This is a genomic window from Cedecea neteri NBRC 105707 = ATCC 33855, assembly GCF_001571265.1.
Classification (GTDB): Bacteria; Pseudomonadota; Gammaproteobacteria; order Enterobacterales; family Enterobacteriaceae; genus Cedecea; species Cedecea neteri.
Genome location: NZ_BCTL01000027.1, coordinates 1 through 44,158, shown reverse-complemented (window position 1 = coordinate 44,158; position 44,158 = coordinate 1). Strand labels below are relative to the sequence as shown.

Annotated in this window: 24 protein-coding genes and 1 pseudogene; 21 read left to right on the top strand and 4 right to left on the bottom strand. The window is 57.2% G+C overall.

Annotation, left to right across the window (positions count from 1 at the left end; translation table 11 throughout):
- Window positions 1-49: 49 nt before the first annotated feature.
- Entirely contained in the window at window positions 50-964 is a 915-nt protein-coding gene (gene feaR / locus CNE01S_RS12550) for a transcriptional regulator FeaR (protein WP_061276430.1), read from the bottom strand.
- 190 nt (window positions 965-1,154) lie between these two features.
- Between feaR and CNE01S_RS12545 the strand changes: the two genes are divergently transcribed.
- From CNE01S_RS12545 to CNE01S_RS12525, 5 genes are all read left to right on the top strand, one after another.
- Window positions 1,155-2,657, top strand: a complete 1,503-nt coding sequence (locus CNE01S_RS12545) for an aldehyde dehydrogenase family protein (RefSeq protein ID WP_061276428.1) — start codon at window positions 1,155-1,157, stop codon at window positions 2,655-2,657.
- Window positions 2,658-3,501: 844 nt separating this feature from the next.
- Complete coding sequence (locus CNE01S_RS12540; RefSeq protein WP_061276426.1) at window positions 3,502-4,845, top strand: TolC family outer membrane protein; 1,344 nt, start codon at window positions 3,502-3,504, stop codon at window positions 4,843-4,845.
- A gap of 137 nt (window positions 4,846-4,982) precedes the next feature.
- Window positions 4,983-21,227: an Ig-like domain-containing protein gene (locus tag CNE01S_RS12535; RefSeq protein WP_061276424.1), complete on the top strand. Its 16,245-nt coding sequence runs from the start codon at window positions 4,983-4,985 to the stop codon at window positions 21,225-21,227.
- A 139-nt stretch (window positions 21,228-21,366) separates the two neighbouring features.
- Window positions 21,367-23,547 carry a type I secretion system permease/ATPase gene (locus tag CNE01S_RS12530; RefSeq protein ID WP_061276422.1) on the top strand — a complete coding sequence of 727 codons (2,181 nt, stop codon included), beginning with the start codon at window positions 21,367-21,369 and terminating at the stop codon, window positions 23,545-23,547.
- Entirely contained in the window at window positions 23,544-24,719 is a 1,176-nt protein-coding gene (locus CNE01S_RS12525; protein WP_061276420.1) for an HlyD family type I secretion periplasmic adaptor subunit, read from the top strand. Before CNE01S_RS12530 ends, CNE01S_RS12525 begins: the two co-directional genes overlap by 4 nt.
- Before the next feature lie 25 nt (window positions 24,720-24,744).
- On the opposite strand, the gene CNE01S_RS12520 is transcribed toward CNE01S_RS12525, so the two are convergent.
- On the bottom strand, window positions 24,745-25,596 hold the full coding sequence (locus CNE01S_RS12520; RefSeq protein ID WP_061276418.1) for a hypothetical protein: 852 nt from the start codon (window positions 25,594-25,596) through the stop codon (window positions 24,745-24,747).
- 472 nt (window positions 25,597-26,068) lie between these two features.
- Here CNE01S_RS12520 and CNE01S_RS12515 point away from each other — a divergent pair, with 472 nt between their 5' ends.
- From CNE01S_RS12515 to CNE01S_RS25245, 4 genes are all read left to right on the top strand, one after another.
- Window positions 26,069-26,764: a class I SAM-dependent methyltransferase gene (locus CNE01S_RS12515; protein ID WP_061276416.1), complete on the top strand. Its 696-nt coding sequence runs from the start codon at window positions 26,069-26,071 to the stop codon at window positions 26,762-26,764.
- Window positions 26,765-26,944: 180 nt separating this feature from the next.
- Window positions 26,945-27,553 (top strand): hypothetical protein, encoded by a 609-nt coding sequence (locus CNE01S_RS12510; protein ID WP_138089267.1) that lies wholly within the window; start codon window positions 26,945-26,947, stop codon window positions 27,551-27,553.
- Window positions 27,554-27,739: 186 nt separating this feature from the next.
- Window positions 27,740-28,345, top strand: coding sequence for a hypothetical protein (locus tag CNE01S_RS12505; RefSeq protein ID WP_061276412.1), 606 nt, complete (start codon window positions 27,740-27,742; stop codon window positions 28,343-28,345).
- Between the two features lie 225 nt (window positions 28,346-28,570).
- Window positions 28,571-29,212 (top strand): hypothetical protein, encoded by a 642-nt coding sequence (locus tag CNE01S_RS25245; RefSeq protein WP_138089266.1) that lies wholly within the window; start codon window positions 28,571-28,573, stop codon window positions 29,210-29,212.
- Window positions 29,213-29,284: 72 nt separating this feature from the next.
- Here CNE01S_RS25245 and tynA read toward each other — a convergent pair whose 3' ends face one another.
- Together tynA and paaZ are read right to left on the bottom strand one after the other, a co-directional pair.
- Window positions 29,285-31,558, bottom strand: a complete 2,274-nt coding sequence (tynA, locus tag CNE01S_RS12500) for a primary-amine oxidase (RefSeq protein ID WP_061276410.1) — start codon at window positions 31,556-31,558, stop codon at window positions 29,285-29,287.
- 203 nt (window positions 31,559-31,761) lie between these two features.
- A complete protein-coding gene (gene paaZ, locus CNE01S_RS12495) occupies window positions 31,762-33,807 on the bottom strand; it encodes a phenylacetic acid degradation bifunctional protein PaaZ (protein ID WP_061276408.1) in 2,046 nt (681 codons plus the stop codon).
- Between the two features lie 284 nt (window positions 33,808-34,091).
- Here paaZ and paaA point away from each other — a divergent pair, with 284 nt between their 5' ends.
- The 12 genes and pseudogenes from paaA to CNE01S_RS12435 form a co-directional block, all read left to right on the top strand.
- A complete protein-coding gene (paaA, locus tag CNE01S_RS12490; protein WP_061276406.1) occupies window positions 34,092-35,021 on the top strand; it encodes a 1,2-phenylacetyl-CoA epoxidase subunit PaaA in 930 nt (309 codons plus the stop codon).
- A gap of 11 nt (window positions 35,022-35,032) precedes the next feature.
- Window positions 35,033-35,320: a 1,2-phenylacetyl-CoA epoxidase subunit PaaB gene (gene paaB, locus CNE01S_RS12485; RefSeq protein ID WP_008461407.1), complete on the top strand. Its 288-nt coding sequence runs from the start codon at window positions 35,033-35,035 to the stop codon at window positions 35,318-35,320.
- Window positions 35,321-35,328: 8 nt separating this feature from the next.
- Window positions 35,329-36,084 (top strand): 1,2-phenylacetyl-CoA epoxidase subunit PaaC, encoded by a 756-nt coding sequence (gene paaC / locus CNE01S_RS12480; protein ID WP_061276404.1) that lies wholly within the window; start codon window positions 35,329-35,331, stop codon window positions 36,082-36,084.
- 10 nt (window positions 36,085-36,094) lie between these two features.
- On the top strand, window positions 36,095-36,589 hold the full coding sequence (paaD, locus tag CNE01S_RS12475; protein WP_061276402.1) for a 1,2-phenylacetyl-CoA epoxidase subunit PaaD: 495 nt from the start codon (window positions 36,095-36,097) through the stop codon (window positions 36,587-36,589).
- Between the two features lie 7 nt (window positions 36,590-36,596).
- Entirely contained in the window at window positions 36,597-37,664 is a 1,068-nt protein-coding gene (gene paaE / locus CNE01S_RS12470; RefSeq protein WP_061276400.1) for a 1,2-phenylacetyl-CoA epoxidase subunit PaaE, read from the top strand.
- Entirely contained in the window at window positions 37,664-38,431 is a 768-nt protein-coding gene (paaF, locus tag CNE01S_RS12465) for a 2,3-dehydroadipyl-CoA hydratase PaaF (RefSeq protein ID WP_061276398.1), read from the top strand. Before paaE ends, paaF begins: the two co-directional genes overlap by 1 nt.
- Window positions 38,431-39,219, top strand: a complete 789-nt coding sequence (gene paaG / locus CNE01S_RS12460; protein ID WP_061276396.1) for a 2-(1,2-epoxy-1,2-dihydrophenyl)acetyl-CoA isomerase PaaG — start codon at window positions 38,431-38,433, stop codon at window positions 39,217-39,219. Before paaF ends, paaG begins: the two co-directional genes overlap by 1 nt.
- A gap of 2 nt (window positions 39,220-39,221) precedes the next feature.
- Entirely contained in the window at window positions 39,222-40,646 is a 1,425-nt protein-coding gene (locus CNE01S_RS12455; protein ID WP_061276394.1) for a 3-hydroxyacyl-CoA dehydrogenase, read from the top strand.
- Window positions 40,636-41,061: a hydroxyphenylacetyl-CoA thioesterase PaaI gene (gene paaI / locus CNE01S_RS12450; protein ID WP_061276392.1), complete on the top strand. Its 426-nt coding sequence runs from the start codon at window positions 40,636-40,638 to the stop codon at window positions 41,059-41,061. The genes CNE01S_RS12455 and paaI overlap by 11 nt, the downstream gene beginning before the upstream one ends.
- A complete protein-coding gene (pcaF, locus tag CNE01S_RS12445; protein ID WP_061276390.1) occupies window positions 41,058-42,266 on the top strand; it encodes a 3-oxoadipyl-CoA thiolase in 1,209 nt (402 codons plus the stop codon). Before paaI ends, pcaF begins: the two co-directional genes overlap by 4 nt.
- Before the next feature lie 23 nt (window positions 42,267-42,289).
- The gene (gene paaK / locus CNE01S_RS12440) at window positions 42,290-43,606 is read left to right on the top strand and encodes a phenylacetate--CoA ligase PaaK (RefSeq protein ID WP_061276388.1); all 1,317 of its coding nucleotides are present in this window, start codon (window positions 42,290-42,292) and stop codon (window positions 43,604-43,606) included.
- Between the two features lie 182 nt (window positions 43,607-43,788).
- Window positions 43,789-44,158 (top strand): annotated as a pseudogene (locus tag CNE01S_RS12435) (RHS repeat protein); the annotation flags it as partial.

Below are 44,158 nucleotides of genomic sequence, written 5' to 3'. Positions count from 1 at the left end.
ACCCTGACCCTCTCCCCAAAGGGGAGAGGGTCAGGGTGAGGGTTACCTTTCAGGCAGATTGAAAACGCTTGCGATACTCCCCCGGCGACACGCCAAATCTGCCCTTAAACGCCGTTGAAAAATGGCTATGATCGGCAAATCCCCAGTTGTAGCCAATACCCGCCAGCTTCTCGCTGTGGCTCGCCGTACGCAGGGCCTGGGCGCAGAGATCCAGACGCCGGTTTTTAATGTATTGCGCTACGACCAGGCCTTTATCGGCAAACAGGCGATAGAGACTTCGTACCGACATACCCGACTCGGTGGCGATCCACTCCGGGCGCAACGTTTCGGACTGAATATGCTCATCAATCAGCGACATGACTTTTTGCAGATGACGATCGCGCTTTGACTGCGGCAGGCTGTGCCGGGTCAGCGCCGGAGCAAGCAGACAGGCAATCGCCTCAAGCGTGGCTTCACTTTCTCCGCCGGTCAGACCGTTGCTGCCCATACTTTCTTGCAGCAAACCGTGGCTAAGGCGCACCACGGGCATTTCGGCCGGCAGCCTTTGCGCGCAGGGGATTTCGCCCATCCGCAGGTGTTGCTCCAGCAGATGGCGGGGCAGCAACAGCGAAACCTGCTTCGCGCCGTGGGTATAGATAAAACAGCTCGGGCGTGAGGCGTCGATAAGCGTGATATCGCCCTTGCCGAGCACGGCCTGATTTTCCCCTTGCTCCATCACGGCTTCGCCTTCCAGTTGGAAAACGGTATAGAACCAGGCGTCGTTGCTTTGGGCAACTTCACGGTTTGTTCTCAGCAGACGCGCCTGGTTAATCTCCACCACGCTGAGCTTGATGGCATGGGCCAGGTGTTCACGCAGGCTGCCATGAAACCCGCTCTCCAGCGCAGCACCTGAAAAACGACCACATGCGCGATTCACCTGGTCAAGCCATTTTTCGAATCGCTCGTTGCACTGTTTTTCTGCCATAGATCCTCACTTATCGCCGCCCGAAGCCAATAACTATAGGTAAACGTGATTCAAAAAAAGAATCATCATCAACATTTGTGTAGCGTGTCACAGCCAGCAAAGCGAATGTCAGCCGCAGAAAAACCTAACCTCAACATAACGCCTAGAATGAAGAGGTGCTACACGATAATGACCTTGATAAGGAGATGCTATGACTGAGCCAGAAACGGTAAGCGTGCTGGGCAATGTGCGCCAGTTTCTTCAGCGTTCTCATGGGCTTTACATTGACGGCGGCTGGCAGGCGTCGGACAGCGAAGAGCGTCTACCGGTTTTTAACCCTGCAGACGGGCAACAGATTTCCAGCAGCGCCGATGCCAGTGCGGCGGATGTTGACCGGGCGGTAACGTCTGCCTGGCGTGCGTTCAGCAGTGGCGTATGGGCTAACATGCTGCCCGCCGGGCGCGAAAGAGTCCTGCTGCGTTTCGCGGATCTGCTTGAGAAAAATACGGAAGAACTGGCGCAGCTTGAGACACTTGAACAGGGCAAATCTATCAACATTTCCCGCGCGTTTGAGGTTGGCTGCACGCTGAACTGGATGCGTTATACCGCAGGCCTGACGACGAAAATCAGCGGCCAGACGCTCGATGTGTCGATTCCAATGCCCGAAGGCGCACGCTATCAGGCGTGGACGCGCAAAGAGCCGGTTGGCGTTGTGGCGGGCATAGTGCCGTGGAACTTCCCGTTGCTGATTGGCATGTGGAAAGTGATGCCGGCCCTGGCGGCAGGCTGCTCGATTGTCGTGAAGCCTTCAGAAACCACGCCGCTGACGCTGCTGCGTATGGCGGAACTGGCGACCGAAGCTGGCGTACCGGACGGCGTATTCAACGTGGTGACCGGCAGCGGCGCAGGCTGTGGCAAAGCGCTGACCGAACATCCGCTGATTGCCAAAGTCAGCTTTACCGGTTCGACGGCGACGGGTAAGGGCATCGCCAGAGCGGCGGCAGACAGGTTAACGCGCGTAACGCTGGAGTTAGGGGGCAAAAACCCGGCCATCGTGCTGAAAGATGCCGATCCGGCAATGGTCATTGAAGGCTTAATGGCGGGCAGCTTCCTCAACCAGGGGCAGGTGTGCGCGGCCAGTTCGCGAATCTATATCGAAGCCCCGCTGTTCGACACGCTGGTGAGCGGCTTTGAGCAGGCGGTGAAATCCCTGCAGGTAGGGGCGGGCATGGATCCGGCGGCTCACATCAACCCGTTAGTCTCGAAGGTTCAGCAGCAAAAAGTCGCCGGGTATCTGGCCCAGGCGCAAGAGCAGCATGCGGAGATTATCTCTGGCAATTCAGGCCCGCAGGGCAGCGGGTACTATATTGCCCCGACGCTGGTGGTGAACCCTTCAGCCAGCCTGCGCCTTGCCAAAGAAGAAGTCTTTGGCCCGGTGGTCAACCTTGTGCGGGTGGCGGATGCGGAAGAAGCATTGCGGCAGGCTAACGACAGTGATTATGGCCTGACGGCAAGCCTGTGGACTAACAACCTGCAGGCGGCAATGCAGTATACCGGGCGCATTCAGGCCGGTACGGTTTGGGTAAACAGTCACACGCTTATCGATGCCAACATGCCGTTCGGCGGCATGAAGCAGTCTGGCACAGGCCGTGATTTTGGCCCCGACTGGCTCGATGCCTATACCGAAACTAAAACGGTTTGCGTGCGTTATTGAATGTGAGCACATTTCGGCGCTTATCACGACCCGGAATTATCTGTCGCTGCTAATCTGGTGGTCCCCTCCCGCGAGGGAAGATCGTTGTCCGATCTTGACCATTAATCTTGATAATAAATGTTGCTACCTTCAGACCGGGTTTTCCCGGTCTTTTTTTTGCATTTTTTTGTCAAGAAGGCACTATTTTAGTCATGAAATGCTTGCGTTGAGTGATAATCCCTTCAGGCAAGCATCCGTCTATATGGCCTTATTTTGCCTAAAACTTACGGCAATGTAACATTTATGGAAAAACAACCAAAAATGAGCAGCCCGGATTTATCGGCATATTTCCCCGAAATGTAAAATTGATGTAAATCAAGTCTTATTCCATAACCTTATGAATTATAACTGTTAGCTATTTGTGTTTATGTATTCATTCGTCGGGGTTATCGATCGCTATGCCCCGTCCTCTTCCTTTTAAGTAACACACTGTTAACAATAAATGATTGGTGAGGTTAAATTTTCTTTGGTAGGATTTTTCTTACAAACGATTCGGGAAAAGGATGTGGCCGGTTTGATCCCCCGAATTAAATAAGTCATATTGCGTGTCGTCTTTATATTAAGAGGTAGCGAAATTATGACCTTCATTTTTTAAGAAGAAACGAAAGCGACGGATAGTTTTCTACCTCTTTTTAGTCAGAATGTATTTCTCCATGAAATTAATGGAAAGCCACGCTGTGGGTATTTTAATTTAAACATTACAGTCGTTTAAAAGAAATAAGTTACCGAGCCGTGCCTGTTTATTTCAATACAGGACGGCACAACATCATCCAGATTATTACTTTGGATAAGGATATCGCCGTCTATGCTTCAGTCTTATTCCCTGCCAGCCATGATCGTTGCCGTTATTTGTCTCGGCAGCGGCATGCAGGTGAATGCCGCGCCGACGCCTGCCTGGGCCACGGCACCCGGCATCGCGCAGGCGTCAACCCTGACGCTGGGGGAAAGTATTCTGTTTGCGCTCGACCGCGATCCGTCCGTCTCTCAGCAGGCGGCGCAGTTTGGCATTGGGCAGGCGCAGATTGAGCAGGCCCGAAGCGCCTGGATGCCGCAGATTTCCCTCAACGGCAGTACCGGTCACTCACGTACCACGGACTCCAGCGGCTCGCTCAAGAACTCGGCAGCCTACGGGCTGAGTCTGACTCAGCTGGTGTATGACTTTGGTAAAACCAACAGCAATATCAGCCAGCAGCAAAGCCAGCGTGAAAGCTACCGCTATCAGCTGATGGCGACGCTAACCAGCGTGGCGGAAAAAACCGCTCAGGCGTATGTCGACCTGAAGCGTAACGAGGCGCTGGTCGCGGCGACGGAAGAGAGCATTGCCGCGCTGCAAAACGTGAACACGATGGCAAAGCTGCGAGCTGATGCCGGGCTGAGTTCAAGTTCAGACGTGCTGCAAACCCAGACGCGCATCGCCGGGATGCGATCGACGCTGGAGCAGTACTTGGCCGCGCGACAGAGTGCCAAGGCCAGACTGGCGGTGTTAACCGGCGTAAGCGCCGCGAACTATCAGGCCATGCCCGTCCGCCTGGCGCTGGAGCAGGAACCGCTCGACAACATTGATTACTCGCTGATCCCCAGCGTGCTGGCCGCTGAAGCGATGCGTGAATCATCTGGATATGCCGTAGATAAAGCAAAATCAGGCCACTGGCCGACGCTAAGCCTGCGGGGCGGGCGGACGCGCTACCAGTCCAACAACAGCGCGTACTGGGACGACCAGATTCAGCTTAACGTGGATGCGCCTATCTATCAGGGCGGCGCGGTCTCTGCCCAGGTCGAGCAGGCCCAGGGCGCAAGGCGCATTGCGGCCTCTCAGGTCGAACAGGCTAAATTCGACGTTCTGCAGAAGGCGTCGGTAGCGATGGCCGACTGGAACGGCGCCAAAGGCCGTGAGACGGCGGGGAAACTGCAGCTAGAGAATGCCCGGCGTGCGCGCGAAGTTTATAAAAATGAATATAAGCTCAGCAAACGCAGCCTGAACGATTTATTAAGCGTAGAGCAGGATGTTTTTCAGGCCGCCTATGCGCAAATTAATGCTGATTTTGACGGCTGGCAGGCCGCGGTAATTTACGCAGCCGCCGTGGATAATTTATTACCCCTGACAGGAGTAGAAAAAAATGCCGCGTCGAAATTACCTGATTTGAAATAAAGAGAGCCAGGGCAGTGGGTTAGCCTCACTCGTCTGAAAATAAGTTGATGTGAAATGAGAGCTGGATTTCTCAGGGATATCCACATCCAAAAAATAAGAACATATGCCTCGTTTCGGCATATTTAAGGAGAAGTGCTATGAATAAGATTCTGGACGTTATTTCCCGTAAAGATGCAGAGAAAACCCTGGTAACCGGCGACGGGAATCTCTCTGTTTCACTCTCTTCCCCCTCCATCATTCAGATTCACGGCAGCGCCAAAGACGTGGCGCATTACGTGCGTCAGGGCAACGATCTGCTGGTGTACATGAAAGACGGCAGCGTCATTCGCTGTAACGGCTATTTCATGGAGGAAGAAGGGCGAGCGGGGCACCACTCAGAGTTGGTGTTTGATGACGGGAAAGAGCTGACCCATATCACTTTTGACGAAGCGGGCGCGGCCGTAGGGACGCAGGGCACCGAATTAACCGCTACCGCAGTGCCGATCGAATCCATCGAACCGTTCATGGACGGCTCGCTGCTCGGCGATATGCCGTGGGGCTGGGTTGCCGGTGCCGTAGCCGGCGGGGTGGGCATTGGCGCACTGCTGGCGCACGGCGGCGGTAAATCCCATACCGAGGTTATCGACAACACCAAAGAGGTAGAAAGCGCCCGCCCGACATTCACCGTCACCGACAACAAAGGCGACAGCAAAGGGCTGCTGAGCAGCAACGCGGTGACCGATGATTCAACGCCAACCTTCAGCGGTTCCGGGCAGCCGGGTGCCACCATCCAGGTTAAAGACGCTAATGGCAATACGATTGCCAGCACCATGGTCGACAGCAACGGCAACTGGAAGGTTGTGCTCAGCGAGCAGCCGGACGGCACACACACCTACAGCGTGGTGCAAATCGACGGCAATAAAATCACCTCTGCCGGGGAGATAATCCTCAACGTCGTCACCGCTCAGGCCTCACTGACCATCGCCACGACGGCGGGCGACAATATGCTCAACGCGGCGGAGCAGGCAAATGACGTCGTCATCAGCGGCAGCGCAAAAGAGCTGGCGAACGGCACGGCGTTAGCCATCACCGTGAACGGCAAAACCTATACGACTACCGTGGGTAGCGACGGCAGCTGGAGCGTAACCGTGCCAGCGGCCGAGGCTAAAAACCTGGCTGACGGCAGCTGGACGGTGGCCGTCAGCGGGAAAGATGCGGCGGGCAACACGATTTCTGCCAGTGAAACGCTGGTAGTAGACACCAAAGCCCCTACTCTGACGCTGGATACCCTCGCGGACGACAATATTATCAACGCCGCTGAACATAACGCGGCGGTCACCGTCAGCGGTAAAACCGACGCTGAAGCCGGGCAGGTGGTCACCCTTAAGCTGAACGGTAAAACCTATACCGCGACCGTGGGCGCGGACGGCAACTGGAGCATGGAAATTCCGGCGGCCGACGTGCAGGCGATGGCGGACAACAGCTACACGCTGAACCTGAGCGTCAGCGACAAAGCGGGCAACACTACGACGGCAAACTCTTCCCTGCTGGTAGACACCACGCCGCCGGAAGCCAGCGTCAATACCGTGGCCGGCGATGATATTCTCAGCGTCAGCGAACAGGCGCAGGCGCAGGTTATTTCCGGCACCAGCCGTGGCGCAGCCCCGGGCGATAAAGTCACCGTTTCCATTGGGGGCGAAACCTACCAAACCACCGTGCAGGCGAACGGCAGCTGGAGCATCGGCGTGCCTAAAGAGGTTATCTCTTCGCTGCCGGAAGGCCAGAGCACCATTACCGTGGCCATCACCGATACGGCCGGTAATACGGGCACCACCACGCACGATATCACCGTCAGCTCCACGCCGCCGAACGTAGCTTTCAACGCGATTAGCCAGGACAACGTGCTGAACGCCATTGAAGCGACCCAGCCTTTAACTCTGAGCGGCACCAGCAATTTGCCGGACGGCAGCACCGTCACCGTGACGCTGAATAGCATAAATTACACCGCGCAAGTTCAGGGCGGCGTCTGGCAGGTGCAGGTTCCTGTCAGCGACGTGGTTAAGCTAGGGGACACTACCTACACGCTTAGCGTGAGCGGCACGGATACCACCGGCAATACCGGGACGGCAACGGCCACGCTGCAGGTAGATACGGCCCTGCCAACCGTCATTGTTTCTACTTTCGCGGGCGATAACCGCGTTAACAACAGCGAAATAGCTAACGATCAGACGCTGAGTGGGCGCGTCACCGGGGCGCATCAGGGCGACACCGTCACCATTAACATTGGCGGTAAAAACTACACCGCTCAGGTGCAAAGCGATTTGACCTGGAGCACCACTGTTCCTGCGGCTGACCTGCAGGCGTTAGGCGATGGCGATGTTTCAATTGTCGCCTCCGTGACCAACGGCCACGGCAATACCGGCTCCGGCAGCCGCGACATCAACATCAACGCCCAGCTTCCAGGCCTGCGCATCAATACTGTCTCCGGCGATGACGTGATTAACGCCATCGAGCAGCATCAGGATCTGACCGTGACGGGGACCAGCACGCACCTCAATGCCGGGACGATTATCACCGTGCGCATCAATGGCGTGGACTATCAGGCGGCAGTGAGCGCCACGGGAAGCTGGCAAATCGGTATTCCGGCAGGAGATTTGACTGGCTGGCCGAACGGCAAGCTGGAGATGGTTGCCAGCTCCGCCGACGAATCAGGTAACCCGGTTGCGGCCTCCCGCCCGGTGGATGTTGACCTGAACGCCGTCGCTATTTCAATCAACAGCGTGACCAGCGACGACATGCTAAACGCGGTTGAAAAAGCTGCAGATCTCACCCTGAGCGGAAAAACCCTGGGCGTGGAAGCCGGGCAAACGGTAGTCATTAAGTTTGCCGGGCATACCTACACCACAACCGTTAACGAAAACGGTGACTGGACGTATACCGTGCCGGCGGCGGATATGCGCGACATGATTGACGGCCGCGCCGACGTCTCCGTCAGCGTCACCAATGTCAGCGGGAACAGCGCCAGCGGCGCGCGTGAAGTGCTGGTTGATACCCAGCCCCCGTCCATCACGCTAAACAGCATCACCGCCGACAATATTCTCAACCATACCGAAGCGGCGCAGGATCTGGTGATAACCGGGACCAGCACCGCCCAGCCGGGGCAAACGGTCACCGTAAGCCTCAACAACCAAAGCTACACCGGACTGGTGCTGGCCGACGGTACCTGGAGCGTTACCGTCCCGGTTGCCGACCTGGCTAACCTGACCGACGGGAGCTGGTCGGTAAGCGCGAGCGTCAGCGACGTGGCGGGCAACCCGGTCAGCACAAGCCACGGGATGCTGGTCGATACCACCGTGCCGGTGGTTACCATCAATACTTTCGCTGGCGACAACATCGTTAACCGCTCCGAACATACTCAGGCGCAGGTATTGTCCGGGAAGGCCACCGGCGCCGCCGTGGGCGACAGCGTGAAAATCACCGTCAACGGCGTGGAATACTCAACGGTGCTGGACGCCAGCGGGAACTGGAGCCTTGGCCTGCCCGCAGAGGTGATAAGCGGCCTCGCAGATGGCAAATACACTGCAACGGTTGTGGTGACGGACAGAGCAGGCAACGTCGGCGGCAGCTCGCTGGCGTTTGACGTGGCTACCGGACTGCCGCAAATCACCATCAATGCCATCGCGCAGGATGACGTGATTAACGCGGCGGAAAAGAGCGCGGAAGTCGCTATTAGCGGCACCAGCAATCAGCCAGACGGAACGCAAATCACCGTCAATCTGAACGGCGTGGACTACGCGGCCATGGTCAACGGCAATACCTGGAGCGTGAAGATCCCGGCCCTGGACGTCGCCAGGCTGGGAGAAGCCAGCTATACCGTGAGCGCTTCGGTCACGGACGCCAGCGGCAACGGCAATTCTGCCAGCCACAGCGTGCTGGTCGACAGCTCTCTGCCGATCGTCACTATTAACACCGTCGCGAGCGATAACATCATTAACCTCGCGGAGGTTAACGCCGGACAGGTGCTCAGCGGCAGCGTGATCAACGCGGCGGCGGGCGATAAAGTCACCGTCGTTTTGGGCGGCAAGAGCTATACCGTTATCGTACAGAGCGACCTGAGCTGGAATTTGCCGCTGAGCAAAGAGATGCTCACCGCGCTGGGCGATGGCGAGCTTACCGTCCACGCCTCCGTCACCAACGGGCGCGGCAACACCGGCAGCACGGATCATGACATCACTATCGACGCCCAACTGCCGGGCCTGCGCCTCGATACCATCGCGGGCGACGATGTTATCAACCTGGCGGAGCATAGCCAGGACCTGATCGTCAGCGGCACCAGCAGCGGCCTTACCTCAGGCAGCGTAGTTACCGTCACGCTGAACGGCAAAGACTACCTGGCAACGGTTAACGCTGACGGGAGCTGGAGCGCGGCCGTGCCGGCTGCCGACGTAAGCAGCTGGCCTGACGGCGTGCTGACGGTAACCGCCAAAGCAGAAGATAATGCCAAAAACCCGGTCAGCATCGACGGTATCGTAGACGTCGATTTAGCGCCGGTGTCCATCAGCGTAAACAGCGTCACGGCGGATAACGTGCTGAACGCGGCAGAAAAAGGCAGCGATCTGGTGCTTTCCGGCATCACCACCAACGTTGAGCCGGGCCAGACCGTTACCATTACTTTTGCGGGGCATCGCTATACCACTACCGTCAATGACGACGGGAGCTGGAGCTACACCGTGCCTGCCGCCGATATGGCAAAACTTAAGGACGGGGATGCGCAGGTGACCGTCAGCGTCAGCAATGCTAACGGCAACCCGGCGAATGCCGCCCAGGAATACAGCGTGGACGCCAGCGCACCTACGTTAATAATCGATCCGCTCAGCGGGGATAACCTGCTTAACGCCGCAGAGGCGAAACAGCCGCTGATTGTCAGCGGCAGCAGCAGCGCGGAACCGGGGCAGGAAGTGACGGTCACGCTGAATAACGTCCGCTATACCGCGACGGTCGGCGCTGACGGCCGCTGGAGCGTTAGCGTACCGGCTAACGACCTGGCCGCGCTCAAGGACGGCATCATCACCGTCAGCGCGTCCGTCTCAGACAAAGCCGGTAACCCGGCAAATGCCGATCGCGGCATGCTGGTGGATATCACCGAGCCGAAGCTGACCATCGACCCCGTTGCCGGGGATGACACTATTAACGCCAGCGAGCATAACCAGGCTCACACCGTGAGCGGCACCAGCACCGGGGCAGCTGCAGGGGATGTGGTTACCGTCGTGGTGACCAACGGGCAGGGAACGTCGTTCACCTTCACCACCACGCTGGACGCTAACGGCCACTGGAACGTTGGTATCCCGGCGTCGGTCATTCATGGCCTGGCGGACGGCAGCTACACCATCACCGCCAGCGTCACCGATGCGGCGGGCAACAGCGGCAGCGTCGATCATGCACTGACCGTGAATACCGCGCTGCCGGTTATCACGATTGCCGCTATCGCGGTGGATGACGTCATTAACGCGACGGAAAAGGGCCAGGACCTGGTGCTCTCAGGCACCAGCAATCAGCCTGCGGGCACCCTTATCACCGTCACCCTGAACGGGATTAATTATCAGGCCGTGGCCGGAACCGACGGCAGCTGGAGCACAACGATTCCGGCCTCCGCCGTCAGCAAGCTGGGTGAAGCCAACTACACGGTGACCGCGGGGGTGACAGACGCCCACGGTAATAGCAACAGCGACAGCCACAACGTGCAGGTCGACAGCGCCTTACCGACCGTCACTATCCACAGCGTCACCGGCGACAACATTCTCAACATCACGGAAATTGCCAGCGGCCAGACGCTGAGCGGCACAGTCAGCGGGGCGGCAAAAGGGGACATTGTCACTATTAATCTCGGCGGCAAGCTGTATCAGGCCACCGTCCAGGATGATTTGAGCTGGAGCCTGCCGGTTTCCAAAGAAATCCTCACCGCGCTGGGTAACGGCGAGCTGACCATCACCGCTTCTGTGACCAACGGGCACGGCAACACCGGCAGCGGCGGCCGGGATATCGTTATCGACGCGAACTTGCCGGGGCTGCGCGTGGACACCGTCGCGGGCGACGACGTGATTAATGCCATCGAACATAACCAGAATCTGATTATCAACGGCACCAGCATTGGCCTCAGCGCGGGCAGCGCGGTGACCGTGACGATTAACGGCAAAGACTACGCGGCAACCGTCCGAGCGGACGGCAGCTGGCAGGCCGCCGTACCAGGGGCAGATGTCGCCCGTTGGGCTGAAGGGCCCGTCACCCTTGAGGTGAAGGGCAGCAGCGGCGCGGGCAACGATGTGGCTATCCAGCATCAGGTGACCGTCGATCTCAGCGAAGTGGTCATCAGCATTAACGCCATAACCGGCGATAACGTGCTGAACGCCGCCGAAAAAGGCGCCAATCTCGAACTTTCCGGCATGACGCAAAACGTAGAGTCGGGCCAGACCGTCAACATTACCTTTGCCGGGCACACTTACACCGCCACGGTTCAGGCGGACGGCAGCTGGAAGTACACCGTTCCGGCGGCGGATATGGTGAACCTGAAAGAGGGTGACACCGCCGTTCAGGTGAGCGTTATCAACAAAAATGGCAACAGCACCGAAGCGGCGCAAAACGTCAGCGTCGACAGCCTTGCCCCGGCATTGACCGTGGACCCAGTCAGCCAGGATAACCTGCTGAACGCCGCCGAGGCGAAGCAGGATCTGATTATCAGCGGAACCAGCACCGCAGAAGCGGGCCAGACCGTGACCGTGCAGCTGAACGGCGAAAGCTATCAGGCAACGGTCAAAGCAGACGGCAGCTGGAGCCTGACCGTACCTGCAGCGGACGTCGGCAAACTGACCGATGGCAACATCACCGTTACCGCAAGCGTAGAAGACCGCGCCGGTAACCCAGGCAGCGCCAGCCGCGACGTGCTGGTAGACGTTACCGTGCCTAAAGTGACCATCGGCACTATCGCTACCGACGATGTGATTAACCAGACCGAGCACGGCCAGGCGCAGGTGATTTCCGGCACCAGCACCGGCGCGCAGGCGGGCGATATTGTCACCGTCACGCTGGGAAATAAAAGCTATACCGGCGTGGTGGATGCAAACGGGAACTGGAGCGTGGGCGTGCCGCGGGCTGATATCAGCGCGCTGGGCGACAACACATACACCGTGACCGCCTCAGTTACAGACAAAGCGGGTAATACCGGCGATGCCACGCATTCCGTTAAGGTGGATACCGTCGCGCCAACCCTGAGTATCGACATCATTGCGGGGGACAACATCCTCAACGCCGATGAGAAAACGGGCGATGTGGTGATTAGCGGCTCGTCTACCGGCCTTGCCGCCGGGACGTCGGTGGCCGTGAATCTGAACGGTAAAAACTATGCGGCCACCGTGGGTGACGACGGTAAATGGACGACTACTGTCCCAGCAGGCGACGTTGGCAAGCTTGGCGAGGCCTTCTATGACGTTTCCGTCAGCGCCAGCAACGGCGTGGGCAACGCTGGCAGCCAGAGCAGCACCCTGGAAGTCGCCTCGACGCTGCCGGGCGTGACCATCAATGCCGTGGCGATCGACGACATTATCAATGCCGCAGAGCTGGCCACCGGCCAGACGATTACCGGGCGCGTGACCGGCGTGCAGGCCGGGGCGGACGTGACCATTAACATTGGCGGCGTCAACTACACCGCTAAGGTGCAAAGCGATCTCACCTGGAGCCTGACTCTTGGCAAGGACGTGCTGACCGGGCTCGGCGACGGCTCGCTTAAAATTAACGCTTCCGTGACGGACGGGGCGGGTAACACCGGCACCGGTTCGCGCGATGTCACCATCGACGCGGCACTGCCGGGCATTCGGATTAATACCATTGCGGGCGATGACGTTATCAACGCCATTGAACATAGCCTGAACCTGGTGATCAACGGTACCAGCAGCGGCCTGAGCGAAGGCAGCGCGGTAACGGTAACCATCAACGGTAAAGACTATGCGGCAACGGTTCGCGCCGACGGCAGCTGGCAGACCGTGGTGCCAGGAAACGAAGTCAGCCAGTGGCAGGCCGGAGATATTACCGTTTCGGCAGACGGGACCAGCAGCTCGGGTAACCCAGTCTCCATCGATCACACCGTCAATGTGGATCTCAACGCGGTGGCGATAACCATCAGCCAGATTGCCGGGGACGACGTGCTGAACGCCGCCGAGAAAGGCGCTGATTTATTGCTCTCCGGGGTAACTCAGAATGTAGAAGCCGGGCAGACAATCACCATTACCTTTGCGGGGCACACCTATACCACTCAGGTAGAGAGCGACGGCAGCTGGAAATTCACTGTCCCGGCTAATGATATGAAAGGGCTGAAAGACGGCGAAACTTCCGTGGAAGTCAGCGTCGCTAACGTGAGCGGCAACGGGGCATCAGCCGGGCGTGAAATCAGCGTGGATACCGCAGCCCCGACCCTGCAAATCAATACCATCGCCGGGGATGATGTGCTCAATGCCGCCGAGGCCGGGCAGCCGCTGGTGATTACCGGCACCAGCAACGCGGAGCCGGGCCAGACCGTGACCGTGAAGCTGAACAATGAAACTTATACCGGCACCGTGCAGGCCAACGGCAGCTGGAGCGTAGCCGTTCCGGTTGATAAAGCCTCCGCGCTTGGCGACGGCGTGTATACCGTTGAAGCCAGCGTCAGCGATGCCGCAGGCAACGGATCCTCCGCGAGCCATAACCTGAGCGTGGACGTCACCGTGCCGTCCATCTCGTTTGGCGTGGTCGCCGGCGACGACGTGATTAACCTTGCCGAGCACGGCCAGGCGCAGATTATCTCCGGTTCCAGCCGCGGCGCTGCTGCCGGGGATAAAATCACCGTGACTATCGGCGCAAACAGCTGGACAACCACCGTGGATGCAGCGGGTAACTGGAGTATTGGCGTCCCTGCAAGCGTGGTAAGCCAGCTGGCGGACGGTAAAGTCACCATCAATGCCAGCCTGACGGACAGCGCGGGCAATACCGGCAGCGGCAGCCATGAAGTGACGGTTAACACCGGCCTGCCATCTGTAAACTTCAATGCTATCAGCGGCGATAACGTGCTTAACGCCATTGAAAAGGGCGAGACGCTGACGCTGAGCGGCACCAGCGCTAATCTGGCACCGGGCACCGCCGTCATCGTCACCCTGAACGGCAAAAACTACACCGCCACCACCGACGCCAGCGGCAACTGGCGCGTGGACGTTAAGCCGGGCGACCTGGCCGGACTGGGTGAAGCAAACTATACGCTGACCGCCACCGCGACAAGCGCCATCGGCAACAGCGCCAGCGCTAACGCTAACCTGCTGGTGGACACCGCCGCACCGGGCGTCATGATCAACCCGGTTACCGCAGACAACGTCCTTAATGCTGCAGAAATCGCGGCAGGCCAGACCCTCAGCGGAAAAGTCAGCAATGCGGCTGTAGGTGACACTGTCACTATTAAGTTGGGTGGGAAAACATACACCGCGACGGTGCAGAGTGATTTGAGCTGGAGCCTCGACCTGCCGGCCGACGTGCTGACCGCTCTGGGTAATGGCAAATTAACCGTCACGGCTTCGGTCACCAACGGCCACGGCAACAGCGGCACGGCAGATCGTGAGTTTACGATTGACGCCAGCCTGCCGGGTATCCGCATCAACACCGTGGCGGGCGACGACGTCGTCAACGCCATCGAACATAATCAGAACCTGATTATCAGCGGCAGCGCCAGCGGTATGAGTGAAGGCAGCACCGTCACCGTCACCATTAACGGCAAGAACTATTTGGCGACGGTTAGCGCGAGCGGCACATGGTCGGCTGCCGTTCCGGCGGAAGATGTCAGCCTGTGGGCTGCAGGTAATATCACCGTGACGGCGGCGGGCAGCAGCAGCTCGGGCAATCCTATCTCTATCGATCACTCCGTGAAGGTCGATCTCAGCCCGGTCGCTGTCAGCGTTGAAGCTATCACCGCCGATAACGTGCTTAATGCCGCTGAGAAAGGGGCAGATCTGGTGCTTTCAGGTAAAACCCAGAACGTTGAGGCAGGGCAAACCGTCACTATTATCTTCGGCGGTCACACCTACACGGCCCAGGTTGAGTCTGACGGCAACTGGCACTACACCGTGCCTGCAGGCGATATGGCCGGACTGAAGGATGGCGATGCGTCGGTGAAAGTTAGCGTCACTAACGTGAACGGAAACGGCGCCAGCGCGGAGCGTGAGTTCAGCGTTGACGCCACGTCACCGGGGCTGACTATCGACCGGATCGCCACGGACAACGTGATTAACGCCGCAGAAGCAGGCGCGGGCGTGACCGTCACCGGGACGTCAAACGCCGAGGCCGGGCAGACGGTTACCCTGACCCTGGACGGAAAAACCTACACCGGCGTAGTGAAAGCGGACGGTACCTGGAGTATTACGCTTGATTCAACCGCCCTTGGCGCGCTGGCGGATAACCAGTATGCGGTAAAAGTTGACGTCAGCGATGCGGCGGGCAACAAAACCACCGGCAGCCAGAGCATGACGCTGGACACCACCGCGCCGACCGTTAGCTTTAACGTCGTGGCGGGTGACGACATCATCAACCTTGAAGAGCACGCGCAGGCGCAGATTATCTCTGGCTCAAGCGCTGGCGCGGCGACAGGGAACAAAATCGTCATCACCCTCGACGGGATTCAGTACGTGACTCAGGTGGATGCCAATGGCAACTGGAGCGTGGGCGTACCGGCCTCGGCGGTTTCAGCGCTGAAAAACGGCACGGCGACGATTACCGCCACGCTGACCGACAGCGCCGGAAACGAAGGGACGAACTCCCATACGGTTGAGGTTAACGCCGCCCGCATCGGGCTGACCATCGACACCATCAGCCAGGATGACGTGATTAACGCTGCGGAAGCCCTGCAGGATCTGGTGATTAGCGGCGGGAGCACCGAGCTGGCCGTGGGCACTCAGGTGACGGTCACGTTAAACGGCATTCAGTACAGCGCCACTGTTCAGCAGGGCGGCAGTTGGAGCGTAACCGTCCCGGCAAACCAGGTGCAGAACCTGGCGCACGGCAGCGGCTACACGGTGATGGCCTCGGCGACTGACAGCGCGAATAACGCGACGTCGGCGACCCACAATATCAGCGTCGACACCGTGGCGCCGATAGTCACCATTGCCGACATCTCCGGCGACAATGTGATCAACGCGGCCGAACAGCAGCAGCCGTTAACGATTCGCGGCACCAGCAGCGCAGAAGCCGGGCAAAAAGTCACCGTTAAGTTGGGCAGCGAGAGCTATGAAGCCACGGTTCAGGCAGATGGCTCCTGGAGCCTCATCGTGGCGGCTGCAGATTTGGCGAAGCTCGCTGACGGCGACTTCAGCGTTCATGCCTCAGTGAGTGATAAAGCCGGGAACCCTGGCAGCGCGGACCGTACTTTGACGGTGGACACGACCGCGCCGACCATCACCTTCGACAAGGTGGCCGGGGACGACATCATCAACAGCGCCGAGCAGCAGGCAGGCCAGGTTATCAGCGGCACGACCAGCGCCCAGCCTGGACAGACGATTACCGTGACCTTCAATAATCACGCTTACATGGCGGTGGTTAGCGATACCGGGACCTGGTCGGTGACCGTGCCTGCTCAGGATTTCCTGGGCGCGGCGGACGGCAGCTATCAAATCTCTGCGAGCGTCAGCGACAAAGCGGGCAACAGCAGCAGTGCGGACAAGCAGGTTACCCTGAGCGGTGAAGTGCCGACTATCAGCATCAACACCTTTGCCGGGGACGATATCGTCAGCGCGGCGGAGCACGGCACGCCGCTGGTGCTGAGCGGCGTCACCAATGCTCCTGCGGGGCAAACCGTAACCATTACGCTGAACGGGCAGAAATACACCACGACGGTGAACGGCGACGGGAGCTGGAGTTATACCCTGGGCAGCAGCGCGGTCTCTGCCCTGGCGGACGGTGACGCGTACGTGATTCACGCCAGCGTCAGCAACAGCATCGGCAACAGTGCGGGGGCCGACCGTACCATCACGGTGGATACCACGCCGCCGCAGATGACCATTAGCATTGACGCCCTGCAAAACGATACCGGGTTGAGCGCCAGCGACTTTATTACCTCCGACAGCAAGGTCGTCGTAAAAGGCTCCCTGAGCGGGGCGCTGGGTAACAATGAGAAGGCGCAGATAAGCTTTGACGGTGGGGCAAATTGGGTTGACCTGGTGGTTAACGGTAAAACATGGAGCTATGCCGACGGGCGCACTCTGCCGGACGGCATCGTGACCTACCACGTGCGCGTCATCGACAATGCGGGCAACGTCGGCTCGACGGCAACGCAGAATGTAACCATCGATACCGTGGCTCCGGACGCCAGTAAGACCATCACTGTCGACGCTATTACCCAGGATACGGGTCTGGACGCGCACGACTTTATTACCAGCGACAATACGCTGACCCTCAGCGGCAAGCTCGGCGCTCCGTTGGCGACGGGCGAGCACGCCCAAATCAGTATTGACGGTGGGAAAACCTGGACTGACGTGAGTATTAGCGGCACTACGTGGAGCTACATTGATAACCGTACGCTTGCCGACGGCGACCATCTCTACCAGCTGCGCGTTGTCGACGATGCGGGCAATGTCGGGGCAACCACCAGCCAACTGGTGACCGTCGACACCGTGGCGCCGGACGCGAGTAAAACCGTCTCAATTGACAGCATCAGTGACGATACGGGGCTGAGCAACACTGACTTTGTCACCAGCGATACCTCGCTGACGATCCACGGTTCTCTGGGGGCATCACTCTTAGCGAGCGAACATGTGCAGATAAGCCTGGACGGCGGGAAGATCTGGCAGACGGTAGTCACGGTTGGCACAACCTGGTACTTCAACGACGGCAGAACCCTTAGCGACGGCACTTATCAGTACATGGTTCGCGTGGTTGATGACGCCGGGAACGTTGGGCAGAGCGCCTCTAAGAACGTAACGGTGGATACCACGCCGCCGGACGCCTCTGTCACCGTGACCGTCGACAGCATCACCACCGACAGCGGCTTCAGCAACAGCGATTTTATCACCAACGATAATACGCTGACGCTGAACGGATCCTTAGGTGCTGCGCTCGGCAAAAACGAATATGTCCAGGTGAGCTTCGACGGCGGGGCCAGTTGGGTTTACGCCACCTCGGTGAACGGCACCAGCTGGAGCTATACCGACGGACGCCAGCTTACGGACGGCGACCACACCTGGCAGGTGCGCGTTATCGATCTAGCCGGCAACGTGGGGGCGACCACCAGCCAGACCGTCACGGTAGATACCGTCGCGCCAAACTATGGCATCACCATTGACAGTATCTCCGATGATACCGGGCAGAGCGCCAGCGACTTTATCACTATGGACACCACGCTGACGCTGAACGGCACGCTTGGCCATGCGCTGGCGAGCGATGAGCGCGTACAAATCAGCCTCGACGGGGGTAAAAACTGGGTAGATGCCGTAGTGAACGGCACCGCCTGGCACTACGTTGATGACCGTACCCTGGCCGATGGCGACTATGTTTACCAGGTTCGTATTATCGACCAGGCTGGGAACGTCGGATCAACCGCAAACCAGGTGGTCACCGTTGACACCGTGGCCCCGGACACCGTGGGGAGCATCGTCAGCTATACCGACAACGACGGCGAACGTACCGGTAATTTCGACAGCAGCTACTCCACCGACGACACCTCGCCGGTGCTGAACGGCACGCTGAACCAGGCGTTGGCTGCAGGCGAAATCGCGCAAATCTTCCGCGACGGCGTGCTGGTGGGCAAAGTGACCATCACCGGCGGCACCAACTGGACGTTCGCTGACTCCGGCCTGCTGGACGGAAACTATCACTACGTTCTGCGCGTGACTGACAAAGCGGGGAATTACACTGAATCTAACGACTTTACGCTGACGGTCGACACCTCGGTGCCAACCACCAAAGCGCTGGTTAACGGGCTGAACACCACCGACACCACGCCAATTATCACCGGCAGCGTGGATGCAAGCCTGGTGCACGGCGAGTTCGTGGTGGTGACGGTGAACGGCAAGACTTACACCTCCGATCGCGGCGGCGCGGTGGTGGTCGATCCTTCTTCTAACACCTGGTATCTGCAGATCCCGGATGCCGATGTGCTTTCGTTAAAGAGCTATGACGTTACGGCGCAGGTGAAAAGCAGTGCGGGCAACGGCAACAGCGTCGATGTCACGCACGGCACGGTAGTGATAGGTGCGGAGGCGTCGATGTCGCCAGCCTGGTCCTTTACCAGCGCGACCAACGCCATTGCCGCCAGCTTCATGCTCGACGAAAACGGCATGTGGACGTTTGCCAGCAACCAGCAGTTCGCCACCTCGAGCGACCGCAACACTTACAAAGTGAGCGGAAACTTCACGATGAACGGGAGCTACACCACCGGCGCCTATGCGGACATCAACCGCGACGGGCACGCGGATATGCTGGTGGAAAGCACCAACTACAGCTACATCGCCCAATTGATGAACAACGGGGATGGAACCTATACCTCAACCAGCCCCGGCAGCAGCGCCACGGTCGGCGCGCTGCTGTGGTACGGCGCCGTTGTGGCCATTGACTTCCAGGGTGACGGCTACGTCGACTTCGTGATGGGCGATGCAGGCGGGCCAGACTCCAGCACCTTTGTGAATAACAACGCGGGCAAGCTGGTGGGCACCTCCGGCGCCGGAACGTACACCAACTTTGTCTCCGGGGCTAAAGTCGGCAACTACAACAGCCTGATTGAAGCATCCGGCGTCGATTTGAACAATGACGGCATGGTGGATATTGCCCAGCACACCACCAACGGCAACAACAACTATGCGCTGTCCACGATGTTCAACAAAGGGGACGGCACCTTTACCTGGAGCCAGAACTTTATCAACACCATGTACAGCGCCACGGGTTCCGCCGCCGCCAATAACTCGGTGAGCATGACCTGGGCGGACTTCGACGGTGACGGCTACATGGACCTCTACATGGGGATGTCACGCGCAGGCACCGGCGGTCTGCTGATGATGAACGACGGCAAAGGCAACCTGCTGGCCGGCACGGCGGTGGGTAGCGAGAAGTACAACGGCACGGTCAGCGTGGCGGTGGACTGGAACATGGACGGCCGGATGGACATCATCAAGCTGGCCAACAGCGGGCAGTCGTACATGTACACCAACGACGGACTGAAGGGCGTGGCAAGCTTCACCTCGTCGAAGTTCGGCTCGGCGACCACCAGCCAAGTCTCCGGCGCGGCGCTGGTCGACTACGACTGGGACGGCGCGCAGGACCTGCTGATCTTCCGCCAAAACGGCAGCGTGACGCTGGAGCGGAACACCAACACCGTGGCACCGGGCACGGCGATTCACCTGAAAATTGTCGACAGCCAGGGCATTAACGTGTTCTTCGGCAACACGGTGAAGCTCTACAACTCTGCCGGCGATCTGGTGGCCAGCCAGGTGATCAACGCCCAGTCGGGGATCGGCATCAACGACGCTTCAGCGCTGGTGAGCTTCTACGGCCTCAACCCGAACGAAACCTACCATGCCGAGTTGGTGCGGGCGATCAACGGCGTCTCCAGCAACACGACCTGGAACGGACTCACCGCTGGCGATGGCAAAGAAAGCTATGCCCTGACGGCAGATGCCGCGACCGGCGTACACGGAGGCACGCTCACCGGCACCGGCTACAACGATACGTTTATCGCCGAGCAGGGTACCTACGTCTACAACGGCGGCGGCGGCTGGGAAACATCCTCAGACCACCAGACGTGGAGTGCGACGGGCGGTATGGATGTGGTTGATTTCCGTAACTCTGGCGTGGGCGTCACCGTCGACCTGGGTAAAACCGGGGCGCAGAACACCGGGTTTAACACCGCCACCTTTAGCAATATTGAAGGGATCGTCGGCTCCAGCCATGACGATGTGATTACCGGCAATAGCGGGAATAACACCTTCGAAGGCGGCGGCGGTAACGACACCTTTAACATCGGCAGCGGCGGGCACGATACGCTGCTCTACAAGCTGCTGAACGGGTCTGATGCCACCGGCGGAAACGGCCATGACGTCGTCAATGGCTTCAGCGTCGGGACCTGGGAAGGCACCGCAGACAGTGACCGCATAGACCTGCGCGAGCTGCTGCAGGGCAGCGGTTACGCCGGAGATGCTTCCGCACATTACATCAATGGCGTCGCGCAGCTGGGAGCCGGGGCAGGCAACATCGGCGACTACATCAAAGTGGTGCAAAACGGCAGCAGCACCGAGATTCAGATTGACCGCGACGGTAAGGGCGGCGTCTTTGACCCAACCACCGTGGTGACGCTGAACGGGGTACAGACCGACCTCGCCACGCTGCTGGCGAACCACCAGCTGGTGGTGATTTAACGTTAGTGCCGCCGGGCTTTAAGTCCGGCGGCATTCTGGCCGCTTATTTTTATTACCCGGTATAAAACATGTTTATGAAACAAGCCGCGGAAAGGACAACACCGGCGCTTTTTGCCACTTTAGCAGGACGTGAAACACGATGACTTCAACGCATACCCGCTATGAACCCTGGCTGCAGGCCATGCTGGCCGTAGCGCGCCACTATCGGCTGGACTTCTCGGAAGAACACGTGCGCGTAGTGGTTAACCAGGAAAGCCAAAGCCCCCATCATCTGGTGCTCGAAGACATGGCTCGTCAGCTTGGATTAGCCCTGCGTAGCGTCCCGGCGGATGTCTCGCTTATCGATCCGTGGCGTCTGCCGCTGGTCGCGGAGCTTAATGACGGTCAAATGGCGGTGCTGAACCATATGGACAAGCACGGGCAGCTCAGCATACAGCTTAGCGGCGACGGCGGCCTGGAAACCGTGGTCAGCCGTGAAGCGCTGTCGCAGAGGCTGAAAGGTCTGTTTTTGCTGCGTCCGTTGAACGCTATCCCAGATGCGCGAGTGGACGACTACGTCAAGCCGTACCAAAAAAACTGGTTCTGGACGCTGGCGCTGAAAGACTGGAAACGCTACGGCGACATCATGCTGGTAGCGATGGCGGCAAACGTGCTGGCGCTGGCGGGAATGCTCTTCTCGATGCAGGTGTACGACCGGGTGGTGCCTTCGCAATCTGTCCCCACGCTGTGGGTACTGTTTGGCGGCGTGATGCTGGCGATTCTCTTTGAATTTACCATGCGTATGCTGCGCGTTCACATCGCCGACGTCGTCGGCAAGCGGGCCGATTTACGCATTTCCGACCGGGTATTTGCCCGGGCATTGCGCATTAAAAACAGCGTGCGGCCTAAATCTACCGGCTCGTTTATCTCGCAGATTCGCGAGCTGGAGTCGGTGCGCGAGCTTATTACCTCCACCACGATTGGCACGGTGTCAGACATCCCGTTCTTCCTGCTGTTTGTCTTTATTCTCTGGCTGATTGGCGGCCCGCTGGTGTTTGTGGTGCTGCTGGCGATTCCTCTGCTGCTGATCCCAGGCCTGCTGGTGCAGCGTCCGCTGGCGCACCTCTCGAACGAGGGCATGCGCGAGTCGGCTATCCGCAACGCCACGCTGGTGGAGGCCGTTCAGTCCATCGAAGACATCAAACTGCTGCGCGCCGAACAGCGGTTTCAGAACCAGTGGAATAACACCAACGACGTGGCGGCCGGGGTCGGCATGAAGCAGCGCTGGCTGACCAGCCTGCTGATGACCTGGACCCAGGAAGTTCAGTCTATCGTCTACGCCGTAGTGCTGCTGGTAGGCTGTTACCTGGTGATTAACGGTGATATGACCACCGGGGCGCTGGTTGGTACCTCTATTCTGGCTTCCCGGACTATTGCTCCGCTGGCGCAGATATCCGGCGTGCTGTCGCGCTGGCAGCAGGCGAAGGTGGCGCGTAAAGGGCTGGATGACCTGATGCAGCGTCCGCTGGACGACCCGGAGCAGGGCAAAAAAGTGCATAAAGCGCATTTGCAGGGGAACTACCAGTTTAACTATGCGGCGTTTTACTACGACGAAGAAGAGAAGGTTAACGACCTGGACATTGCGCGGCTGACCATCACCGCCGGGGAGAAAATCGCGGTGCTGGGGCGTAACGGCTCCGGCAAAAGCACGCTCTTACAGCTGCTGGCGGGGATGCAAACGCCGCAGCACGGGCAGATCCTGCTGGACGATATCAGCCTTGGCCAGCTCGACACCGCCGACCTGCGTCGTGATATGACCCTGCTAAGCCAACAGGCTCGTTTATTCTTCGGCTCGATCCGCGACAACCTGACCATGGGCCGTCCGCTGGCAAGTGACGAAGAGATTCACCGCGCCCTGACGCTTAGCGGTGCGTTGGGCTTTGTCCAGAAGCAGAAAAATGGCCTCAACTACCTGATTACCGAAGGCGGCGCAGGGCTCTCAGGCGGCCAGCGGCAGGCGCTGCTGCTGGCGCGAACCCTCATTCTGCAGCCGCAGATCCTGCTGCTGGATGAGCCGACGGCCTGGCTGGATGAAATCAGTGAACAGCAGCTCATCGCCAACCTGGCTCCGTGGCTGGGCAACCGTACGCTGGTGGTCGCCACGCACCGGATACCCATCCTGCAGCTGGTAGACCGAATCATCGTGCTGGATAACGGCCGCATCGTCATGGACGGCCCGCGAGACAAAATTTTGCAGCTGCACGGGATGATGGAGAATCAAGCCGCCCCGCGTCGGACGGCGACGCTCAAGCCAAACATCGCGCCGGAGGTGCAGGCATGAACGACATCACACGCTACAACAGCCGCCTGAAAGAGCCTGCGCTGCCGCGATCGAGCCTGGTAGCCTGGGCGCTGGGGCTGATGCTGCTGGTTTTTGTGCTTTGGGCTAATTTCTTTAGCCTGGATGAGGTCACGACCGGCTCGGGAAAAGTTGTGCCGTCGTCACGCGAGCAGGTTATTCAGTCCCTTGAGGGCGGGATCCTCTACAAGCTGGACGTTCATGAGGGGGACATCGTTGAGCGGGGCCAGGTGCTCGCGCAGCTTGACCGCACGAAAACCGAGTCCGGCGTGCAGGAAAGTGAATCCCGCCTCCACGCTGCGATGGCCACCGCCGCACGCCTGAAGGCCGAAGTCGGCGCTACGGCGCTGGTCTTCCCCGACATGCTGGCCGGCGATAGCGACCTGGTGCGGCAGGAAACGGCGCTATACGAATCACGCCGTAGCAGCCTTGAAAAGGGGGTTGCCGGGCTGCGTGAGGCCGTCTCGCTGGTGCAGCGCGAACTGGCGATGACCCAGCCGCTGGTCAAACAGGGGGCCGCCAGCAGCGTGGAAGTTCTGCGCCTGCAGCGGCAAAAAAACGAGCTGGAAAACAAAATCACCGAAATGCAAAACCAGTATTACGTGCGTGCTCGTGAAGAACTGGCAAAAACCAACGAGGAAATTGAAACCCAGCGCTCGGTAATGCGGGGACGGACAGACTCGCTGACGCGCCTGAAATTTACCTCTCCGGTGCGGGCGATTGTGAAAGGTATTGAGGTCACCACCGTGGGCGGCGTGATTCCTCCTAACGGCAAGCTGATGACCCTGGTCCCGCTGGACGACCAGATGCTGATTGAGGCGAAAATCTCGCCACGCGACGTGGCTTTTATTCATCCAGGGCAAAAGGCGTTGGTGAAAATCACCGCCTACGACTATTCCATCTATGGTGGGCTGAAAGGGGTGGTGACCACCATTTCACCGGACACGCTGCAGGATGAGGTGAAGCGTGACGTTTACTACTACCGGGTCTACATCCGTACCGATGTCAGCCAGCTGGAGAACCGGGAGGGAAAATCGTTCCCCATCTTCCCCGGCATGATTGCTACCGTGGACATTAAAACCGGCAGTAAATCAGTGCTCGATTACCTGCTGAAACCACTGAATAAAGCCAGCGAAGCGCTGCGGGAAAGATAAAAAAAGCCGGCGAAAGCCGGCACTTTTATACGTTGGTTGGGTCGATATTAAGGCCGTACAGAATAAATGAGAAATAAAATCCAAAGTAGGATTCGGCCATTTCCATAAAGCCGTTGTGTATTTCTAATGCGCCTTCGCTATCTTCACTAAATAATCCCGCCATGATACCGCAGTTAACAATACGTCTCAGGTGCATTCTCGACACTGAAAGATCTTTTGCCGTTTTATTGTAATTGGGCCGTAGCCACCATTTGCCATCTTCACTCTGCGCAGCCATCAGGTATATTCTGAGGATAATAATATGCCCGGCGTCTTTATCGACAAACATCGCGCTATTAGGCACCAGTCGACTCAATATAACCTCATCAAATAACAGGTTAGCGCTGCGGCGAAAAAATTGTTCAAAGGTGCTGTTATCGTCAAGAGCGTGAATAGAAAGCGCGCTCTCGGGCAGCAGCATTTTCAGTGAAGGAATGGAAATCTGCATATAGCTGCGGGTTTCATTGAGGCCTTTCACGCTCGGGTTATACAGCAGCACCCGGCGGTCATCCTCACTTTTTTCCAGCGACATTCTGCCGGTAATGCGCAGCAGCGTGACCAAAGAATTCACCGTGTTGAGGCTAGTTAGCTCCATTTTCACGCAAAACTCTTTGATATCCGCCAGCACGGCCTTGCGATCGCTGTAGTGAAAACACAGCAGCGCCAAAACCACATGAAAGCGGGAGCTTTGCAGAATCGTTTTATAAAACAGCGGCTGTTTTTTATAGGTTATCAGCAGGGAGTCATAATGATGCCGGATGGCCTCCCGAAAACAGGGATGCTTTTTTAATTGCTGACTGTAACGGGCGATGGTGTCCTGGAGTTGGTGTTGCGTCATATTATTTTTCTCGGTATTCAGCTACGGGATTATTTTCCGTGAAATGAGTGCCTGAGGTCAGTGGTAAAATTCACGTGACACGTTATTGTATTTGTTTAAACGCAGAGTAAGTCCGCTGCTTATTGTATCATTATTCAGTTGTAATGAAATGGGATCCCCGGAACTTTATCGATCTTTACTTTTTTCTTAACTAAAAATGCTTGGTGCTACCCGGAATCATATTCATTTCCATTTGCGGGATGTAAAGCTTCCTTTATTAGAAGGTTTATTTTCTGTATATCGTTTCGATGAAAAATGTCATCAGGAAAATAATTTAAAATTATTTATAAATATAATGAGGTTCAATAAGACGCGAAGCGTACAAAAAGAAAACACTTTTTAAACTCCCATTTCATGTGTTATCGTAAGTTACGTGAGTTTGTTGGGCATTTATTGCCCTGTTTTCCGCTGAAAACCGACCAGAGGCGATGTGATGCAAGATACAAATGACATTTTCAACGCGGAATTTTCCCGCCAGTACGACGCCAGTAGCGAACGCCTGAAAGACATTTCAAACAATCTGCATTCGTTGATATCGCTGTTGTTGAGGGGCCTTGCGGAGAACGCGCAGGTGCTCTGCGTCGGCGTAGGCACCGGGACGGAAATCGTCAGGCTGGCACATCAGCGCCCAGGCTGGCGTTTTACCGGCGTGGATCCTTCTACGGATATGCTTGCCGTTTGTGCAGAAAAGCTTGAGCGAGAAGGGCTGAGCGACCGCTGCACGCTGATTGAAGGCCACGTTATCGACGTTCCCGAGCGGGAAAAATACGACGCTGCGTTGTGTCTGCTGGTGGCGCACTTTATTCAGCACCCGCAGCGCGGTGGTATTTACCAGCACATTGCCGACAGGCTAAAACCCGCCGGGCAGCTTATCGCTGCAGAAATTGCGGGTGACATGGCGGATCCCGGTTTTGACAGCCAGTTGAGAAATTGGGTTGCGCTGCAGCAGGCTTATACCCAACGCGAGCGGGACATTTCTGAGGTGAAGGCCGAGCTTAGCCGGCGTTTGCTTTTGCTACCGCCTCGTCAAACTGAAGCGTTGCTACTTGATGCGGGATTTGCCAGCGTGCAGCCGTTCTTCCAGTCGCTGCTGATCCACGGCTGGCAGGCTGTTAAGCCTCAATTTTAAGGAGGAGGGAGTGGTACCGTGAGCCGCGGAAAACAGTTTTTTTAAGAAAGAAGTATGAATTAAAATTTAATTAATGCTTTTTGTGTAGGGACTTATCTCATCGATGAATATATTTATCATTTATTTTTAAAATTAAATGAGGTTTCTATGAAGTGCTTTAGCGTTTGGGATTGTTTCTGGATGAGTGATTCAAAAAAACTGAAAAGGTTAAAAAAAAATCTGCAGATAAAATTTGAGCCTGAAAATGCAAAGCCAGTGGCACACTATAAGTCATTTTTTATGGAGACAACACCAACAATAGAAGAAAAAAGAGACTTGAGTGGTTATGTTAGTGACTTTATGGGTACCGGAGAACCTGGCATTTTGGTTCATGGTAGTTCCATAGTTAAAATATCCATTGTTATGGAAGGCATCAGGGAATATGGAGACGATGTATGTGGGAAATATCATACTCCACGGGAGTTTTATCATTATCTTATTCGCAGGCATTCGCTGGATTTAGCAAAGGATAAAAGACCTTTACATCTTATTTGCTGTTATTCCGGCATGGCAAAAGAAAACTCTGGTAAGCTTAGCATAGCGCAAGAGCTTGCTAATATAACGCAAAGAAAAATATGGGCGTATGGTGGTTATGAAAAGGTGCGCTCTCTAACCGGTGGGTTGTTTTTGATGATAAATAACACTGATGAAATCACAAATACAAATAAAGTCAAGCTCGAACCTAAACTAATTGAACCCCATCGGCCAGAATTTATCAGGATAAAAACAAACTCTTCCTGTCGCTGCTGACTCACGGTTGGCAAGCAATAAAATCTTCAGGCGGGCGAGAATAGCGCGCAGCGAAACTGAGAATTAATCTTTTTTTCTTTGTAATTATCAATTATAACGCCTTAATTAAGGCGTTATAATTGGTTTGTTGCTTTATCTCTTAATACACTCACTGAATTGTTTGGTTTTAATTCGTGGAGTGTCCCCATGCCTTTCTTTAAAGGAAAACAGACTGATTCCTTGCCGCTGCAACAATTGAAAGAAAATTTGCAGATTAACTTTGAGCCTGTAAATGCAAAGCCTGTCACTTACTACAAAACCCTTCAAATTCAAAGGGTGCTATCAGAGCATTTCTTTCGATTTGGGTATGTGAGTGATTTTATGCAAACGGGTGAACCTGCTATTTTTGTTCACGGTACTCCTGGGGGGCGACTGCAGATTCCCGATTTTAAACACAATAAAGACTTTGTTTTATTATCGCCAAAAGAGTTTTATCACCACCTTGTCATTAATCACGCCATTGATTTATCGAAGGATAAACGAACGTTGCATCTGGTTAGCTGTTATTCTGGTGCTGCAAAAGATGACGCTGAGGGGATAAGTGTTGCACAGGAATTAGCGAATGTTTTACAAAGGAAAATATGGGCATATGGCGGCTATGAGAAGCTCTATTGCGACAAGAAACATAAAGGGTTAATTGGAATGATAAATAATAAAGGGGATGTTTCCATTCGAGTAAAAAACAAATATAAGAAGGTTCGCCCAAGATTGATTGTGCCACATTTTTATTATTCAGAAAATCAAACGGCGTGACAAATTAACAGGTGGTATTTTATTAAGGTATAAACGAAGTTAACGGGCCAGCATTTGTCTGTGCATATAAATAAAGTGAATTCTATCCGTGGCAGTTCGTTAACGGCGGCAGGCAATCAGTCATGATTAATTTGCACCTTAATTAAGATGCTATAAATAGTCTCTGATGCTATTTATGAATAGACTCCGTAAGCACCATTTGGATAAAGTAACTGGAGTATCATCGTGCATTTCTTTAAAAAAAAGAGTCCGTCACAACCTTTGTCGTTACAGGAGTTGAAAAAAAATCTGAAAATAAATTTTGAGCCTGAAAATGCAAGGCCATTGGCTCACTATAAAACTTTTTATATGGAGCATCATCCAAAAGGTTTAAGTAAAATATCAAAACGGTTTATGATAAAGGATGGATATGTTAGCGACTTTTTGGGTACGGGTGAACCAGGGATTGTAGTTCATGGTTCTTCTGAAGGCCACTTGGTCATTCTTGACACAAACCTCGGTAGAGATCAAAAAGGATCGTTTTTCACGCCCAGGGAATTTTATCGTTACCTTATTCGCAGATACTCACTTGACTTATCAAAAGATAAAAGACCTCTACATTTAGTGGCTTGTTATTCAGGTGAGGCAGAAAAAGGCTCAGGAAAGCTGAGTGTGGCGCAAGAGTTAGCTAATGCAACGCAACGAAAAATATGGGCATACGGAGGACATTATCCAGTAGCTACCCATTATAGTGGTGTGGCTGGTTTATTAAATAATACTGATTATGTTTTTGCTGGAGGTTTCCCTCCTAAGAGGCTTACACCTAAGCTAATTGAACCCCATCCGCCGGTACATATGAATAAAGATAATTCTGTTACCCACTGCTAATCGACGGTTAGCTTGCAATCAAGCCTCGGCCTTAAAAAAGCGGCGCGCCAGAACAGCGCGCCGCAAACTGTTCTATTTACTCTTTTTATCCGCCGACTTCACAAGCGTTGGCGTCTCATTGAAGAAGTTCCACGGCTTCAGCAGGGCATGTACCCACTCGGTCGGCATGATGGGCCACTCTTCGGCGCGGGCGATATGCGTGGTGCCGGTGGTTAACCAGACCACATTATCCGTGTTTTCAAGCGACTGATTATCTTTGCTGTAAGCCCCTAAACCGGTGTCGTGCGCGGAGCGATTCGGGTATTTCCCTTCGGAATAGCGTTCATCCGGGTTGTAGCGGGTCACCCACAGCTGCTTATCCATAAAACTCAGGCGATGGTAAATCCATTCGTCCGGGGCAAACTTCGCGCCGGTGGCGACGGGGTGAGTTCCACCGGCGTAAGGAATCAGCTGGTAGGACACCGGGTTGCCCATGCGGTTTTCTTTGTTCGGATTGCTGAGCAAACGGACGGTGCCTGGGTCAAATTTCTGCGCCGCGTCCTGCTCGTTTTTAATCGCATATTCATTGGTTTGCATCGTACTCGTGCGTGGGCCGCCGCTGGTGTTCGGCTTCACTACCGGGTCGATAGCGGTCAGGCTGTTATTTTCGCCGTCGACGTCCAGATCCAGGCGGAAGTTATAAATATGCTGATGTGTCGTGCCGACAATATTGTGGTCGATAAGCGTGCCGTAGCGGGTATCTTCTTTCGCGGTGGCGTCGTGCATGGTTTTGGCCTTCACGCCTTTTACCGCTTCTATGCCGGTCGCGCCTGCGTCAATGCCAATGGTGCCGTTCTGATGGAAGACCCAGTCAAAGATATAGTCGTAGTTGCCGACGGTGCTTATCCAGCGGATCACCAGCTCGCGACGTTCGCTGCTGACGTTCGGCTGGCCCATTTCCTGATGCTTGTATTCCGGCCCGGCGTAGCGCTCGAAAATGGCGATGGCGCGCGGAATGGTGGTCGGTTTTCCGGTGTAGTCGGCCAGAGTTTCGTCCAGCAGGACGGCGTTCGCCGGGGCATCTTTGCCGCGCACGATAGGGGACGTCAGCGTGCCCATGCCGTAATCCCCGGCGTCCAGGTAAGCTTTAAAATACCAGCCAATGTCCGGGTCGCCATACGGCACAATCATCCCGCCGAGCGACCCTTCATACATGATCTTCCGTTTGGTGCCGCTGTCGTTGTAAGTCACGGTGGAAATAATCGGGCCAACGCGGGAATTCAGGCGCAGGTGCAAATCCCAGTTTTGCCAGTGAATCGTGTCGCCGGTAATGGTGTAATTTTTTCCCTCCGGCTCAATGATATCCAGCGGCTTGAGGTTGGCGGCCTGCCGGTCGCGGCCATCATAAGGGCGGGGCGTCATCGGCACGGGAATGACCGGGCCTTCCTCAATTTTGATGATTTTTTTCTGCTCGAGATCTACTACGGCGACCAGGTTTTCAATCGGATGCGCCCAGTAATTGCCGTCGCCCACGTCAAGATAACTCACCACTTTCAGCAGGCGCTGATCCTGTTTCAGGCCGTCTTTACCGTCGAAATAGCCGACGGTAAGCGGGGTAGTAACCACTTTTGACGGATCGCTGATGCCGCGTTTTTTCACCGCTTCCGCGAACTCTTTGCTGTTGTTGATTATCGACTGCACGCTGGCAAAATCGTCCAGCAGCACCATACCCTGAGCGCCTTCAATCGGTTTCCAGCTTTTCACCTTTCCGGCGGCCAAATCTACCGTGGCTTCAATAATATGGCGACCGTCCAGCATGATGACGTCCGCTTCGCGCGGCTGGCTGACGCTGGTGCCGTCCATCACAAACTTCCAGACTTGCTCCTTCGGCGGCTCGCGCAGGGAAATCTCGGTAAAGCGAATATTCGGCTTGTAGTCCGCAGCGCCTTTGATTATCTCCACCGTCTTATTAATTTCGTCGGCGCTCAGGGAGTTGAGCAGGTGCTGTTTTTTCTCGACTGCAAAGGTTTGATCCAGCCCGGACTGGAACACTTCATTGATAAACCCTTCGGAGATAAACGCCGTTTTGTCCTTAAAGGTAACCGGGACTTCAAGCTTGAGCGTTTTGCCGTTAACGATGGCAGAGGTGGCGTTAGGCTTCACCTTCACGTAGGCACCGTCTTTGACGATGGTAAACATCTGCGCGTAATCGTCCCACTGGACGTCTGCGCCAAAATCCGCGAGCGTTTTTTGCATTGGCACCATATGTGCCTCGCCGCCGTGGGCAAAAGCAGGGGCGTTAATCCCCGCCGAGGTCAGGAGCGCAATAGCCAGCGCCAGCGCTTTTTTTCCAGTTTTCATTGTCATCGCTTTCTCACCTTAAAAGTGCGTTGTGTTGTTATGTGCGTGCTGGATAAAGACTGTCGGATTCAACATAACAACTTCCGCCGGGGTTTCCCTTGTATTCCCTGCCAGGCGTTTTGCTGTGGTTGCCAGAATGTGGGATTGGGGAGAATTGTCAGGCTGGGAAGGGCTCTCTCCCTGCAAGGAAGAGAGCTAAAAGGTCAAAACTATGCGGCAAAATCGCCATTCATACGGGCCACCAGCGTCAGGATTGAGTAGCGGGCAACGATCTGCTGATGCTGGTTGGTGATATCCACCGCCCATTCCACCACGCCAACCGGCTTATCTTCCGCCGTTTTCTGCGGCTTGGCGGTTTTACGTTTGCAGGTCAGGCGAACCTGAATGGTATCGTCGATTTTTACCGGCTCGATAAAGCGCAGGTTTTCCATGCCGTAGTTAGCAATCACCGGCCCGACGCCGGGGTCAACAAACAACCCGGCGGCGGCAGACACCACAAAGTAGCCGTGCGCCACGCGTTCACCAAAGAACGATTCTGCTGCGCCAATTTTATCGGTATGGGCATAGAAACGGTCGCCGCTTAGGTTGGCGAAGTTGGCGATGTCGGCTTCGGTCACGGTGCGGCGGGCGGTCAGAATGCTTTCCCCGATACGCAGCTCTTCAAAATGCTTGCGGAAAGGATGCACGGCATCTTCCTGAACCCGAGCACCGTAGTTCCACTGCCCGCTAACGGCGGCAAGCATTGTTGGGCTGCCCTGAATAGCGGTGCGCTGCATATAGTGTTTCACCGCACGCAGGCCGCCGAGTTCTTCTCCACCGCCCGCACGGCCTGGGCCGCCGTGAACCAGCATCGGCAGCGGTGACCCATGCCCGGTGGATTCCACCGAGGACTCCTGGTTCAGCACCTGAATTCGTCCGTGCGCGCGGGCCGCGCCGAGAATAAATTCGCGGGCAGTTTGCTCCTCGGCGGTGACCAGCGTCCCGGCAAGGCTGCCCTGACCGGCGCGAGCCAGCGCCATAGCGTGTTCAGCATCCCGGTACGGCATCACGGTGGCAACCGGGCCGAAGGCTTCAAGCTCGTGCACGGCAGGCGTTTCATCCGGCTGCTGGCAAAGCAAAAGGGTCGGCGGGAAGAACGCGCCAGGCTGAGCGAGATCGGCTTTACCGCCAAGCACGGCTTCGCATCCGGCGGCAATCAATTGGTCAACTTTACGCTGCACGTCATCCCGCTGTTCAAGGCTGACCAGTGCCCCCATGCGTACGCCTTCCACCGCCGGGTCGCCGGGTTGAATTTTCCCCAGTTTCGCTTTCAGCGCTTCAATCACCGAACCCAGCCGTTTTTGCGGCACGATAACCCGGCGAATCGCGGTACATTTTTGCCCGGCCTTGGCGGTCATTTCACGCACGACTTCGCGCACGAACAGCGAAAATTCTGGCTGCTCAGGGGAGACATCTTCCGCCAGCACGCAGCAGTTTAGGGAATCCGCTTCCATAGTGAACGGAATTGAGCGGGCAACGATATTTGGGTGACAACGTAACTTTTGACCGGTGCTGGCCGAACCGGTAAACGTCACCACGTCTTGCTCATTTAAATGCTCGAACAGGTCGCCCACGCCGCCGCAAATCAGGCTTATCGCTCCGTTCGGTACCAGCCCTGACTCAACAATCGCTTTGACCATCGCCTGGGTTAGCTGCGCGCTGGCCGTGCCGGGCTTGATGATGGCGGGCATACCGGCAAGCCAGGTCGGGGCCAGCTTCTCGAGCATTCCCCAGCAGGGGAAGTTGAAAGCGTTGATATGCAACGCCACGCCGGACTTCGAGGTGAGCACGTGGCGGGCGGCAAATCCGCCCTGTCTGGAGAGCGGAATCAGCTCGTCTTCCGGCCACAGCGTGTCATCCGGCAGCTCTCTGTTGCCCATTCCGGCGTAGGCAAACAGCGTGCTGATCCCGCCTTCAATATCAACCCAGCTATCGGCGCGGGTGGCCCCGGTTTGATACGAGACTTCGTAGAACGCTTCTTTCTGTGCCAGCAGATGTTTAGCCACGGCTTTTAACATTGCGGCGCGTTGAATGAACGTCATCGCCTGCAGCGCCTTGCCGCCTTGTTCAATGGCAAACCGTTTTGCCTCCGCCATATCCGCGCCTTCGCTGGTTACCTGCCACAGCGGCTCGCCGCTAACGGCATGAAAAATGGTTCTTTCTTTACCCTGACCGCTAAACCACGTCCCGGACAGATAGCTGGTTAACTGTTGCATCTCACTCTCCATTGCATGCTGCATTTAATGCTTACAGTGTTTGTTTTGTGAATCATAAAAATCAAGCTGTAATTTAATAAATTGTTAACAATGTGATGATGTGTGATTTTTGCTATTGATTTATATCAATGATAAATAGGGTTTTAACAAGATTTTACGTGATAGGCCTCACAATCATGCGGTGTAATCTTTGCGATCTTCGTTAACTTATCTGTAACTTTTAATCATGATGTGATTCGCAATATCGCAATGTGTAGCATTAAATTGAATCATAAGGTGATGCCGTGACAGAACAAGAACGCTTTGACGAGCGCATCCAGCAGGAGACCGCCATAGAGCCGCAGGACTGGATGCCGGAGGCTTACCGCAAAACGCTGATCCGCCAGATAGGCCAGCATGCGCACTCGGAAATTGTCGGCATGCTGCCGGAAGGAAACTGGATAACGCGTGCGCCCAGCCTGCGCCGCAAGGCCATTCTGCTGGCGAAAGTGCAGGATGAAGCCGGGCACGGCCTGTATCTCTACAGCGCCGCAGAAACCCTGGGCTGCGCCCGGGAAGATATTTACCAGAAGATGCTCGACGGCAAGATGAAGTATTCCTCCATCTTTAACTACCCGACGCTCAACTGGGCCGATATCGGCGTTATTGGCTGGCTGGTCGACGGCGCCGCCATCGTCAACCAGGTCGCGCTGTGCCGGACTTCTTATGGGCCTTACGCCCGTGCGATGGTGAAAATCTGTAAAGAAGAAAGCTTCCACCAGCGTCAAGGGTTTGAAGCCTGCGCCGTGCTGGCGAAGGGCAGCCCGGAGCAGCGCCAGATGCTGCAGGATGCCATTAACCGCTTCTGGTGGCCGGCGCTAATGATGTTCGGGCCCAACGACGACAACTCGCCAAACAGCGCCCAAAGTCTCGCCTGGAAAATCAAACGCTTCGGTAACGACGAACTGCGCCAGCGCTTTGTCGACAACACGGTGCCGCAGGTTGAGCTGCTGGGCATGACCGTGCCGGATCCCGATCTGTATCTCGATGAGGCCACGGGCCATTACCGCTTTGGCGACATTGACTGGCAGGAATTCAACGAAGTGGTCGCCGGGCGCGGCTTATGTAACGAAGAGCGCCTTGCCGCCAAGCGAAAAGCCTGGGAAGAGGGGGCATGGGTGCGCGAAGCCGCCCTTGCGTATGCCGAAAAACAACAGGCCCGCACCGCCGCCTGAAGGAGTAAGAGATGAGCAAGATTTACTGGCCGCTGTACGAAGTCTTTATCCGTAATAAAAAAGGGCTGTCCCACCGCCATGTCGGCAGCCTGCACGCCGCCGACGACCAGATGGCGCTGGAAAACGCCCGCGACGCCTACACCCGCCGCAGCGAAGGCTGCTCCATCTGGGTGGTGAAAGCGAGCGAAATCGTGGCCTCACAGCCGGAAGAACGCCCGGAATTTTTCGACCCGGCAGACAGCAAAGTCTACCGCCACCCGACGTTTTACACGCTGCCTGACGGCATCGAGCACATGTGAGGCCGCCAATGACACTCGATCCTGTAGCGACCTACAGCCTGCGCCTCGGCGATACCTGCCTTGTCCTCGCCCAGCGCCTGAGCGCCTGGTGCGGCCATGCGCCGGAGCTGGAGATTGACCTTGCCCTGGCCAACATTGGCCTCGACCTGCTCGGCCAGGCACGCAACTTCCTGACCTACGCCGCCGAGCGCGAAGGCGAGCATCTCGACGAAGACAGGCTGGCCTTTGGCCGCGACGAGCGCGAATACCGCAACCTGCTGCTGTCGGAACAGCCCAACGGTGATTTTGCCGAAACGCTGGTGCGTCAGTACCTGCTGGATGCATGGCACGTCTCGCTCTTCAGCCGCCTGGTTGAAAGCAAAGACCCGCAGCTGGCGGCCATTGCGGCCAAAGCGATTAAAGAAGTGCGCTACCACCTGCGCTTCAGCCGCGGCTGGCTGGTTCGTCTGGGCAACGGCACCGAGCTTTCTCAGGCAAAAACGCAAAGCGCGCTGAACAAACTGTGGCGCTTCAGCGGCGAAATGTTCGTTACCGATGAGCTGGAAACAACGCTGGCAGAACAGGGGATCGCGGTCGATCCGCTGAGCCTCAAAGCCGAATGGCTGCAAGAGGTCAGCACCGGACTGAGCGAGGCCTCGCTGCAGATACCGGGAGAAGCGCCATACCGCACCGGCGGTAAGCAGGGCTTACACACCGAACACCTCGGCCCGCTGCTGGCTGAAATGCAGTACCTGCAGCGCGCTTACCCAAACCAGCAATGGTAAGGAGGAGAGGATGCAAACCGCCACGCTTCAGCCCGCCGCTGTCCGCGATGTCTGGCGTCTGCTGAGTGAAATCAGTGACCCGGAAATCCCGGTGCTGACCATCACCGATCTCGGGATGGTGCGCAGCGTCGAGCATCGCCCGGACGGCTGGCACATCGGTTTTACGCCGACGTATTCAGGTTGCCCGGCGACCGAGTTCTTGCTCACCGCAATCCGGGAAGCGATGGAAGGCGCTCAGCTGAGTCCGGTGCATATCAGGCAGGTTTTGCATCCCGCCTGGACGACGGACTGGATGTCGCCGGAGGCCAAAGCCCGGCTGCGCGAATACGGCATCAGTCCGCCGCAGGGGCATGCCTGCCACGCGACTGTCGCCGCGCAGGTGACCTGTCCGCGCTGCGGCAGCGAACATACTTCGCTCATCAGTGAATTCGGCTCCACGGCCTGTAAAGCGCTTTATCGCTGCGACAGCTGCCGGGAACCCTTTGATTACTTTAAATGTATTTGAGGATGCCATGACAATGTTTCATTCCCTGAAAGTGGCACGTATCGAACCCGAAACCGCAGAGGCGGTGGCCATTACGTTTGCGGTGCCGGACGCGCTGCGCGGGCAATATCGCTTTCGCCCTGGGCAGCATTTGACACTCAAAGCCCGCCTGGGCGATGAAGAGCTGCGCCGCTGCTATTCCATTTGCCGCTCTGACAATCCGGGCGAGATCTGCGTCGCGGTAAAAGCCATTGAAGGCGGCCGCTTCTCACAGTATGCGGTCAGTGATTTAGCCGCCGGCATGTCGCTGGAGGTGATGGTGCCGCAGGGGACCTTTGGCTACCAGCCGCAGCCAGAAACCAGCGGGAACTATCTGGCGCTGGCGGTGGGTTCCGGCATTACGCCGATGCTGGCGATTATCGGCGCCACGCTTGCCACCGAGCCGCAAAGCAGCGTGACGCTGGTCTACGGCAACCGCAGCAGCGCCAGCATGATGTTCCGCCAGGCGCTGGCCGACCTGAAAGACCGCTACCCGCAGCGCCTGCAGCTGATCTATCTGTTCAGTCAGGAAAGGTCAGACAGCGAACTGCTCAGCGGCCGGCTGGACGGCGCGAAGCTGAAACAGCTCGGCGACCACCTGCTGGACGTCAAAGGCTTTGACCGCACCTTTATCTGCGGCCCGCAAAGCATGATGCAGGCTGCCGAAACCGCGCTGAAAGAGATGGGCGTGGCGCAGCAGGATATCTACCTCGAACACTTCAACACGCCGGGCGTAACGCCGGGCGCACGTTCACGCGCTCAGGCGGCGGGTAAAACCGTCACCCTGCGCCAGGACGGCGTGGATCGCCAGATTACGCTGACCGCCGGAGACGAAAGTATTCTCGACGCGGCGCTGCGCCAGGGCGCGGATCTGCCCTATGCCTGCAAAGGCGGCGTCTGCGCCACCTGCCGCTGCAAGGTACTGCGCGGCGAAGTGGAAATGGGCGTCAACTACAGCCTGGAGCCGGATCAGCTGGCCGCAGGCTACGTGCTGAGCTGCCAGGCGCTGCCGAAGGGCGACGACGTGGTACTCGATTTTGACGCGCAGGGGCTGTGATGAGCGAACTTCTTAGCCAACAGAACGGCCGGGTGCTGACCCTGACACTGAACCGCCCGCAGGCGCGAAACGCGCTCAGCAACGCCTTGCTGACGCTGATCGCTGAAGCGCTGGAAACCGCGCAGCAGGACGAATCCATTGGTGCCGTCGTGGTAGCCGGACAAGAGCGCTTTTTCGCCGCCGGAGCGGACTTAAAAGAGATGGCGAGCCGGGATATGCCCGCCACGCTGAACGATCCCCGGCCCCAGCTTTGGGCGCGTATTGAACGCTTTCCAAAACCACTGATCGCCGCCGTCAACGGCTATGCGCTCGGCGCAGGCTGCGAGCTGGCGCTGCTGAGTGACATCATCGTTGCCGGGGATAACGCACGCTTCGGCCTGCCGGAAATCACGCTGGGGATTATGCCCGGCGCGGGCGGCACCCAGCGGCTTATCCGCAGCGTGGGCAAAGCGCTGGCTTACCGCATGGTGTTGAGCGGCGAGGCTATCGACGCCCCGCAGGCTTTACGTGCCGGGCTGGTTGCCGAAGTACATCCTGCTGCGCTGACGCTTGAATACGCGCAGAAGCTTGCCGCCAGCATCGCTCGCCATGCGCCCCTTGCTCTGCAGGCCGCCAAAAGCTCGCTTCAACAGGCACAGAACACAGGCCTGAGTCAGGGGCTGCTGCAGGAACGCCAGCTGTTTACGTTGCTCGCCGCCACCGAAGATCGTCAGGAAGGCATCGCCGCTTTTCTGGAAAAACGACCGGCTGAATTCAAAGGACGTTAATCATGAGTTTTATTGTTAGCGATGTGCAAAACGGGGTGATGACCCTGACCCTCAACCGCCCGGAGCGGCTGAACAGCTTTAACGACGAGATGCATCGCCAGCTGGCAGAAGTTCTTACCCAGGCCGAACGGGATGAAACCATTCGCTGCCTGCTGATCACTGGCGCAGGGCGTGGCTTCTGTGCCGGGCAGGATCTCAACGACCGCAACGTTGACCCAAGCGGCGATGCGCCAGATCTGGGCTATTCCGTTGAAACTTTCTACAACCCGCTGCTGCGCCGTCTGGCGAAATTACCGAAGCCGGTGATTGCTGCGGTCAACGGCGTTGCGGCCGGAGCCGGTGCCACGCTGGCGCTGGGCTGCGACATGGTTATCGCCGCGCGTTCGGCAAAATTCATCATGTCTTTCAGCAAGCTGGGGCTGGTGCCCGACTGCGGCGGCACCTGGTTTTTGCCGCGCCTGACCGGACGCGCTCGCGCAATGGGCCTGGCGTTACTTGGCGACACGCTAAGCGCGGAACAGGCGCACGAGTGGGGCATGATCTGGCAGGTGGTGGATGATGAACAGCTAAGCGATACCGCCCGCCAGCTGGCTCAACACTTTGCTACCCAGCCGACCTTTGGCCTGGGGCTTATCAAGCAGGCGCTTTACGCCTCGGAAACCAACACCCTGGACGCCCAGCTTGACCTGGAGCGCGATTATCAGCGCCTGGCCGGCCGCAGCGAAGACTACCGCGAAGGGGTTTCTGCTTTTCTGGCTAAGCGCCCGGCGACTTTTAAGGGGAAATGAGCATGCTGACACCTGATGCTGTTATAGCGGTGATAGGCAGCGGCACCATGGGCGCGGGAATTGCGCAGGTGGCCGCCAGCGCGGGTCATGCGGTGTGGCTGTATGACATTCAGCCCGGCGCGGCAAAGCGCGCGATTGACGGCATTGACACCGCGCTCAGCGCCCGCGTAGCCAAAGGAAAACTGGACGATGCGCTTCGTCACTCAACGCTTGCCCGGCTGCATCCTGCAGAAACGCTGGCAGATTTGGCCCAGGCAGAGCTGGTGATTGAGGCGGCGGCCGAACAAATTGACATCAAGCAGGCTATTTTCCGCGATTTAGAGGCGGTGTGCGGCCCTGATACAGTCTTTGCCAGCAATACCTCCTCCATTTCCATCACCGCCATTGCCAGCGGAATCAGCCACCCGGCACGCGTGGTTGGGCTGCATTTCTTTAACCCTGCGCCGGTGATGAAGCTGGTGGAGGTGGTCAGCGGGCTGGAAACGTCGCCTGTGATTGTCGAGCGGCTTTGCGAGCTGGCGCTGCGCTGGGGGAAACAGCCGGTACGCTGTCATTCCACGCCGGGATTTATCGTTAACCGCGTGGCGCGGCCTTTTTATGCCGAAGCCTGGCGGGCGCTGGAGGAGCAGGTGGCTCCGGCTGCGGTAATCGATGCGGCTTTACGCGATGGCGCGGGCTTCCCGATGGGGCCGCTGGCGTTAACCGATCTGATCGGCCAGGACGTCAACTTCGCCGTGACCTGTTCGGTGTTTAACGCCTTCTGGCAGGAGCGCCGTTTCCTGCCTTCTCTCGCGCAGCAGGAACTGGTTCTGGGCAAGCGCCTGGGCAAGAAAACCGGGCAGGGCGTTTACCGCTGGCCGCTTGAGGCGAAGCCGGAGTACCAGCCTCAGGTGCCCGAAGAATTAGCGGCTGAACAGGCCACGCAGTCCGGCAAAAGCCTTGAGCTGGACGGCATTGTGGTCGCGATTACCAGCGGCATGACCGCCACTGCCATGTCAGCCGAACTGAAACGTCCGGTGGTGCTGCGGGACAGGCTGGCCGATTCCTCTCTGGAAGTGCTGGCACCTTCGGCTTCAATGACGCCGCAGCAGCTGGCGAAGGTCATCCATTACTTCCAGCGGCAGGGCAAGCAGGTGCTGGTGATTAACGATTACCCCGGCATGCTGGCCTGGCGCACGGTGGCGATGCTGGCCAACGAAGCGCTGGACGCGCTGCAGAAAGGCGTGGCCGGAGAAGCGGACATCGATACCGCCATGCAGCTCGGCGTTAACTATCCGCAGGGTCCACTGGCCTGGGGAGCACGGCTGGGCTGGCAAAACATCCTGACGCTGCTGGAAAACCTCCAGCGCCACTACGGCGAAGAGCGTTACCGTCCGACATCTTTACTGCGCCAGCGCGCGCTGCTGGAGAACCAACATGAGCACTAATGCCTGGGATAACGCTCGCCTGATGTACGCGCGCGACAACTGCGCCAAACAGATGGGGATTGAAGTTATTGAGATGGGTGACGGTTTTGCCATGCTCACCATGACCATCACTGATGCCATGCTCAACGGGCACCAGACCTGCCACGGCGGGCAGCTGTTTACCCTGGCCGATACGGCTTTTGCCTATGCCTGCAACAGCCAGGGGCTGGCGGCCGTAGCATCGGGCTGCAGTATTGAGTTTTTGCGTCCCGGCAAGGCGGGCGACCGATTGAAAGCGGTGGCCAGAGTGCGCCAGCAGGGGCGACAGACCGGCGTCTACGACATCGAAATCATTAATCAGGATGAGAAGACGCTGGCGCTGTTTCGCGGCCGCGCCCATCGCATAGGGACGACGCTTTCAGGAGAAAAATTATGAGTCAGGCTTTTATTTGCGATGGCGTGCGTACTCCGATTGGCCGCTACGGCGGGGCGCTTTCGGGCGTGCGGGCGGATGACTTGGCCGCGCTGCCGTTAAAAGCGCTGCTGGCACGTTACCCTAATCTCGACTGGAGCGCCGTCGATGACGTTATCTTTGGCTGTGCGAACCAGGCCGGGGAGGATAACCGCGATGTGGCGCGCATGGCGACGCTGTTGGCCGGTTTACCCCAGAGCGTACCGGGCACCACGATCAACCGCCTGTGCGGCTCCGGGCTGGATGCCGTGGGTTTTGCGGCTCGCGCCATCAAAGCGGGCGACGCTCAGCTGATGCTGGCGGGCGGCGTGGAATCTATGTCTCGGGCACCGTTTGTGATGGGCAAAGCCAGCTCGCCGTTCCAGCGTCAGGCGGAGATGTTTGATACCACCATCGGCTGGCGTTTTGTGAACCCGCTCATGGCAGCGCAATTTGGTACTGACAGCATGCCGGAAACGGCAGAGAATGTAGCGGAATTGTTAAAAATAAGCCGCGAAGACCAGGATCTGTTTGCGTTTCGCAGCCAGCAGCGTACCGCTCGCGCGCAGCAAAAAGGCATTCTGGCCGAAGAGATCGTGCCGGTTACGCTCAGCGGTCGCAAAGGTGCGGTGACGGAAGTAAGGGAAGACGAGCATCCGCGCGCGGAAACCACGCTTGAGCAGCTGGCGGCGCTAAAAACGCCTTTCCGCGCCAACGGCGTAGTGACGGCGGGCAATGCTTCCGGCGTAAACGACGGGGCAGCGGCGCTGATTATCGCCAGCGAAGCCGCCGCGCTGCAGCACGGGCTGGTGCCTAAGGCACGTATTGTTGCTATGGCGACGGCGGGCGTTGAGCCACGCCTGATGGGGCTGGGGCCGGTGCCTGCGGTACGTAAAGTGCTGGAAATTGCCGGGCTAAGCATCCACGACATGGACTTGATTGAACTAAACGAAGCCTTCGCCGCGCAGGCGCTCGGCGTGCTTCGCCAACTGGGGCTCCCGGATGATGCCCCGCATGTGAATCCTAACGGCGGCGCAATTGCGTTAGGACACCCGCTGGGGATGAGCGGAGCCAGACTGGCGTTAACGGCCAGCCTGGAGCTGCACCGGCGCGGCGGGCGGTATGCCCTTTGCACCATGTGTATCGGTGTGGGTCAGGGCATTGCCCTGATCCTTGAGCGTGTGAGCTAGTTAAACCTGCGAGTACCCTAATAATGATAACCTCTGAAACTAAGCTGGAACCGATTGAAACCGCATCGCTGGATGAGCTGCAGGCCCTGCAAACGCAGCGCCTGAAATGGACGCTGAACCATGCCTATAACAACGTCCCGATGTATAAGCGCAAATTTGACGCCGTGGGCGTGCACCCTGACGATTTTAAAGAGCTAAAAGACATTCGCCTGTTCCCTTGCACCACCAAGCAGGATCTGCGCGATAACTATCCTTTTGACACGTTCGCCGTGCCGATGGAGCAGGTTGTTCGTATTCACGCTTCTTCTGGTACGACGGGCAAACCTACGGTGGTGGGCTACACCCAAAACGACATTGATAACTGGGCTAACCTGGTGGCGCGTTCGCTGCGTGCCGCAGGCGGAACGCCAAAAGATAAAATTCACGTCTCCTATGGCTACGGCCTGTTTACCGGCGGGCTGGGCGCACACTACGGCGCAGAGCGCCTTGGGGCGACCGTTATCCCGATGTCCGGCGGCCAGACTGAAAAACAGGCACAGCTGATCCGCGATTTTCAGCCGGACATGATAATGGTCACGCCGTCCTGGTGCCTGAACCTGATTGAAGAGCTGGAACGCCAGATGGGCGGCGACGCCAGCGGCTGCTCGCTGCGCGTGGGTGTGTTTGGCGCGGAGCCGTGGACCAAAGCCATGCGGGCAGAAATTGAACGCCGCTTAGGGATCACCGCGCTGGATATTTACGGCCTGTCAGAAGTGATGGGGCCGGGCGTGGCGATGGAGTGCCTGGAGTCGCGCGATGGCCCGACGATTTGGGAAGACCATTTCTACCCCGAAATCGTAGATCCGCAGGGTGGCGTGCCGCTGGAAGACGGCGAGCACGGCGAGCTGCTTTTCACCACGCTGACTAAAGAGGCGTTGCCGGTGATCCGCTACCGCACCCGCGACTTAACGCGCCTGTTGCCGGGCAGCGCGCGCACCATGCGCCGTATGGACCAGATTACCGGCCGTTCCGACGATATGCTGATCATTCGCGGCGTGAATGTGTTCCCGTCCCAACTGGAAGAAGAGATCCTGAAATTCCAGCATCTGGCGCCGCATTATCAGCTGGAAGTGCATCGTCGTGGGCATCTTGATACCCTGGCGATCAAGGTGGAACTGAAGGAGAGCAGCCTGTATCTCAGCCACGAACAGCGCTGTGGGGTTTGCCACGAACTGCGGCACCGCATTAAGTCGATGGTAGGGATTTCAACGGATATCACCATTGTGAACTGCGGCAGCCTGCCGCGCTCGGAAGGAAAAGCTATCCGGGTGTGCGATCTTCGCCAGGCGGCAAATCACTGATTTTTTGTTACACTGTCACTAATGATGGGCCGCTAGGGTGTTGGCCAGACCCGTTCACACTCAATACAAGTTAATCAGACGCTTTCAGCCGGCCCTGAAAGCGTCTGTGCCTGTGCAATCCACCAGTTTGCAGTATGATCCCCAGTGCAGCCATACCGACTGCATAATAACGGGAGCATCCCATGAACACTTCGCTGTTCAGTAAAACCCCTTCGGTCACGGTTCTCGACAACCGGGGCCTGAACGTGCGTAACATCGAATATCACCGCCATCCTGACACCCCGGCCACCACCAACGAACGCATCACCCTGCAGCAGTATAATTCCGGCGGGTTTCTGAGCCGCAGCGCCGACCCGCGTCTCGACAAGGCCGGCCTGGCAAACTTCACGTACATTACTGACCTTGCCGGTAACATGCTGCGTGCCCAGGGCGTGGACAACGGCACTACCGTGAGCCTGAACAACGTGGCCGGGCGGCCTTTTATCGCGGTCAGTAATATTGGCGTCACCGGAGACAAGAGCCAGGCGGTGACGCATACCTGGCAATATGAAG

Coding starts and splice junctions, on each gene's coding strand:
- feaR (WP_061276430.1), bottom strand. CDS start 964: ATGGCAGAAAAACAGTGCAACGAGCGATTCGAAAAATGGCTTGACCAG.
- CNE01S_RS12545 (WP_061276428.1), top strand. CDS start 1,155: ATGACTGAGCCAGAAACGGTAAGCGTGCTGGGCAATGTGCGCCAGTTT.
- CNE01S_RS12540 (WP_061276426.1), top strand. CDS start 3,502: ATGCTTCAGTCTTATTCCCTGCCAGCCATGATCGTTGCCGTTATTTGT.
- CNE01S_RS12535 (WP_061276424.1), top strand. CDS start 4,983: ATGAATAAGATTCTGGACGTTATTTCCCGTAAAGATGCAGAGAAAACC.
- CNE01S_RS12530 (WP_061276422.1), top strand. CDS start 21,367: ATGACTTCAACGCATACCCGCTATGAACCCTGGCTGCAGGCCATGCTG.
- CNE01S_RS12525 (WP_061276420.1), top strand. CDS start 23,544: ATGAACGACATCACACGCTACAACAGCCGCCTGAAAGAGCCTGCGCTG.
- CNE01S_RS12520 (WP_061276418.1), bottom strand. CDS start 25,596: ATGACGCAACACCAACTCCAGGACACCATCGCCCGTTACAGTCAGCAA.
- CNE01S_RS12515 (WP_061276416.1), top strand. CDS start 26,069: ATGCAAGATACAAATGACATTTTCAACGCGGAATTTTCCCGCCAGTAC.
- CNE01S_RS12510 (WP_138089267.1), top strand. CDS start 26,945: ATGAGTGATTCAAAAAAACTGAAAAGGTTAAAAAAAAATCTGCAGATA.
- CNE01S_RS12505 (WP_061276412.1), top strand. CDS start 27,740: ATGCCTTTCTTTAAAGGAAAACAGACTGATTCCTTGCCGCTGCAACAA.
- tynA (WP_061276410.1), bottom strand. CDS start 31,558: ATGACAATGAAAACTGGAAAAAAAGCGCTGGCGCTGGCTATTGCGCTC.
- paaZ (WP_061276408.1), bottom strand. CDS start 33,807: ATGCAACAGTTAACCAGCTATCTGTCCGGGACGTGGTTTAGCGGTCAG.
- paaB (WP_008461407.1), top strand. CDS start 35,033: ATGAGCAAGATTTACTGGCCGCTGTACGAAGTCTTTATCCGTAATAAA.
- paaC (WP_061276404.1), top strand. CDS start 35,329: ATGACACTCGATCCTGTAGCGACCTACAGCCTGCGCCTCGGCGATACC.
- paaD (WP_061276402.1), top strand. CDS start 36,095: ATGCAAACCGCCACGCTTCAGCCCGCCGCTGTCCGCGATGTCTGGCGT.
- paaE (WP_061276400.1), top strand. CDS start 36,597: ATGACAATGTTTCATTCCCTGAAAGTGGCACGTATCGAACCCGAAACC.
- paaF (WP_061276398.1), top strand. CDS start 37,664: ATGAGCGAACTTCTTAGCCAACAGAACGGCCGGGTGCTGACCCTGACA.
- CNE01S_RS12455 (WP_061276394.1), top strand. CDS start 39,222: ATGCTGACACCTGATGCTGTTATAGCGGTGATAGGCAGCGGCACCATG.
- paaI (WP_061276392.1), top strand. CDS start 40,636: ATGAGCACTAATGCCTGGGATAACGCTCGCCTGATGTACGCGCGCGAC.
- pcaF (WP_061276390.1), top strand. CDS start 41,058: ATGAGTCAGGCTTTTATTTGCGATGGCGTGCGTACTCCGATTGGCCGC.
- paaK (WP_061276388.1), top strand. CDS start 42,290: ATGATAACCTCTGAAACTAAGCTGGAACCGATTGAAACCGCATCGCTG.